61 protein-coding genes, 1 tRNA gene and 1 pseudogene (2 of these 63 running past the window's edge) are annotated in these 54561 nt (G+C 60.8%); 23 read left to right on the forward strand and 40 right to left on the reverse strand.

The annotated features are described in order from the left end of the window. A pseudogene (locus tag NATTI_RS27140) lies at positions 1-194 on the forward strand (type IV pilin); its annotated part reaches 241 nt to the left of the window's first position; the annotation flags it as partial. A 314-nt stretch (positions 195-508) separates the two neighbouring features. Here NATTI_RS27140 and NATTI_RS0120475 read toward each other — a convergent pair. Beyond that, positions 509-697 (reverse strand): hypothetical protein, encoded by a 189-nt coding sequence (locus tag NATTI_RS0120475; protein ID WP_006087948.1) that lies wholly within the window; start codon positions 695-697, stop codon positions 509-511. Positions 698-807: 110 nt separating this feature from the next. Here NATTI_RS0120475 and NATTI_RS0120480 point away from each other — a divergent pair, with 110 nt between their 5' ends. The 11 genes from NATTI_RS0120480 (at position 808) to NATTI_RS0120530 (ending at position 8796) form a co-directional block, all read left to right on the forward strand. Beyond that, the gene (locus NATTI_RS0120480) at positions 808-1239 is read left to right on the forward strand and encodes a hypothetical protein (RefSeq protein ID WP_006087947.1); all 432 of its coding nucleotides are present in this window, start codon (positions 808-810) and stop codon (positions 1237-1239) included. A gap of 16 nt (positions 1240-1255) precedes the next feature. Next, positions 1256-1381 carry a hypothetical protein gene (locus tag NATTI_RS27380; RefSeq protein WP_019992083.1) on the forward strand — a complete coding sequence of 42 codons (126 nt, stop codon included), beginning with the start codon at positions 1256-1258 and terminating at the stop codon, positions 1379-1381. Further along, complete coding sequence (locus NATTI_RS27385; protein WP_019992084.1) at positions 1381-1506, forward strand: hypothetical protein; 126 nt, start codon at positions 1381-1383, stop codon at positions 1504-1506. Before NATTI_RS27380 ends, NATTI_RS27385 begins: the two co-directional genes overlap by 1 nt. Further along, positions 1506-4370 (forward strand): PQQ-binding-like beta-propeller repeat protein, encoded by a 2865-nt coding sequence (locus NATTI_RS0120495; protein WP_006087946.1) that lies wholly within the window; start codon positions 1506-1508, stop codon positions 4368-4370. Before NATTI_RS27385 ends, NATTI_RS0120495 begins: the two co-directional genes overlap by 1 nt. A 51-nt stretch (positions 4371-4421) precedes the next feature. Then, the gene (locus tag NATTI_RS0120500; RefSeq protein WP_241434245.1) at positions 4422-5072 is read left to right on the forward strand and encodes a hypothetical protein; all 651 of its coding nucleotides are present in this window, start codon (positions 4422-4424) and stop codon (positions 5070-5072) included. Then, entirely contained in the window at positions 5069-5347 is a 279-nt protein-coding gene (locus NATTI_RS0120505; RefSeq protein WP_006087944.1) for a hypothetical protein, read from the forward strand. Before NATTI_RS0120500 ends, NATTI_RS0120505 begins: the two co-directional genes overlap by 4 nt. Beyond that, entirely contained in the window at positions 5340-6155 is an 816-nt protein-coding gene (locus NATTI_RS0120510) for a hypothetical protein (protein ID WP_006087943.1), read from the forward strand. The genes NATTI_RS0120505 and NATTI_RS0120510 overlap by 8 nt, the downstream gene beginning before the upstream one ends. Then, positions 6152-6349: a hypothetical protein gene (locus NATTI_RS0120515; protein WP_006087942.1), complete on the forward strand. Its 198-nt coding sequence runs from the start codon at positions 6152-6154 to the stop codon at positions 6347-6349. Before NATTI_RS0120510 ends, NATTI_RS0120515 begins: the two co-directional genes overlap by 4 nt. Then, positions 6342-7517, forward strand: a complete 1176-nt coding sequence (locus tag NATTI_RS0120520) for a hypothetical protein (protein WP_006087941.1) — start codon at positions 6342-6344, stop codon at positions 7515-7517. Before NATTI_RS0120515 ends, NATTI_RS0120520 begins: the two co-directional genes overlap by 8 nt. A 238-nt stretch (positions 7518-7755) precedes the next feature. After that, positions 7756-8139: a hypothetical protein gene (locus NATTI_RS0120525; protein WP_006087940.1), complete on the forward strand. Its 384-nt coding sequence runs from the start codon at positions 7756-7758 to the stop codon at positions 8137-8139. Positions 8140-8235: 96 nt separating this feature from the next. Next, positions 8236-8796, forward strand: coding sequence for a pyridoxamine 5'-phosphate oxidase family protein (locus NATTI_RS0120530; RefSeq protein ID WP_006087939.1), 561 nt, complete (start codon positions 8236-8238; stop codon positions 8794-8796). A gap of 17 nt (positions 8797-8813) precedes the next feature. Here the strand turns inward: NATTI_RS0120530 and NATTI_RS0120535 are convergent, their stop codons facing one another. The 3 genes from NATTI_RS0120535 to NATTI_RS0120545 all read right to left on the reverse strand — a co-directional run bounded on the left by NATTI_RS0120535 (position 8814) and on the right by NATTI_RS0120545 (position 11216). Further along, entirely contained in the window at positions 8814-9104 is a 291-nt protein-coding gene (locus NATTI_RS0120535; RefSeq protein ID WP_019992085.1) for a DUF7692 domain-containing protein, read from the reverse strand. Positions 9105-9437: 333 nt separating this feature from the next. Then, positions 9438-10436, reverse strand: a complete 999-nt coding sequence (locus NATTI_RS26230; protein WP_152423920.1) for a hypothetical protein — start codon at positions 10434-10436, stop codon at positions 9438-9440. A gap of 474 nt (positions 10437-10910) precedes the next feature. Then, positions 10911-11216 carry a hypothetical protein gene (locus NATTI_RS0120545; RefSeq protein WP_006087936.1) on the reverse strand — a complete coding sequence of 102 codons (306 nt, stop codon included), beginning with the start codon at positions 11214-11216 and terminating at the stop codon, positions 10911-10913. A 227-nt stretch (positions 11217-11443) separates the two neighbouring features. Here NATTI_RS0120545 and NATTI_RS26235 point away from each other — a divergent pair, with 227 nt between their 5' ends. Continuing rightward, entirely contained in the window at positions 11444-12883 is a 1440-nt protein-coding gene (locus tag NATTI_RS26235; RefSeq protein ID WP_152423919.1) for a hypothetical protein, read from the forward strand. 565 nt (positions 12884-13448) lie between these two features. Here NATTI_RS26235 and NATTI_RS26240 read toward each other — a convergent pair. The 8 genes from NATTI_RS26240 to NATTI_RS0120590 all read right to left on the reverse strand — a co-directional run bounded on the left by NATTI_RS26240 (position 13449) and on the right by NATTI_RS0120590 (position 18943). Then, positions 13449-13925 carry a hypothetical protein gene (locus NATTI_RS26240; RefSeq protein WP_152423918.1) on the reverse strand — a complete coding sequence of 159 codons (477 nt, stop codon included), beginning with the start codon at positions 13923-13925 and terminating at the stop codon, positions 13449-13451. A 314-nt stretch (positions 13926-14239) separates the two neighbouring features. Further along, positions 14240-15859 carry a DUF7845 domain-containing protein gene (locus NATTI_RS0120560; protein ID WP_006087934.1) on the reverse strand — a complete coding sequence of 540 codons (1620 nt, stop codon included), beginning with the start codon at positions 15857-15859 and terminating at the stop codon, positions 14240-14242. Further along, on the reverse strand, positions 15856-16374 hold the full coding sequence (locus NATTI_RS0120565) for a DUF488 family protein, N3 subclade (RefSeq protein WP_193787776.1): 519 nt from the start codon (positions 16372-16374) through the stop codon (positions 15856-15858). The genes NATTI_RS0120560 and NATTI_RS0120565 overlap by 4 nt, the downstream gene beginning before the upstream one ends. Next, entirely contained in the window at positions 16371-16892 is a 522-nt protein-coding gene (locus tag NATTI_RS0120570) for a hypothetical protein (protein ID WP_006087932.1), read from the reverse strand. The genes NATTI_RS0120565 and NATTI_RS0120570 overlap by 4 nt, the downstream gene beginning before the upstream one ends. Positions 16893-17169: 277 nt before the next feature. Further along, positions 17170-17517, reverse strand: coding sequence for a hypothetical protein (locus NATTI_RS0120580; protein WP_006087931.1), 348 nt, complete (start codon positions 17515-17517; stop codon positions 17170-17172). Next, positions 17510-17749, reverse strand: coding sequence for a DUF7563 family protein (locus tag NATTI_RS0120585; protein WP_006087930.1), 240 nt, complete (start codon positions 17747-17749; stop codon positions 17510-17512). The genes NATTI_RS0120580 and NATTI_RS0120585 overlap by 8 nt, the downstream gene beginning before the upstream one ends. Positions 17750-17808: 59 nt before the next feature. Next, positions 17809-17984 (reverse strand) — tRNA-Trp (locus NATTI_RS26245). A gap of 53 nt (positions 17985-18037) precedes the next feature. Continuing rightward, entirely contained in the window at positions 18038-18943 is a 906-nt protein-coding gene (locus NATTI_RS0120590; protein ID WP_006087929.1) for a DUF5794 domain-containing protein, read from the reverse strand. Between the two features lie 563 nt (positions 18944-19506). On the opposite strand from NATTI_RS0120590, the gene guaB reads away from it, so the two are divergent. Further along, on the forward strand, positions 19507-21009 hold the full coding sequence (gene guaB / locus NATTI_RS0120595; RefSeq protein ID WP_006087928.1) for an IMP dehydrogenase: 1503 nt from the start codon (positions 19507-19509) through the stop codon (positions 21007-21009). A 35-nt stretch (positions 21010-21044) separates the two neighbouring features. On the opposite strand, the gene NATTI_RS0120600 is transcribed toward guaB, so the two are convergent. From NATTI_RS0120600 to NATTI_RS0120625, 6 genes are all read right to left on the reverse strand, one after another. Beyond that, positions 21045-22712: an AMP-binding protein gene (locus tag NATTI_RS0120600; RefSeq protein ID WP_006087927.1), complete on the reverse strand. Its 1668-nt coding sequence runs from the start codon at positions 22710-22712 to the stop codon at positions 21045-21047. Between the two features lie 104 nt (positions 22713-22816). Next, positions 22817-23428 (reverse strand): (d)CMP kinase, encoded by a 612-nt coding sequence (cmk, locus tag NATTI_RS0120605; protein WP_019992088.1) that lies wholly within the window; start codon positions 23426-23428, stop codon positions 22817-22819. Positions 23429-23475: 47 nt separating this feature from the next. Continuing rightward, positions 23476-23949: a hypothetical protein gene (locus NATTI_RS0120610; RefSeq protein ID WP_006087925.1), complete on the reverse strand. Its 474-nt coding sequence runs from the start codon at positions 23947-23949 to the stop codon at positions 23476-23478. Further along, a complete protein-coding gene (locus NATTI_RS0120615) occupies positions 23946-25565 on the reverse strand; it encodes a sodium:solute symporter family transporter (RefSeq protein WP_006087924.1) in 1620 nt (539 codons plus the stop codon). The genes NATTI_RS0120610 and NATTI_RS0120615 overlap by 4 nt, the downstream gene beginning before the upstream one ends. Further along, a complete protein-coding gene (locus NATTI_RS0120620) occupies positions 25558-26073 on the reverse strand; it encodes a hypothetical protein (protein ID WP_006087923.1) in 516 nt (171 codons plus the stop codon). The genes NATTI_RS0120615 and NATTI_RS0120620 overlap by 8 nt, the downstream gene beginning before the upstream one ends. Positions 26074-26383: 310 nt before the next feature. Then, positions 26384-26863: a cupin domain-containing protein gene (locus tag NATTI_RS0120625; RefSeq protein WP_006087922.1), complete on the reverse strand. Its 480-nt coding sequence runs from the start codon at positions 26861-26863 to the stop codon at positions 26384-26386. Positions 26864-26982: 119 nt separating this feature from the next. Between NATTI_RS0120625 and NATTI_RS0120630 the strand changes: the two genes are divergently transcribed. Beyond that, entirely contained in the window at positions 26983-27483 is a 501-nt protein-coding gene (locus NATTI_RS0120630) for a hypothetical protein (protein ID WP_241434244.1), read from the forward strand. Between the two features lie 84 nt (positions 27484-27567). Here NATTI_RS0120630 and NATTI_RS0120635 read toward each other — a convergent pair whose 3' ends face one another. Further along, complete coding sequence (locus NATTI_RS0120635) at positions 27568-29331, reverse strand: YcaO-like family protein (protein ID WP_006087920.1); 1764 nt, start codon at positions 29329-29331, stop codon at positions 27568-27570. A 146-nt stretch (positions 29332-29477) separates the two neighbouring features. Here NATTI_RS0120635 and NATTI_RS0120645 point away from each other — a divergent pair, with 146 nt between their 5' ends. Then, positions 29478-29687, forward strand: coding sequence for a hypothetical protein (locus tag NATTI_RS0120645; RefSeq protein ID WP_006087919.1), 210 nt, complete (start codon positions 29478-29480; stop codon positions 29685-29687). 53 nt (positions 29688-29740) lie between these two features. Here NATTI_RS0120645 and NATTI_RS0120650 read toward each other — a convergent pair whose 3' ends face one another. The 7 genes from NATTI_RS0120650 to NATTI_RS0120680 all read right to left on the reverse strand — a co-directional run bounded on the left by NATTI_RS0120650 (position 29741) and on the right by NATTI_RS0120680 (position 34617). After that, the gene (locus NATTI_RS0120650) at positions 29741-30178 is read right to left on the reverse strand and encodes an RNA-binding protein (RefSeq protein ID WP_006087918.1); all 438 of its coding nucleotides are present in this window, start codon (positions 30176-30178) and stop codon (positions 29741-29743) included. Positions 30179-30235: 57 nt separating this feature from the next. Then, on the reverse strand, positions 30236-30445 hold the full coding sequence (locus tag NATTI_RS0120655) for a hypothetical protein (RefSeq protein ID WP_006087917.1): 210 nt from the start codon (positions 30443-30445) through the stop codon (positions 30236-30238). A 76-nt stretch (positions 30446-30521) separates the two neighbouring features. After that, entirely contained in the window at positions 30522-30872 is a 351-nt protein-coding gene (locus tag NATTI_RS0120660; RefSeq protein ID WP_006087916.1) for a hypothetical protein, read from the reverse strand. Further along, a complete protein-coding gene (locus NATTI_RS0120665; RefSeq protein WP_006087915.1) occupies positions 30869-31681 on the reverse strand; it encodes a succinylglutamate desuccinylase/aspartoacylase family protein in 813 nt (270 codons plus the stop codon). Before NATTI_RS0120665 ends, NATTI_RS0120660 begins: the two co-directional genes overlap by 4 nt. A gap of 293 nt (positions 31682-31974) precedes the next feature. Next, on the reverse strand, positions 31975-32922 hold the full coding sequence (locus NATTI_RS26825; RefSeq protein WP_193787775.1) for a hypothetical protein: 948 nt from the start codon (positions 32920-32922) through the stop codon (positions 31975-31977). 691 nt (positions 32923-33613) lie between these two features. After that, entirely contained in the window at positions 33614-33790 is a 177-nt protein-coding gene (locus tag NATTI_RS26660; RefSeq protein ID WP_006087913.1) for a hypothetical protein, read from the reverse strand. A gap of 143 nt (positions 33791-33933) precedes the next feature. Further along, positions 33934-34617, reverse strand: coding sequence for a type 1 glutamine amidotransferase domain-containing protein (locus tag NATTI_RS0120680; RefSeq protein ID WP_006087912.1), 684 nt, complete (start codon positions 34615-34617; stop codon positions 33934-33936). A gap of 148 nt (positions 34618-34765) precedes the next feature. On the opposite strand from NATTI_RS0120680, the gene NATTI_RS0120685 reads away from it, so the two are divergent. Further along, complete coding sequence (locus NATTI_RS0120685; RefSeq protein WP_006087911.1) at positions 34766-35299, forward strand: Hsp20/alpha crystallin family protein; 534 nt, start codon at positions 34766-34768, stop codon at positions 35297-35299. A gap of 78 nt (positions 35300-35377) precedes the next feature. On the opposite strand, the gene NATTI_RS0120690 is transcribed toward NATTI_RS0120685, so the two are convergent. Next, positions 35378-36382, reverse strand: a complete 1005-nt coding sequence (locus NATTI_RS0120690) for a DHH family phosphoesterase (RefSeq protein ID WP_006087910.1) — start codon at positions 36380-36382, stop codon at positions 35378-35380. 189 nt (positions 36383-36571) lie between these two features. Between NATTI_RS0120690 and NATTI_RS0120700 the strand changes: the two genes are divergently transcribed. Beyond that, positions 36572-37750, forward strand: a complete 1179-nt coding sequence (locus NATTI_RS0120700) for a thiolase domain-containing protein (protein WP_019992090.1) — start codon at positions 36572-36574, stop codon at positions 37748-37750. Beyond that, the gene (locus NATTI_RS0120705) at positions 37750-39174 is read left to right on the forward strand and encodes a zinc ribbon domain-containing protein (RefSeq protein ID WP_006087908.1); all 1425 of its coding nucleotides are present in this window, start codon (positions 37750-37752) and stop codon (positions 39172-39174) included. Before NATTI_RS0120700 ends, NATTI_RS0120705 begins: the two co-directional genes overlap by 1 nt. Positions 39175-39378: 204 nt before the next feature. Here the strand turns inward: NATTI_RS0120705 and NATTI_RS0120710 are convergent, their stop codons facing one another. From NATTI_RS0120710 to NATTI_RS0120720, 3 genes are all read right to left on the reverse strand, one after another. After that, positions 39379-39594, reverse strand: coding sequence for a hypothetical protein (locus NATTI_RS0120710; RefSeq protein ID WP_006087907.1), 216 nt, complete (start codon positions 39592-39594; stop codon positions 39379-39381). Positions 39595-40009: 415 nt separating this feature from the next. Continuing rightward, complete coding sequence (locus tag NATTI_RS0120715) at positions 40010-40432, reverse strand: DUF3054 domain-containing protein (RefSeq protein WP_006087906.1); 423 nt, start codon at positions 40430-40432, stop codon at positions 40010-40012. A 214-nt stretch (positions 40433-40646) separates the two neighbouring features. Then, on the reverse strand, positions 40647-41903 hold the full coding sequence (locus NATTI_RS0120720) for an RNA-guided endonuclease InsQ/TnpB family protein (RefSeq protein ID WP_006087905.1): 1257 nt from the start codon (positions 41901-41903) through the stop codon (positions 40647-40649). A 178-nt stretch (positions 41904-42081) separates the two neighbouring features. Between NATTI_RS0120720 and NATTI_RS0120725 the strand changes: the two genes are divergently transcribed. Then, the gene (locus NATTI_RS0120725; protein ID WP_006087904.1) at positions 42082-42795 is read left to right on the forward strand and encodes a J domain-containing protein; all 714 of its coding nucleotides are present in this window, start codon (positions 42082-42084) and stop codon (positions 42793-42795) included. A gap of 71 nt (positions 42796-42866) precedes the next feature. Here the strand turns inward: NATTI_RS0120725 and NATTI_RS0120730 are convergent, their stop codons facing one another. The 9 genes from NATTI_RS0120730 to ligA form a co-directional block, all read right to left on the reverse strand. Then, positions 42867-43478, reverse strand: coding sequence for a toll/interleukin-1 receptor domain-containing protein (locus NATTI_RS0120730; RefSeq protein ID WP_006087903.1), 612 nt, complete (start codon positions 43476-43478; stop codon positions 42867-42869). A gap of 159 nt (positions 43479-43637) precedes the next feature. Beyond that, the gene (locus NATTI_RS0120735) at positions 43638-44057 is read right to left on the reverse strand and encodes a hypothetical protein (protein WP_049806293.1); all 420 of its coding nucleotides are present in this window, start codon (positions 44055-44057) and stop codon (positions 43638-43640) included. Positions 44058-44139: 82 nt separating this feature from the next. After that, positions 44140-44784, reverse strand: coding sequence for a triose-phosphate isomerase (tpiA, locus tag NATTI_RS0120740; protein WP_006087901.1), 645 nt, complete (start codon positions 44782-44784; stop codon positions 44140-44142). Between the two features lie 190 nt (positions 44785-44974). Continuing rightward, positions 44975-45523, reverse strand: a complete 549-nt coding sequence (locus NATTI_RS25645) for a multiprotein bridging factor aMBF1 (RefSeq protein WP_081603634.1) — start codon at positions 45521-45523, stop codon at positions 44975-44977. Between the two features lie 65 nt (positions 45524-45588). Further along, a complete protein-coding gene (locus NATTI_RS0120755) occupies positions 45589-46200 on the reverse strand; it encodes a CDP-alcohol phosphatidyltransferase family protein (protein WP_006087898.1) in 612 nt (203 codons plus the stop codon). Then, positions 46197-46739 (reverse strand): adenylate kinase family protein, encoded by a 543-nt coding sequence (locus tag NATTI_RS0120760; RefSeq protein ID WP_006087897.1) that lies wholly within the window; start codon positions 46737-46739, stop codon positions 46197-46199. The genes NATTI_RS0120755 and NATTI_RS0120760 overlap by 4 nt, the downstream gene beginning before the upstream one ends. Further along, positions 46736-47899, reverse strand: coding sequence for a histidinol-phosphate transaminase (gene hisC / locus NATTI_RS0120765; protein ID WP_006087896.1), 1164 nt, complete (start codon positions 47897-47899; stop codon positions 46736-46738). Before hisC ends, NATTI_RS0120760 begins: the two co-directional genes overlap by 4 nt. A 139-nt stretch (positions 47900-48038) precedes the next feature. Beyond that, entirely contained in the window at positions 48039-48269 is a 231-nt protein-coding gene (locus tag NATTI_RS0120770) for a hypothetical protein (protein WP_006087895.1), read from the reverse strand. Between the two features lie 62 nt (positions 48270-48331). Continuing rightward, positions 48332-50110 (reverse strand): ATP-dependent DNA ligase LigA, encoded by a 1779-nt coding sequence (ligA, locus tag NATTI_RS0120775; protein ID WP_006087894.1) that lies wholly within the window; start codon positions 50108-50110, stop codon positions 48332-48334. Positions 50111-50301: 191 nt separating this feature from the next. Between ligA and NATTI_RS0120780 the strand changes: the two genes are divergently transcribed. Next, positions 50302-51852 (forward strand): hypothetical protein, encoded by a 1551-nt coding sequence (locus NATTI_RS0120780; RefSeq protein WP_006087893.1) that lies wholly within the window; start codon positions 50302-50304, stop codon positions 51850-51852. 226 nt (positions 51853-52078) lie between these two features. Here the strand turns inward: NATTI_RS0120780 and NATTI_RS0120790 are convergent, their stop codons facing one another. Further along, a complete protein-coding gene (locus NATTI_RS0120790) occupies positions 52079-52846 on the reverse strand; it encodes a methyltransferase domain-containing protein (RefSeq protein ID WP_027119247.1) in 768 nt (255 codons plus the stop codon). Positions 52847-53174: 328 nt separating this feature from the next. Here NATTI_RS0120790 and cofD point away from each other — a divergent pair, with 328 nt between their 5' ends. Both cofD and NATTI_RS0120800 read left to right on the forward strand, forming a co-directional pair. Then, positions 53175-54167 carry a 2-phospho-L-lactate transferase gene (gene cofD / locus NATTI_RS0120795; RefSeq protein ID WP_006087891.1) on the forward strand — a complete coding sequence of 331 codons (993 nt, stop codon included), beginning with the start codon at positions 53175-53177 and terminating at the stop codon, positions 54165-54167. 2 nt (positions 54168-54169) lie between these two features. Then, positions 54170-54561 carry the 5' portion of a tRNA-dihydrouridine synthase gene (locus NATTI_RS0120800; protein WP_006087890.1) on the forward strand. The gene runs 370 nt beyond the window's last position, so only the first 392 of its 762 coding nucleotides appear in the window; its start codon is at positions 54170-54172; its stop codon lies beyond the right edge, outside the window.

A 54561-nucleotide genomic window follows, 5' to 3' on the forward strand; every position in this document is an offset into this window, starting at 1 on the left:
AATACTTTGAACTTCGTGGTGACGCTCAGAGAGATGATCTTGATCTCGATCAGACAGGAGATTCAGTAACTGTCTCTACTACTGATACCAGCGGTGCTGAAGCGCTATTAACAAGCACAACTGGTGATGTAAACATTGTTGCCATTGATGGCGACTCTGAGTCAGTTGTCTCCAGCTTCGAGTGGGATTGGAGTGATGTTGTTGAACTTGAGGTACAAGACGATGAAGTTGTAGTGACTTTAGTTGAGGAGTTAGAGACAGATCACGAAGTCCAAGTTGAGGATGAAAGTGGGAACGGTGTCACACTCGTGGATGAAGGAGATACTGAAAGTCTAGATACTGATACTCCCGGTATAGATGAAGAGGGACTACTGACTGCTACTGAATATGATGACGGTGGCGATGAGGTCGGCGAAGTTGGTAGCATCAGTTACGACATTAGCGACTAATAGGAGTTCGTAACTACGTTCTATATTTATTTCAAAACTCTTGATAATCTGTGCTTCTATTAGTCAAAGTCTATTTCTCCGACTAAGTTGAGTGTCCACTCTCCATCATCAACATGACGAATATGGATATGATGTTCGCCGGCAATTTTCCCGTTCTCGTTGATTAGTCCCTCGAGTCGGAGATCGTCTTTCGGGATCGTGACACCGGCAGAATTCCCGTCGAGCTGTCGCAGTTTGTTCAAGGCCATACGTCGGCTCGCAACCCGCCTTGGTATAAAATTTGGTGAACCTATAGACCGCCAATAGATCAACACTGTATTCCGGAGCTTTTCGGCACGAGGTGGAGACGCGGGAGCGTATGGCACTAAGCCTACCGCAGAAGTACGTTCCTGACTCGATTCGTCAGGAGGACGGTATCGACCTAACAGACAGCATCCTCGCACCGTTGTTCGTGCTCGCGTCGTTCTCGATCGGCGCGGTCGGCACCCTCGAGTTCAACGAACCGCTGAACGTCTCGCTGACGGACGCGTTGTACGCGGCCCACGGGACGGAGATCACATATGCGTTCATCCTCTCGATCGGGATCCTGCTGATCGGGTGGCTGACCAACGAAAGCACGCCGGAGGACTGGACCGATGTCGAGACCGTCGTCGTGCTCCTGGCGGTGATCCTGAACATCCTTGGGGCGCTCGTTCCCGCGATGACGGTTACCCTCGAGAGCATGTGGTACGTCGGCTGGTTCACGGTGTTCCTGAACGGCGCGGCGTTCTACGTGATCGCCTACAAGTAATTCGGAGGTTCCAGACATGAGTTCAAACGTTTTCAGCGGCAAGTCGGCGGAGTGGTACAGTTCGGTGATGACGGGCTACATCATCACGGCGTCGGTCGTGTCGATCGGCCTCTCGGCAGTGATGGCTGCGGGGGTGGTCTGATGCGGGTTCTCCGACGGCTCCCGCTGCGGGAGACGACCCACGAGCTGCTCGAGGCGGTCGGCCTGCTGACGGTCTCGACGTGCGCGGCGCTGATGCTCCTGTTCTTTTACGGGGGTGTCTTCTGATGTCGACCGACTCGGCGGAGGACTTCAGCCCACGCCCACAGCCCACAGCCCACGAGGTCGAGCCAGGCTGCTCGCTCGATCGGCGAACGTTCCTCCAGGGGACGGCCGCGGCCGCGGCGATCGCGGCGGGCGGGGCGGCCTCGACGGGGACGGCCTCGGCATCGGCCGCTTCCACCATCGTCGACGGGCTGAAAGAAGCCATCACCGGGGCGGCGACCGCCGGGGCGATCGGCGGCCCGCAAAGCCTCGCGGTGTGGGTCGGAGCGGTCGCTCTCGGGGAGATTTACGGAGGGGTCAGCGAATCGCCGTCCGCAGACCGGCATTCGCTCCATCAACTCGTGCACAACGAAATCGAGTGGATGAACGCCCATCTCGTGAACTTCGGGAACTACATGGAGGACACCCGGCCGATTGCCTCGCTCGAGGCGCGGCACGGAATGGCGACCGCGTGGGAGGATGGCGACGGTTCTGCTGACGCCTACGACACCGCGTTGCAGATGATCCGCCAGTACTACGAACTTCCCGAGTTCAATCACGCACACACCGGAAACAAGGCGCTGCTGCAACTGAGCTACATCCAAGGCTCCGGCTACGACACCGACCCGCAGTACAACGTTCAGACTACCGGCGAAGACGACGGCGGCGACCCGTTCATCTTCCGAATCTCGGACGAACGCGAAGACGTCGACCTCGAGCTACACGCCGGTACTCAGGTCGACGAAAACGCCTTCGACGAGATCGACCACATCGAGCCGGACGACGGCACGATGACCACGCCGATCGTCGACATCATCGACGACACCGGAGACGATGAGGAGACGGTCGACTCGTTCCCGATCGTCACGAACGACGTGATCGACGCCTACGACCCCGACGGGGAAGAGTTCGAAATCGAACTGGACGGCACAACCTACACCACAGACCTCGAGTTCATGGTGCAGAACGTCGGGGACTACGAGGAGGACCCTGCGCTCGGCCAGCAAATCGCGTTCGAAGGACCCGCGTTCTTCGAACTGTTCCACGACATCGAGGAGATGAGCGACGACGTAGTTTCGAACTACGACCAGTCGTTCATCGAAGACATCTACGACGAATTGGACGCCGGGAACATCACACCTGAGCAGGTCCGTTCCCCCGAGGGAATGGCGCGCTATCTGAGCGGCACTGACGACGTAGAGAGCGAACGCTTCCAGATCGCGTGGATGCAACAATTCGGCTTCGAACGTGCCGATATGTCGCTCGTCCGCGGCATGGAGGTTTCGTGGACTGGCGCGACGGATATGCAGACCGACACGGACCCGGACCGGGACCGAAGGCGAACGTACCCGGCTGAGTACGTCGAGAACGAAACCTACGACGGCGTTCTATTCGGTAGCGACCTCCCCGACGACGGGTTCCAATCTGGAAACGAGTACGCTGTCGGCCCGCAGGTCTTCGTCCCTGACGCGGACGACGACCGAATCATTGCCCACACCTTGGGATCTGACGAAGAAAACTGGTCTTACGAATACACCGATCCGCTCAACGGCGGTGTAGCTGTCTCTCCCGACCGGAGCACGGTCTACGTAGGCCACCAAGACGATGGTGTGGTCGCACTCGATGCCACAGACGGCACTGAGATATGGGATTCTGAAAACCTCGGCAACCGACCAAGACAAACCTCGGTCGTTCCCGACGGCCCTGTAATCGCCTCAACCACGAGTGAAACCCACGGGATCGACACGGACGATGGATCTCAACTGTGGGAATACACGGAAGGTAGTTCATCTCATTCGATACCACCTGATGGCGACACTGTGTTCACCCACGACGGTCCAGAAGTCCATTCGGTAGATCCCTCGAACGGCTCGCAGAACTGGACGCACACGCTATCTGGCGACGCTCTTGTCTCCGAGGCTGGCGTCAACGGCGACCTGTTCGCTCTCACCGACACCGACCCGATCCGTCTGGTCGCAATCGACTCGGAAGGCTCCGAAAAATGGTCGGTCGATACCGACATCCCTACCGATTCTCACCCTCGGGGGATCATCGAAAAAACGGACGGAACCCTGCTTGTCACCGAAGGGGGCAACGGCGACATCTACGCTTACGATTCGTCGGATGGTTCCGAAAAATGGAGTGAGGATGTCTTACCGGACTTCGGCGGATTCATGAAGGGGCCGAGAGCACCCACTTCGGACAAAATAATCGTCTACGAACACCAAGAAACCGAGTTCGTCGTCTTCGACTACACCGATCGATCGACAAAAACCTACCAACACCCACCCACACTGAACGGAGCCAGATACGTCCAGATGTGGCACCCGTCGGAACAAGTCGACGGAATGGCTGCTGCGGCGATAATCAACGACGAGAACGCCGAAGGCCAGGTAAACCTCACCGATGGTGTGCTCGAGATCCACGACATGTACGACGCTGGCGGAGCCACGATCGAGCACGTCAACGACGAGACGATCAACGATCTCGAGACCGCCACTGGCGAGGACATCGACACGATCATCGACGACATGGACGAGTTCGACGACGAGTCGGACATCCGGTACACCCGCGACGTGATCGACATCCTCGAGCACTACGACGCCGGGGACGAACTCGAGAACGTCCACACCGAAGAAACGGACTACTCCAGTCCCGACTACGACACCTTCGACTCGACCGATTTTGCCGAGGCGATGACCTCGCTCGAGGAGAAGATCGAACAGATCGAGGAGGAAGACGACGACACGAATGTCAGCGTCGGGATCGACAATCCGCTCGATGACTTCGGAGACGGCGCGGTCTGGGTCGGACTCGCCGTGATCGTGATGGTCGTCCTCACTGTCGTCAGCATCGTGACCGACGCCATTCCGATCCTGAACAACTGAGCCATGAAACGATTTTACGTTTTTCTGACGGTAGCAGCAGTGCTCGCAGCGATGGGCATGGGCGTTGGGCTGGCCGCAGCCGACGAGCCGGACGACGACACGCACTCGATTCTTGACCGAACCGATGCCGAGAACGCGAGTGAATTGCAGGTCGAGACCGTCCAGAACTGGGCGACCGACGAGCAACTCGAGGCGCTGAACGACTCCGAACGCGAGCGCGTCGAAACGTGGCTCGAGGACGCCCCCGAACTCGAGAGTGCCGAACTGGACGAGTACGAAGTTGCGTTCGGCGACGGTGGCACGTGGATCACCGATTACGAGCTCAACGACGGCGAGGCACGAATCACGTTTATCGTCGAGAATCAGCGAACGGTCGACGTAGAAGACGCGATGGACGGAATCGGTGAGGACGGCATCGTTGAACCGTACAGTCGGGAGTACGAACTGAGCGAGGGCGAGACGACGATCTCGATGGACGTGCGCGAGTTCCGCGGCGCGTCGACGGTCGGCGTGACGGTCGACGGGACGACCGCCAGGCTCTCGACAGAAATGCAGGACCCGGAAACCGAGGAGGAGAACCCGTTCCACACGTTCGGCGGTGAGAGCGGGCTGTTCTTCGGAACGGGAATGGCGACCACCGCAGCGGCACTCGGCGCGTTCATCGTCATCCGCCAGGAGGAAAGCGGGGTGATCGAGGCGTGACCCGAGACGTACTGATTTACGTTCCCGACTTCGAAGACGTCCGGCACAAGCTCGCCTGTAACCTCGAGGACGACGAGGTAGCGTACTGGGTTGTCCACGGAACACCCCGACAGACCGGAGGGGGTGCATCTGTGCTCTTCTCGGACGGCGAGAGAGTTGTTGCTACTGGCGACGTTATCGGCACCTCAGAGAACCGGCTGTGGCTCGACGGGATTGAGAGGGACGAGAGACCGAATCCAGCGGAACCGACCACGCGAGGGTTCAAGTATGTCTGATACCAGCGCGACGTTCAACGGCTGGGGCGATCGACTCACCTATCTGCTCGCCGAGGGCCAGCTGATCGTCGCCGGTCTCGCGGTCTCGCTCGGTGCCCTGCTGATCTGGTTCCGCCCGTCGATCCCAGGCATGCCGCCGGTCGCTCGAGGAATGTTCGCCGCGACGCTACTCCTGGGGCCACCGCTGCTCGCGCTGTTCGTGACGGGCGCGCGGAAGCTCCGGCAGCGCCGCATGGAGGAGGTCTACCACATCAACGGCGTGACCGACGTGAGAAAGAAGTACTACGTCTCGCCGGAAGTCTGGGCCGAAAAGACCGTCGAGGGGCCGTCTCCGTACCGCTGCAACGACGACGAGTCGTTCGAAGTCCGCGAGTTCACGTACCACGAGGACACCGGCGATCTCGTCGTTCGGGGCTGTTACTTCAGCCAAATGGCCGACTCGAAACTCGTCACGACCAAGGCCATGCTCGAGGACATCCACGGCGATCTCGTCGAGGCGTTCCTCGAGTTCAACCGACTCCGCGGCCGGATCTCGAAGATGGGGCTCCAGATCCAGGGCGACGTGATCAACGAGGAGGCGGAAGCCGACGAGCGCGGATTGATGAACCCGCGTACGTCAGTGAAGGACCGCTTCGAATCGGCGAAGAGCGACGCCGAAGACGCCGACATAGACGAGATCAAGGACGTGACCGAGTACGTCGAGGACTACTCTGACGAACACGGCATCAACACAGTCGGCGGACCACCGCAGACTCGCGCACAGGCCGCAGAGCAAGCCACAGCAACCGATGGAGGGACTGATCGATGAGATACATCCATGACGGGAAGCTACGGAACCGGACGGTAGAGCCACCGAAAACGTTCGTCGCCAGTGAGCCAGTTACGTCTGCTCGAGGACGGCCCGACTTCGGAAAGTTGCTGAACAAGATTCGGAAGGCCGACACACCGCTGCTAATCGGCCACGAGCAGGACGCACGCCGGTGGAGGTGGACCGATGAGTGACGAGCAAGACAACTACACCGTCGGCGGATTCACCGAATACCAGCGCGGGAACCTCGCGAAAGAGCCCGACAAGGTCCTCGAGCACACCGGATTCGTTCGTGACGAGCAGATCGACCGTCAGATGACCGTGCGCGCGTTGCACCACGACCCGGACCGCTGGCAGGGGAAGGCCGCAGCGACGTACATGGATGTCGGGAAGAACCGACGGATCGTCCAGGGCGAAGGGAGTCACACGGCCCGTGACGCGCTCGACAACGGCGACACGCTGACGCTGAAACACTACATCGGCGATCCGTCGCAGGAGGCGAGCCTATCTGGTATCAAAGCGATCACCCGGCTACAGGAGATCGTCGCCGGACCCGCGCCGGTGATCGTGATCCTGGGTGAGATGGGAGCTGGCAAAACGAACCTCGCCTGCCTGATTGCGCAGCTGCGTGATCGGTGGGTCGACGGAAATCTCAAGGTCGGTTCGAACATTCGTACGCTCCCTCGTAACGACGACTGGGTACGCAACAACGGCGATGTCGAGGACGGCTGGATTCCGCACTACCCGCTCCTCGAGGAGTGGGTGGAGAAGGACGGCGACCCGGTCGAGAATCCCCAACAGCCGAAGCTGTTCATCGGTGACGAGTTCTCGACGAACGCCTCGGGAACCGGCGAAGACGGCCAGAAGGTGCGGAAGCTGATGGGGCCGCTGGTGTTCAAGATTCGGAAGTACAACGGCGCGCTGATCTACATCGGCCACGACGAGAGTTCGATCCATCCGCTGCTGTGGCGCGTCGGAACGATCCTGAAAAAGCCCGATCGCAACGACAAGGGGAAAGCGATCAAAGCGGAGCGGATCTCCGGCGGGAAGCTACAGGATGTCGATCCGCGGCCGTTTACCGGGATTCCACCGGCGGACTGGGAACCGCACACGAACGACGAGGCCAACTGGTCGTGGAACGCTCCCGCGGGAGACGACGACGGCCCGGCGATCGCCGAAAACGAGGTGAAACAGGTCGCCGCCTGGACGATGGAAGCCTGCCGAGAGCAGGGAATGTCGGCCCGCGAAACCGCCGAGTTCGTGCCCTACAGCCACGCTACCGTCTCTAATTGGTGGAACGACATCGACGAAGGCGGCGAGAAGCGAGAGTGGGTTAACACAGTCGAACAGGTGATCGCATGACGGCGTCGGGGTGTAAACCTGTAAACCGCAACCGAGCCCCCTTTAGAATAGCTCCGGCCCAAAGCCCACCGCGCTCCCTCCGGGGAGGGAGCGGAGCGAGCGATGGGCGAAGCGTCTCGCAACCAGCGGAGGAATATATATTACCACGCGTGGAGCGCGCGCATACCATAATAAATGCGACATTTTTTAGATGTCGATTTCGAAAAAATCGCGTCGCGCGTGATGGGGGTCGATCGGCGTGAACCGATCGAAGCGAGCGAACCACTTCGGCACGGCCTGCGAGAAACGGATGGCGAAGAAACGACGGTTCACGCTCGAGCGCAGCTCGTGGCACGACGCCAGGTTCGGCAACGGAACGCCGGTCGAGATCAAATCGACGATGATCGAGCACAGCAACGGTCAGCCGGGGAATTTCAAGGTCTATCGCGAGTACCACGAAAAGCTCCGGCGAGCGGACGGCTGGTACTGTTTCGTCGTTTACCGGCCGCACGGTCGGAGCGGTTGCACGATCGTCAACGACAAGATGGTTCACTCAAGCGATCTCCCGCTACTCCGCTGGCATGGTGGCGGCGATCACCGCGGAACCGAACAAGCGAAGATCGCGATTAGTAGCATCTTTTGATTTTTGCCCTCTGGAAGTCTGTAAGTCCATACAAGATGTTCTCAGATGTCTGGAAGTGAGCAGAGCATTATTTCGGTAGATAACTGAAACCGGGTGATGAACGCCGAAAAGATGGCCCACGAAGAGGTCGTGGAATTTCTTCGAAGCGAGAATACGGGTGTGTTGTCGCTAACTAGCGGCAGAGAGACCTACGCTATCCCTGAGTCGTTCGGGTACAATGATGACACCATCTACTTTCAATTCGCTAACCGGGAGGACAGCCACAAGATGTCGTTCGTCGAAACGACCGGTGTTGCAACTTTCACTGTCTTTTCCGAGAACCCCACGAGAAGCGTCATCATCAGAGGTACTCTTGAGAGTGTGCCGGAAGACGAAATGCCCGAGGCTATGGATGCGCTCGCGGAGAACGCAACTGTTCCGACACTAAACGTTTTTCCGGATACTACGATGGACGAACTTTCGTTCGAACTCTATCGGATCAACCCCAAATCCGTTTCTGGACGGAGGTTTTCCAACCCTCATTCGACGCCAGCAATGGGGCTCTCGGATATCTGTATCGGCCACCTCGAAGACGCATTAGAGAGGGACGACCCGATAAAAAAGGACTTCCACATTCGACAAGCGGTGCAGGCCTGCTTACCGTTCTCCTCCGAGTAGCTTTCTCAGACAGTCGCTCACAGCTCTCCTTTTGTTGTTACTGAAACGTTGGTTTCGAACTCGAAGCTGACGGCTCGAGTACTCAGCGTCTCGGCGATCTCCCGGCGCTGCTCGCGAGTGAGGTCGTCGCGCTCGAGGACGCGCGCAGCTGCGGCGACAAGTTGATCGATGTCTTCGCAGGCGAACGCGACCGCGTTGCTCCGGTTGCAATCGTAGAACCGGGAAGCTTTCTGGATAGCGTCGAATCGCCATTCGTTACCGTCGTCTGTCCGGATGCGAACCGATCCGGGCGTCTCTGAGTGAGACATGGCCGTGAACACAACCCGCCTATCCTAGTTTTTTCGGTTCACTCAAACGGTCTTAGTTTATAAACAGGGGGTGGCACCCGTCGTGATCGGCGTGACGCCCGGGGCGATCTCGTGGGCTATGGGCCGAATATGAACACGGCTGGTACTCGGTTCGTGTTCATATTGGGGAAACCGATCTTCGCGACGTACAACCGCCAGGAGCAGCGTAGGTAAACAGAAATTGGATAGTGTTACGCTTCACCATCACCCCATCAGGAATGACACTTGTCGAATTATAAGACTATTCGACTACCACGTGGTGAAATACAATTACTGAGTGCGAATACAGAGTAGCTACCGTTCCTTGTGTATTGGAGTATATCCAATGTCTGCCAAATACTCTAGTATAATTGCTCGTGTGTATTTGTCACTTATATCTAGCATACCATCAGACACCATAGATATATATAGCACTACTGGAAATACGAAAATAACAACCAAAATAGCGAATACGTAAGATAGCTGCACCCAAATAATGATAGCTAAACCTAATCCTCCGAAGACAACCGCTATTTGAGTGTTTCTAAAAAATATATGTAATGTTTGTAGTTTTTGCGTTCTCAGAGTTAGGTTGGACTCCAAATGACGATGCACAAGTAAAAACAGTTCTTTAGGGTCACTGAATTCATCATCCAGATTATATTGCTTACGGATCTCTTGAATGAACCCATCTGGAGTCCCATTTGTGAAGTATCCATTTGGTTGGGGGCGTCCAGTTGAACGTATCCTCGAACCTGTAGTCGGGTTTATTGACTTGCCTATGAATATGACGGCAAATGATAATCCAACACAACTAGAAAAGAAAAGAATTGCATGTTCTATACCAGCGTTGGATATTACAATGAGCGAAATTAGCGTCCAGATCGTAGTGGCTTGCGCATAACGATTCCTTGTAAACCATTGTCCATATTTTAGATCACTAGAATTTCCAGACTTCTTGTAGGAATCATATGCCTCATTTCGAGTGATCATCCAATACTGTGTGGTTGTCAAGAATGCTTTGTTTGGTTCGTCGTTGTATAGGTACATTCGAAAATCATTTGGAAAAGGTTCGAATATTCTTCGAGAAATGTCGATTGATTCCCCGATTACTAAGGATATAACGAGTACAAATAGCCAAGAGTATGGTTCAGTAATTACGTTCACAACAGTATCTTCTGGCATATCAGACACTATTTCAGGACGTACTACATATGCTGAAACAAATATGAAAGAAAATAAAATTGAACCGGGAATAACCCTAGTGATCAACTGAGATATAGTGAAACCGATTGCCGTACGTTCGCTTGACATGTGCCTGTGATAGACTCTCCAATAATAAAGATTTCCGAAAACAGCTGCACCAATAAATATCCTATATTGTCTCAAGAAATCTTCCTGAGCCACAGCTATTCAAGCTGGCAAATTGCGTCACTCACTGTAAGTCCGTGCTGGTCCGCGATCTCGGCTGCAAGGTTCAAAGCCCAGTCTTCTTTCACCATCCCTCTGTACTCATATGCAAGCAGTGCTAGCGCATGGACGATCAGTAAGTCATCTTGTGGATGTCGCATGACGCTCACGTCTGGCCGCGGCTTTATTGATAAACCCTTGTAGGCATATCCGACAATCACGGTTATCGAGGACCACTACGTTTTTTCAGTAGTTCAGGCCGCTGTAGCGTCCAATATCAGCCAGTCCAATTTTTTGCTAGCGCGGCGCGTGTTCTGCGTGTCGCGCAATTACCTTGCAGGGGCATTCGATGGACCATTCGAGCAGTGTGGATCATATCTACTGGCCATCAGTGGGCTCTCTGGAGAGGTCTTCGCTGGAATTACTGAGACGCTCATTCACGGTTTCGAGTTGCTCCTCGAGGTCGGCAATCCGGCACTCCTGAGCGAGCAGCATCGAAATGAGGTGTGTGGTCGTCGGATCAGTGTGGTTCTGAATCCCACCAGCGTCTGCGAAGTTCCGCGCCTGGACAAATAGGCGTTCGAAGTGATCTTGATACTCGAGTCGAAGTGCTCTGTGGTACGGTGACCACTCGTTTTCGAATTCACGGAGCCTATCGCGGTAGGTCGGGTTTGTCTTGCCCATGTAGCCCAAAGCGAGCGCACAACAGATAAGCAACGGAGAGCAGTTTCCGGAATTCCGATACGGTCTCACGTCTGATGTTGCGTCATCCTACACACGAGTATTTGCATCTCGTGTGCATATTCGGGAAACCGGGTCTGTTGAGCTACAATCCCCGGGGGTGGTAGGATGAACTCGCACTGGCAGTCTATCCATAGATCTAATGGTGTACTAACGAATTTGTGATTTATATGGATTCAAGAGAAATACTGCCCAACGCACAAACGGTCCGATTTTTACTAGATACGAAATCACTTAATGAGAGACTTTCAAGAAACCCGTTCCCTCTTGAGAGGTTTCTAACATATGGGGAACATAGTGAATTTACCTATATAAGAACACCAGAGAAAACAGCCCATAATTCTCTTCAAAATATTTCATCATTCGAATTAGAAATAGATATGGATAGAAATCAAAAAATAGTTAGATGGGGTAAAAGTAATCAAAATATATCTACTATAAGATATCTGCCATCTATATACGATCGTAAGTTGGAAGATATAGATTGGAGTGAGCCGGAACCCAATATTGACGAATTGAATCTTGTTGGTCTATTTAGTGAATTTTCACGATATGACGATAATAGGGCCGATATTTTAGTAACAGCAAACCCGTCTCTACTTCAAAATCGTCGTCGTATTGAATATTCGTTCCACCGTCATGAAGCTGGTCAAATGAATATGATGTCACCATCTGAAGCGGCTGAATTTGCAGGTATATTTATGAGAGAGAATGATGAGTTCATATTCTACAATCCTAAGGATAAGTGTCATTCCTATAGTATTGACTTCTCGTACTGGTATTGGTTGCTTCCCCGCGTATTTATCCACCATTTCACAATTGACGACAACGACTATATTAGTTCAATGTTTGACCGGTTCCAATCCTTATTCATCTGTGTTGATAAAATGGGGAAGGAATACTATTGTGGAACTGGTAATCACACAGATTTAAGAACAAGATACCATTTTAACAACGGAATATCATTACTCACTGGTATCTTTGACGTTGTTGCCCTCTATACCCGTGAAAAGTACGATATCGGGATTTTAGATGAGAGAACTAATCTGCGGACCGGTGGTCATCCTCTTCTCAAGGAACTCCGAGTTTACAATGAGAGTGCTTGGGAGCATGTCCAGAGAAACCATATGATTATTGAGTTAATTCATACTATCCGAAACGACATTATCCATCAAAAAGGCGTAATTAAACGAGGTCCGGGCTTTTCTTTAAGAGGGTCTGAGGTTTCTGAGTGGAATTCACATACAATCAGTTTAGAAAGTCTTGACAAAGAAGATAGAGAAGAGTTCAGGAAGTATTATGAACAGTTTGATGATTCAATTCGTAAATATGATCCAGTGACACAATGGGGAGTAATTGTCCCTGAAAACGAGACCCCAAAAATAACCCCCATAACCCAAATAGAACCGTACCAGTTTATGAAACAATCTGTGAAAACAGTTGCAAAATTCATTGATGAATATCTTCGGCTATTAGATCACCCAAACCGTCTCAAAAACCTTCCTGACACTGGGATTTTATCTAAAAATGATATACACTATATGGCTGATTGTGGTCTATTCCCACTATTTGAACAACCAGATGTGAAGTCAGTTAAAAATACTATATGAGGGCTATTCTCGATCTAAATGTAGCCCTTTTGAATATCCTTCTCGTTTCGTGAGTTCAACTGGAGGTTTTCGTGCGGAGTGGGGTAGGACGCTGCAATTTTTTGACGCAGTCGCATCGGTGTCAGTGTGGAGGCGGGGCGGTTGATTTGTGACCTTGGCCTTAGCCACAATCTTCCCCCAGCAGTGAGCCTCGTTCCGTTCCTTGAGCTGTCGGAACACCTCGGTAGTCGTGAGTCCGTGCTGGTCAGCGATCTTGGCAACCAGGTCGAGCGCATGATTCTCGGTGGGCGTACCCTTATGATCGTGAGCGAGTTCGACAAGTTCGAATACGACCAGCAAGTCATCTTGAGGATTGCGCATCACGGACTGTCGTGGCCTCGCTATCACACTTAAACCTCCGTCCCCCTCTAAGTGGACTCGATAACGCTGGTCATCGAGATCCCGTCTTAGGCTATCAGTGAGTCTATCCTGGTGTAACGCTCTGTATCTGCCAGCCCAATTTTTCGCTGGCGCGGCGCGTGCTCTACGCGCCGCGCAATTACCCTGTCCCCTAGGGGGAAACATGTTAAATCGAAGAAAATGTCTGTATGAACACTGAGATAACAACTAATCCAAATCCAATACCACGAATCCTTTGAACTGGTGTCGATTGCAGCCTGTCAATTTCGTCACGAATCCATGTTTCAACGATGAGCACCGAACCAATTCTCTTTGAGTCATCACGCTGAGGATTTCCTTCGGAATCAGTTAAACAAACAAATCCACCACCTCCCCACACGCCGAATGCAACCGAGTAAATTGAGTTACTGTCTTCGGGTATTTCGTTTTCCCATTTTTGTTCTATAACAGAGGTGATTGGTTGAAAATTGCAATCCTCTCGGTGTATCTCCCCAGCTCTCAGTAGTTCTCTTCTTGCTTTATCAAGCATCTTAACCTCCCTACTATCAATAATCAGGTTTCTAACCACCTCAAATGTGGGTAATATAACAAAGGCAGTTCCAATTAGACCTAACACCAATCCAACGAGATTCACCGAGAGCATAATCGACAATTCAGATTTGATACCGTATGAAGTCTGCGACCGTAGAACCACCGTTTCATGTGCTTCAACTGGAGATCTGCGTGCGGAGGTGGGGCGGGGCGCTGTAATTTTTTGGCTCAGTCCCCTTGGGGACACCCGCCAAGGGGGTTTTCGCGCGAAGCGCGAAACGACCCCGCAGGCGTTGCGGTGCGATCGCGGCGCCGGCCCCGCCCTCGAGGGTCCGAATCCAACTGAAGTTGTGAAAATCAGCCGCTAATGAATTTCTGGTTGTCTAAACGAAGCAAAGGGGTAGCGTTGCCACTACTCGGGCCGGTTCACCGATCGGCGACAGCGCCGACGAATCCGGTTTCGCTCCCGCCGCCGGGAGTCTTCCAGGTCAACTCCGCACCGCGGAGAACCGTCGGATCGTTCCCTGACTTCGACCACTTCTCGAGGGCTTCCGCGGCGATCGTCCCGAGGTTCTCGAACCGATCGGCCTTCAGCTGCGAGAGAATCGTATCGATCCGCATCCGTCGGGGGTCGCCGTTCTCGTCGAACTCGAGGTCCGCACCGTTCTCTGCAAGCCACTTCTGGAACGGCGAGGACTCTGCAACGTGGTCCGCTAACCCCATCAGGTGTTGCATCCGATCGGCGTAACTCTCGATCGCGTACTCGGCGGATTCGACGAGCGCACGCAACTCCTCGCGATACTTCCGGGCGCGAAACGACACGTCGCCCTGGTCGAGTTCGAGGACATCGCCGAGATCTTGTATTGCACGGTAGATCGTCGCGGGGTGTTTCCCCAGCTGGTCGGCGAGGTCGTCGACCGCTACTCCGCCATCGGTCGCGACCGTCTCGGTAACGTCGCGAGCAGTCTCGCCCATGTCGCGCAGCGTCGTCATCAACAGGTGGTCCGTCTTCGCCTCGAGGCGCGGCGTGGGGTCTTCGTAGAGTTCCACGGGCTGATCACGAGCCACGGCGTCGAAGTGATCATCAGCGACGTAGACGCCGTTTCCATCGGGACCGAGCGGGATGTCTTCCCAGTGGAGCGCGTTCAACAGTGTCTCCTCGATCTGCTCGGTCACCTCGTGGCGATCGGCCCATGCCCATGCCTCGCCGTCGTTCCTCGACTTGTTCACCAGCACCTCGACCTTCGGGTGGTAGGACGGGTGGTCTTTCGAGACCGCGTCCGGATCTTTCAGCTGGTAGATCTCGAATTTCCGTCCGTAGGTGTGGCCGGGTAGCAACTTGCTGGCCGACGCCGGATTGAGAAAGAGCCGGTTCTGGTGATTGATTACCTCCTCGTTGTCGATATGAAGCTCCGCTTTGACGCCCTTGATCTCGGACAGATAGAGCGCAACCTTCTGGAGTACGCCGGCTGACGAGAGCTTTTCAGCCCATTCGCGTCGAATCCGAACGTACCGCTCGTACGCCCACATTCGACTCGCCTGGTGCGGTTCGGCTCGGAAGTAGTCAGGGTGAATCCGCTCGTTCGCGTGTTCGAAGATCTCCGCGAAGAACTCCGGCAGCAACTCGAGGCCACGCTCGGACTCGATATTGCTGAGGTGGTACTCGACGTCGACGCCGTCGACCTCGCCGACCTGGTTCTCCCACGGGAGCTGTATCGGGTCGCCGGTCTCCCAGTGGCGCATGTTCGGAAACCGTGGCGAGATATTGAACGACGCCTTTCGCTCACCGCGACCGCGGCCCTTGATATCCCATTCGTACAGGCGTTCGGCGTTGATCCCGTCGGACAGCCGCGGTGCAAACCCCGACTTGCTGTAGCTCACCTCGAGGAGCCAGGGGTCGCCGTCGATCTCGACGTTCAACTCGAGGTAACCCTCGAACGGCGGACCGAGCATCACCGACGACAGCGCATCGTACGGACCGCGGCCCCAGTCGGGCCACTTCCAACGGCCTTCGATCTCGTGGGGCGTCGTCTCGACTTGCGTCATCGTCCTCCGCTCCCGGCGAAGTCCGCGAGCGTGGCAGCAGGCTCATCGTTGGCATCGGCTTCCGCCTCGATTGGGATGGTCGACGGGTCCGGGTGATGAACGACCTCGATGTCTTCGAGCTGGGCAACGACAGCGTTCGCGAGCAGTCGCCGGTGACACCAGCGGGCGTCCTTTTCCCAACAGACGAGCCAGATATCGCGCTCGCGAGCGCGGTCGGCCAGCTCGTCGATCACGTTCTGCGGGCCGGGCTCGGCGAGGTGTTTCCGATATCGACGTTCGTACTTGACGGAGTTCCACGCGACCGCTGCCGGGTTAGGCTCGCCGTCGTCTTCGGCGGCCGTCTCGACGGCCTTGTACGCGTTCAACAACTCCTCGGGCGGCCCGACAGCTGGGATGTTCCGGTCGGTCAGTCGCTCAACGAAATCCTGTGAGTAGCGAACCACACCGAAGACGGCATCCTCGTCGGCAGGCTCGTGACTCGAGAGCCCACCGAAGTACGATGTACGGACTGTCATCGACGACACCCCACGGTCACCGACGGATCGACGCCCGCCGGATCGATCACGTGCGACCACGCGAGTTTCGCAACCTCCTGCTCGGAGCGTGACCCGCTGACATCATACCATCGCCCGGACAGCAGCTCGTCGACGAGCGTCGCCGGCACGATCGCGCGAGCCACCTGGGGCAGTCCCGGTCGCGGCAGATAGACCACGAGCAGGTACATCCCGCCCGCCTCGAGCAGCTGCTCGTGAGCGCCGCGTTTGACGTAGAACCGCCCTCGAGTCGATCGGCTGCCGTTGCTCGTCTCGATTTGACAGCCTTTGATCTCGATCGGCGTCTTGGGCTCGACGAGAACGATGCCGTAGAACGGGAGCGATCGGCTCGCCTCGAGGACCGCTGTCGTTCTCGCGTCGTGCCAGGTGGCCGTGCGATCGCCGACGTACTCCAGGGCGTCGATCACCTGCACGATCTCCGCCTCGAGGAAATCACCGCTGGCCTTCGAACTCTCGAGAGGCGACGTTCGCGAACTCATCGCGAATCACCGGCCTCGTGATTGGTTTCCGTGAGTGTGGAACGAATAGACCTATACAGTCTGTTCAGAAGTCTATCACATGGTGTTGGATCTGATACTCGAATTCGTCCTGCTCGTAACTGCCACCTATATCGGTGCAATGATCGCTCTCCGTGGATTTTTTGGGAGAGAATACTACGATCCGCGAACGGGCGAATCCGTGGGTAGAGACGAAGATTCGAACGGTGAAACGGATCGTCGGTAACTACCAGCGACTGCTCAGTACCGTCCAAGGACATCACGGCTCACCTCCCCGGTTACTGATATCGTAGTATGACCGCGTCGGCCCGTTTATCGGTCGATACTGGTTTTCGTAGGGATACGCTGTCTGGCACGATTGGCAAAGCGTCTTAGCGGCTTGTCGGTCCGACTGGACGTAGATGCGGGCCGTATGCCGCGAAACGCGCGCTCCGCAGTCGTAACAATCTGGCGCGCTCGAGGAGTGTGTGCGACCACCGTCGGCCCGAATCTCTCGCTCCTCGAGCGCGTTTTGAACGTCGGCGTCGGTCGCCTGATGGGCCGGATGGGCTATGGGCGTCCGACTCTCGACGATGTACAGCTGACTCGCCGGGACGAACTCAGACATCGGCCTCACCTCCGTGGTGACCCTCGGCGATCTCCGGGTCCGGGATCGTGACCGCGACACCAGCTGCGGACCCGCGGGTCAGTCGACGGTAGGAATCACAGTCTCCGCAGCGATGGGCTCGGTCGTTGTTGTCGCCGTAGACGCGGCAGAACTGATCCGAAACGTACGCTCCGCAGTGTTTGCACGTCGAGTTGTCGACCGACGGCCACGGGGCGGTCGTCACGCAGACCACCCCCTACTCAGAATGTATCGAGAACGCGAGAGAAGCCGCTCCTCGCTTTTTATTTCAAATGGGGCCGGAGGGATTTGAACCCCCGATCGACTGATATCTCCGGTGCGCCTCGGAACTCCAGAGGGTCATCACACGGACACTGATCAGGTGTCCGATCAGTATATCAGTCTGGAGTGTCGTCCCGGGCGCCGTAGCCTCTGGAGTCAGTCGCCATCCCTGGCTTGGCCACAGCCCCTCGCTTCTCAGTTGGGCGATCCTGCCTAAAGTGGTTTCGATTCGGAATCCGCCCTACAGCCACGGGGCCCGACCCTGGGTATCGGTCGAGTCGTCGCCCGGATACGGTCCCGAGTCGGAGTCGTCATCGCTCGAGTCCGCGTCGTCGCCGTCCGACCCGCCGCCGTCGGTCAGCGCGCCCAGGCTATCCGTGGGCGACTCGTCGCCGTCGGCCGCGTTGTCACCCGAGTCGCGCTCTAACGGCAGGTCGATGGCGAACACGCCGGCGACGAGCAGCGCGGCGAGGGGGGCCTGTCCGAAGGCCATCCCGAGCATCGACAGTGGAAGCAGCCCGAGAGCCACTGCGCTGCCGAAGCGGAAGCGGTCGATGTCCATGCAGCCGCGGAGGTACGGGCCGCCGAGGGCGATGGCGAGGGCGAATGCGACACCGACGCCCGCGGCAAGTACGGCGTTTGCGACCAGCGCGGGGTTGTCCATGAGGACGAACTCGGCACCCGCGGGATCGATGCTTGCAACGAGGCCGAGGCCGATGATGACAGCAGGGTTCGGGAGGTACTCGCCGATGGTGGCGCTTGCGGTCTTGGCCGCGATGGCGAGAATAACGAGCGCCGCGAAGCGGGTGATAATGCCGTCGTCGACGACGCTCCCGATCGCCGGCGCGAGTGCGGCCTGGACTCCCGCGAGCAGTATCAGCGGAATCCCGACGAGCATGACGATCGTAGCCTGTTCCCGGGGCGTCCCGGACATCTCCGCGAGGATCACCGCGACCGTGGCGCTGCCACCGAAGATCAGCAGGCCGACCTGGACGGCACCGAGCGGATCGTCCAACGCGCCCGCGAGGATCAGCGCCGGGAAGACGCCGTCGATCAGCGGCAGCATCATCACCAGCGCTAACAGGCGGGTATCACCACCGACTATTCGCTCGAGGCGGAGTGCGACCGGGTGTCGTGACGTACTCATGAGTCAGGCTCGATGGCCATGACCCGAGGCCGGTGGGCAATAGGGTGGACGGTCCCGTCGCGACTGGTGAATCGGACACCAGTTCGTCCAGTTGCGGCCTCGCGCTGTGAATTGTTTTGTGAATTTCCCGAACTGAAGATTGGCGGCGTCACTGTCGACGCTCGTCCGGCCAACGGTTCGGGCACCACTGAAATTCACAGCGTACATACCCGTATCGACAACCGGATTCTCAATAAGCGTTGTGTGGGACGCGGTCGCATAACTTGCCGCATTCGCACCACTGGCTGCCAGATGCGGACGGGAATGTACACACCTGCGCTTGACAACTGTAGCTGAGAGCGGGATTTGGTCGACGAACGTCCACTCGGGGAGAGGGCACGATCAGATCACGAGTCCCTCGCACGGCACGCGGTCGTCCGCCCGCTTCGAGCGGAGGGATTCTCGCTTCCCGACGGCCACCCATCCCGTCACCGGATGCCGTTCTCTTACCGAGTGCCCCGACAACTGTTCACACCCAGTTCGTATCTCGCAACGCTTTTTGCTCGCGGGTTCGGACGGTTTACATGGCGAACGATATCCCTGAGCAGGGGCCTTATTCTTCGAAATTACAGGTACCGGAAGCGCTAACGTTCGACGACGTCCTCTTGCGGCCGAAAGAGAGTCGTGTCGAACCCGACGACGCCGACCTCACCACACACGTCTCGAAATCCGTCGAGGTATCGGTTCCAATTCTCTCGGCCGCGATGGACACCGTCACCGAGAGCGGCATGGCCATCGCGATGGCCCGCCACGGCGGCCTGGGGGTCCTCCATCGGAACATGAACATCGACGGAATGGTCGAGGAGATCGAACGGGTCAAAAGCGCCGACGAACTCATCATCCCGCTGGACTCGGTCGTCACCGCCGATCCCGAGATGTCCGTCCGCGAAGTCGACGAGCGAATGGCCCGCCAGGGCGTCGGCGGCGCACCGGTGGTCAACACCCGCGGCGAGGTGCTGGGGATCATCTCGAGTACCGACATCCGGCCCCACCTCGAGGTCAACGAGGACGACCCCGTCACCGAAGCGATGACCGACGAGGTCGTGACGGCCTCCGAGGATATCGATCCGCGCGACGCGTTCGAACTGATGTACGAGCACAAGATCGAGCGCGTGCCGGTCGTCGACGACGAGAACCTGCTGGTCGGACTCGTGACGATGCAAGGTATCCTCCAGCGTCGCGAGTACCAGCAGGCCGTCCGCGACGAGGACGGACGCCTCCGCTGTGGCGTCGCAGTCAGCCCCTTCGAACAGGAGCGCGCCGAGGCCGCCGACGAGGCCGGCGCAGACGTGCTATTCATCGACACCGCACACGCGCACAACTTGAACGTCATCGACGGCGCTCGAGAGATCAAAGAGTCCGTCGAGGCCGATGTCGTCGTCGGTAACGTCGGCACGCGAGAGGCGGCCGCGGATCTGGTCGAATTCGCGGACGGGATCAAAGTCGGCATCGGTCCGGGTTCGATCTGTACAACGCGAATCGTCTCGGGCTCCGGCATGCCCCAGATCACAGCCGTCGCACAGGTCGCGGACGTCGCAAACGAATACGACGTGCCAGTGATCGCCGACGGCGGGATTCGGTACTCCGGCGACGCGATCAAGGCGATCGCCGCCGGTGCGGACGCCGTCATGCTCGGCTCCTACTTCGCCGGCACCGACGAGGCACCGGGTCGCGTCGTCACGATGAACGGCAAGAAGTACAAGCAGTATCGCGGTATGGGATCGGTCGGCGCGATGAAATCCGGCGACAGTGACCGGTATCTCAAGGAAGAGCCGGACGAGGACGACGAGTACGTGCCGGAAGGCGTCGAGGCTGCGACGCCGTACAAGGGTACGCTCAAGTCCGAACTCCACCAGCTCGCCGGTGGGATGCAGTCCGGAATGGGCTACGTCGGCGCCGAGACGATCCCCGAGTTCAAAGAGCGCAGCGAGTTCGTCCGCGTCTCCGCGGCCGGACAGGCCGAGAGTCACGCCCACGACGTCGTCATCACCGACGAAGCGCCGAACTACTCGCCCGACAGCGAATAAGGAATCGATCAGAAACCCCCGGTCGGAGAACTGACTCAGACGAGTTCGGTCCGCCGAATCTTCCCGGTCGTCGTGGTCGGGAGGTCGTCGCGGAACGCTATCTCGCGAGGATATTCGTACGCCGCTAGTTTCTCACGGACCAGGTCCCGAATCTCCTCGCGCAACTCGTCCGTTCCCGTCACGCCGTCTACGGGCTGGACGACGGCCTTGATGATCTCGCCACGGGTCTCGTCCGGAACGCCGACGACGCCGACCTGTTCGACGACCTCGTGCTCGAGGATCGTCTCCTCGACCTCCCGCGGCGCGACGCGGTAGCCGCTCGTGATGATGAGTTCGTCATCCCGCGACGTGAACCAGCAGTAGCCGTCGTCGTCGCGTTCGGCCAGGTCGCCCGTGAGATGCCAGACGTCTCCATCCGGACCGTCCTCGAGCGTCACCGCCGCCGTCTTCTCCGGAGCATTCCAGTACGCTTCGAAGATCACGGGATCGTCGCCGCGTCGAACCGCTATCTCGCCGATTTCACCCGGATCGACGCGCTCACCCGTCTCCGAATCCAGTACGGCAACGTCGTGGCCCGGAGCCGGCTTTCCCATGCTCCCCGGCTTCGCCGGGAACCACTCACGGCAGTTGGTCACGAGCAGGTTCGCCTCCGTCTGGCCGTAGAGTTCGTTGACGACCACGCCCGAAAGCGCCTCGTCGGCCCACTCGAGAATCTCCCCGGTCAGCGGTTCGCCGCCGGAACAGATCGCCTCGAGCGAGAGGTCGTAGCGGTCACTGGGATTCTCGATACCCATCAGCATCCGGATCGCAGTCGGTGGGATGAAGGCGTCGGTAACGTCGAATGCGGCCATAATCTCGTAGGCGCGCTCGGGGTCGAACGACCCCATCGGATACCCCACCACTGGCTGACCGTAGTGCCAGGCGGGAAAGACGAGGTCGCCGAGCGCGCCGATCCAGGCCCAGTCGGCGGGCGTCCAGTAGACGCCGTCGCGAACGTCGCGCTCGAAGTACATCGTAAACGCCGGACAGTGTCCGAGCCAGACGCCGTGCGTATGGAGGACGCCTTTCGGCTCGCCGGTGCTGCCGCTCGTGTACATGATGATCGCGGGCGTATCGACATCCGTGTCGGCCAGTTCGAACGCCGTCTCGTCCCAATCGACGGCGGCCTCGAATCGCTCCGCGGCCGCGCCGCCGCCAGCGTTTTCGTCGACGGTATCCCCCTCGTCACCGACGACGAGGACGGACTCGAGGCGGGGACAGTCCGGAGCGATATCTCGCACCGTCTTCCACTGGCTCGCGTCGACGACGGCCACGCGGGCCTCGCTGTCGGTCAGCCGGTAGCGCAGCGCATCGTCGCCGAACAGCACCGACAGCGGGAGCGAAATCGCGCCCAGCTTCCAGCAGGCCAGGTGCGTGAGGACGTTCGCCGGCTTCTGCGGGACGACGACGGCGACGCGGTCGCCGCGCTCTACCCCGCGGGCCGAGAGGGCGTTCGCGACGGCGTTGGACCGCGCGTCGAGGTCGGCGAACGTGTACTCCTCGTGACCGTCCGCCGACGACAGCTGATAGAGCGCGACCTGCTCGCCGTCGTCGTGTTTACCGACCAGATCCGCGGCCGCGTTGAACCCCGGTGGAACGTCCCACGAAAACGACTCGCGAGCCTCCTCGTACGAGTCTCCGTCGACGGTGACGTAGTACGTCATACTGCTAGTTGGTCACATACATCACAAAATAGCCATCGACCGCGAGCGGCGACGACTCGACGATCGTCACTGCGCCGCGGGCAAAAATCGCTCGAACGGCGGCGCTACGGATCGATGTCCGGCGTCGAGAACGCTCCCTCGTCGATCTCGGGATCGTACTCCTCGAGTGCGGCCCGCACGAGTTCGAACACACCCCGTTTGCTCCAGCGGGCGGTGTTGATCGAGAGATCGTAGAACTCCCGTTCGTCGATGTCGATCTGGTAGTACGACTGGTAGCGGCCGGCCTCGCTGACCTCGCGGACGCGCATCTCGGCTTCGGTCTCGACGCGATCCTCGATCCGGTCCGCGCGAACGTCCTCGGGTGCATCGAGCCAGATTCGAAGGTCGGCCCGTTCGCCGGCGAGCCAGCCGGCGAGACGAGACTCGAGGATGAACGGCTTGTTCGCCGTTCCCCACTTCTCGGCGATCTGCTGGAGGCGCTGGTCGATCGCGCGATCGATCTCCTCGGAGGAGTCAGCCTGCGCCGTCAGCTGGCTGAGCGTCATGTCCTGATCCTCGGCGATCTCGCGGAAGATGTCGCCGCCGGAGACGTACGGACAGCCCATCGCGTCGGCGAGCTGTTCACAGAGCGTCGTCGCACCGCAGCCCGGTGGCCCGGAGACCGTAATAAACAGTGTCGTGTCGATCTCCACCGCTGCTGTCGAGTCCGTAGACATACGTGCTTGCTCACGGCTCTGCGTGAAAAACGGTCCGACTGGTCGCGCTACAAGAGCGACCAGCGCGGCGTATCGAGTTCGATGTCGACGTGCTCGAGTCGCGAATCCTCCGTGAGGGCGGCGACGACGTCTTCCTGTGGATCGGCCTCGCTGGTACTGACGAGCGTCATCTGGCCGCCGTACCGGGTGTCTTCGAGGTCCGCCTCGGACCACTCGAGTTCGAGTCTTGCGCGGCGAAACCGCGTCCCCTCGACGTGTCGGATCGACTCGAGGGCCTCGAGTGGGATCGCGAAGTTCTGCTCGGCTAGCGCCTCGAGGTCCTCGAGTCGGCTGTCCTCGAGGATGGCGCGGTCACGTTCACCCATATCGGCTCGGAGCAGCATGGAGCGGTACGATTGGCCGACGTAACACCAGACGAGTCGCTCGTCGGTGAGGACCAGTTCCCAGAACTCGATCGAGTTCGGTCGCTGGCGGAGCCACCGCGTGAGTCGCGCGATTGGTTCTTCGGTGGATGTCGTCATCGTTCGAACAGGGCGTGGAGGTCACTCGGGAGTTCACGTTCGGGGTTCGTGAACACCTGCGCGAGCAGCGAGACGAAGATGAACACGATCATCGCGACCAGCAACGAGATTGCCTCCGCCGGCACCTCGGGCGGGAACGGATACGTTGCCATGACGACGTTCTCGTTGAGCCAGACGACGAATCCGCCGCCGATGATGTCCGCAGCCTCTGGGATCACGTTGTAGACGATGTTGAACAGCATTCCCACGACGAGCGCAGCAATCGCCCCCCACTTCGACGCTCCTTTCCAGTTGAGTCCTAACACCACCACCGGGACGAACGCGGCGGCGAAGAAGCCCCAGCTAATCGCCCCCAGGATGCCGACCAGTGCCTGCGAGTAGAAGACGACGATCGTCGAGAGCACCGTTAGCATGGCGAGCGCGGCTTGCGTCACGCGGAGTTCGGTTTTATCGTCCGTGATCGGGCGCCCCAGTGCACGCGGAATGTCGCGCGAGATGGCCGCCGCCCCGATGTTGAGGAACGAGTCGCTCGTCGACATGATCGCCGCGAGCAGCGCGGCGAGGATCAGCCCCGCGATGACGCTCCCCGTGTGGTCGAGGACGAAGACCGGACCGACTTCGGACGCGGAGAACGTCTCCGATATCTCGCCGGCTTCGACCATCGCGCGCATCGAGAGCCCCGCCGAGAAGGCGATCAGACTCGAGATGGCGTAGGAAATGGCCGCGATGGGCGCACCCCATTTCAGGATCTTCATGTCGCGGCTCATGTAGAACTTCGTGATGAGGTGTGGCTGGCCCGCCGCGCCGACGGAAAACAGGATCCACCACGAAATGCCGACGAGAACCGCGACGGCCGGGGCTCCCAGGGCACCGAACGGCGAGATGAGGTTTGGATCCGCGCTGGCCAGATTCTGCGAGATGGTTCCCATACCGCCGCCGAAGGACATCGCGTAGGCGAAGACGAATCCCGCGCCGATGATCATCGTAATCGCCTGCAGGAAGTCGGTCCAGACGCCGGCGATCATCCCGCCGAGCATGCTGTACAGGAGGAGAATCAGGGCCCCACCGAGCAGGCCCCAGATGAGCGGAATGCCGAAGATGGCCCGCATGACGAACTGCAACGCGGCCAGGTTGACCGCGAGGTAGGCGATGACGCCCAGTGCGACGGCGACGCCGCCGAGTCCGCGAACCCACTCGCTCTCGTAGCGGACGTACATCGCGTCCGGTAGGGTCAACACGTTGCGGATGTCCGCGAGAATTCGCATTCGCTTTGCGAGGACGATCCACGTGAGCAGGAAGCCGAGCGGTGCCGTAAAGAAGATCCAGAGCGCGGTCGTCCCGAACGAGTAGACCAGTTCAGGACCGCCGACGAATCCGAATCCGGACTGGATCACCGAGAACGCCGTCAGCGCGAGGACCCACGTCCCGATGCTCTTGCCAGTGATCAGAAAGTCACTCGTCGACTCGGTTTGCATCCAGCCCCAGGCGCCGATTGCGATGACGATGAGGAGGTAGGCTGCTCCGAAGCCGATGATAATGGGATCGTCGGCGATCGGAATACCCTCCTCCTGTAGCGGAATTGGAGCCAACGAGAGCAGCGAGAACGCGTTACTCATTGCTCTCACCTCCTGTCGTCACTTCCCCGCCGTCGGCTGCGTCGGCGGTTTGTGTCGGCTGCTCCGGCGCCAGCGGGAACGACTCCTGGCGCTGTTGTTCACGGGCCGATTCGATGATGTCGTCGACGATCTCGTCGCTCGCAATCCGATCGAAAATCAGCGAGTAGTAGATCGCGGCGGTCAGCGGTAACAGCCAGATGAACCCGAAGTAGATGAGCGTCGAGACCGGGACCCCGAGCACGTAGCTGTACTCTGCGGTCCCCGGTTCCCACGTCAACCAGATCCCGCCGAGACCGATCAGAAAGAACGTCGCCAATGCTCCGATCAGCCCGGTATACGGGGCGAAATCCGGATCCCCGTCGCTCCGTTCGATCGTCGCGGACGCGATCACCGTGAGGATGACCGCCGCCCCGACGAAGGAAAATACCCTGTACAACCCGAGACTCGCCGTAAGCAGTGCGATCAGTGAGAGGACACCGAGCGCACCCATCGTTCGATTTCGTGCCATTGTGTTAGTGACTCATGTCGAAGTCGCTTCGCGTTCGATTCGGTTCTACCCGCCGTACAACCCATTCCCGGGAGACCGTTCCCGATTCCAGTGATCGTCGCTACAGCGGTGCATCACAGCTCGCTCGAGCGAACTCTCCATTGGTGACCACCACAATACTACATGCCACGCACCAGATCCCAGAGAATGTGCTTGTTAACATGTCAACAGCCATCTCGAGACGGGACCCGAAACGGCCCTCGAGTCGTCACTCCAGAATGAGGTGTATTGACGACAGAGTCACAGAAAAGTCGAAAACGGCCGTCCCGGATTATCCGATCGTGAACGCGTTGTCGCAGGCTGTACAAGTCATTCGGAACGCCCCCTCGTCGGTGAGCTCGAGTCCGTGTCCGACCTCCTCCTCACAGTCCTGACAGAAGATCATCGACTCGATCTGGTCCCAGTCGTGTTGGGCCCCGGGTGCGCCGAAGGCGAATCCGACGACCGGGTCGTCGCCGTCGTTGTATCCCTGCTGGAACTCTCCCGGCGCGAACCGAATCACCTCGTCTTCCTCGACGGTAACCTCGCCTTCCTCGGTGTCGAACGTCGCGGTCCCTGATTGGACGTAAAACACCTCCTCCTGGTCGTGGTGGGTGTGATAGCCGCCGGAAAAGGACTCGCCGGACTCGAGTTCGAAGTAGTTCATCGCGAAGTCCGAGAAGCCGAGCGCCTGCGATATCGGCCGTCTGATCGAGTGGACCTCCATCGGGTTGGTCTCGATGTCGACGTCGTCGATTGCGGTTTTCTCCATACGTGCGTGTGTTTCCCTCGCGTGTCATAAACCGCACGGTACCGTGTAACAAGCACCGGGACCGACCCTCGGAGTCGCGAAGAGTAACGCCTACGTTCGCTCGCTCCCGAGCATCAGGTGTGAATCGCCGTACGCTACTTCAGTCCGCCGGAGTGGCGGCCGCCGTCGGGCTCGCGGGCTGTGTCGACGGCGTCCGAGAGCACTTCGGACTGCAGGGCATCATTCCGATGGAAATCCACAACGAGGGCGACCGCTCTCGGAACCTCCACCTTCAGGCTCGAGAGCGCAACGGAGGCCGCGAGAGCTACGAGCAGAGCTACTCCGTTGGTCCGGGCGAGACCGTCGGCCCACCCCACCTCGACGAGACGGAACAGAGCTTTCGCGCCGCCATCATCGAGAACGAGGAAGAGGCGACGGTCAGAGCGGTCTCGATCACGCCCGACACCTCACTCGTCGTGATCCGAATCTCCGAGGACGACCTCGTCGTCGAAGTCCAGCGCAATGAGGGCGAGGACGAAATTGCAGACGGAACAGAGGACGCAGATGACGCGGACGACGAGCCAAGCGAGGAAGACGGGGACGGTAGCGACGAGAACGAAACTGACTCCGACGACGAGTAATCGCGCTTTTGGTGCTGTTGTACGGATATCTACCCCGCCGTGTGTAGTACTGGATACCGACTTACACGCTCTCCACGTCGAGTTTCAGGGATACGGGTGGTACGCCCGCTCGAGTCGCGGCTCGAACCCGAGATCGTCCGGCACCGTTCGCGCCCGCTCGCCGAAGAAGGGGTCGCCGGTGAACAGCGGCTGTGCGCCCGGGACCACGACACGAACGGCCTCGAATCCGACGCGTTCGACGTCTCGAGTCGTCAGTCGCGCCGCGTAGGGCGTCAGATCGGCGTCGGCCGTCCGTGAAACGAGCGCCTCGAGTGCCTCCAGACCCGACGGAACGGGGTCCGGACCGACGCTCGCGGCCGGAATCGTCCGCTCGACATCGACGAACGATCGAACGGACTCCGGGAAGGCGGCGTACTCGCCGATCGACCCTGAGGCGTCGGCGGCCTCCTCGGGACCGAGGCCGCGCAGTTCCGTCCAGTTCTGCAGCGCCTCCTCGAGCGCCGAGCGCGCGGCCGCCGTTGCGTCGAGTCCCGCTGCGGAGCCGACGGCGAAGGCCGGCCACCCGTCGTCCGTCGGCTCGAGATCGTCCACGAGTGTCTCCGGATCCCGGTGGACAGCAACGGCGACCACGGGAACGTCGATATCCTGCGTGACGAGCAGCGGCGTCACCGACAGCCCCTCGCTTCGGGCGCGGCGCTCGAGAACGTCGAAGGTATCGTCCGCGACCGACAGACCGAGCGGCTCGAACGAGGAGTACCACGCGAGCATGGTCGCGTCGCGCTCGAGTACCTCCGTCAGCCCCGAGAGCAGCGCATCGACGGTCGAGGAGCCGAGTCCCAGTCCGGTCGTGATTGCCGGGACGAGGCGCTCGCCGGGCTGAGGGAACTGGACCGCGGCGGCGGGAAGGTGGACCGACTCGCCGGTCGCGAGGTTTTCCCCGGGAACCCATCGGTGTTCGTCGCTCGCGTCGTACGTCGGCGCGTCCTCGGGCCGCACGAGGTCAGTCGGTGAAACCACGTTCTCGAGGTCGCCCTCGCTCGCGTGAACGAACTCAGTATCGCGATAGACGCCGGCGCAGTAGCGCTCGAGACCCTCGCCGACGGCTTTCATCAGCGCCGCGTTCCAGTCGTCGGCGACGCCGGCGGCCTGCGTCGGCGCGCTGGCGTCGCTGAAGGTCGACGTGTCCGCCATCGTCGCGAGGTAGTACGGGACGGGGAACGACGCGACCTCGCCGATGCTCGAGACGACGCCGACCCGGTCGTCGATCGCCGCCTCGGCGTGCTCGACGGCCGCGTCGAGTCCGAGCGAGTCATCGTCGCGCTCGAGCGTTCGATCCCGCTCGCCGTCCTGACAGTCACAGCCCGGCACCGGCAGCACGCGCCGTCGCTGGTGTGGAAGTTCGACGACGTGTCCGATCACCGATTCCTCGTCGCCCGAGAGGACACGAACGCACTCCCGGCCGGCGACCGCGCCGGCTAATCGTGCCGCGCTTCGGTCTCCCGTCGGTTGGGCTGTCGTCGTTCCCTCCGCTACGTTCGAGGCGACGCGGTGGCGGAGACAGTCGAAACAGCCGGTGGCGGCGGCGAATCCCGAAACCGCTGCGTCGACCGCCGCGAGCGACTGACCGCCGACGCCGCCGATCTCGACGGCGATCCACGGGGTTCCGCCCGCTCGAGCGGCCTCGTTCGCCCGGTCGAAAGTGGCCGAGCCGGCGACGTCGCTCACGATCGCGAACCGGGCGTCCGCGATCTCGTCGGCACTGGCGTTGACGACCGAAACGTCGACGTCTCCGAGCGCGGCGACGACGGCCGCACGGACCGGATCGTCGCCGACGACGTGAATATCCATACGCGAACAGTCACAGGCCGGCGTCAAAAACGCCGCGCTCGGCGGCCGTTTCGTGGGCGACCTCAAGCCGTCGAATCGGGAGCCGTCGACCCGACATCTGCAGGCCGCCACGGTTTATCGCTGGTCAACGTTGCTAGCGTAGATTCATGGCTTCAACACGAGCGCAGGCCGACCGAACGGAACTGCTGAAGAACGCGGGCGTCGTCACGACGGCGATCGACGGCATCATGGAACTCGCGAAGGGCCGCCGGAAGAGCGGACTGCTGTTGCTCGGCGCCGCCGCCCTCTCGTCGCGAATTCCGGGGCTCGGAACGGCCGCGTCCGTACTCTTGCGAGCGTACCGACGGCTCCGATAACGAGTCTCGTCGTCGGCCGCCGGAATTGACGGCCGCCGGAGAATCGAACCGAACTACTCGTCGTCCCGAAGCCGTTCGAGGACTTCTTCCGCATTTTCGACGGCCTGTTCTTTCTTCGCCGGGTAGGCTTCGACCTTTCCGCGGAAGGTGATGCCCTCGCCCAGTCGAACGTCGCCTGCGAAGGCCCCCTGCTTGTCGAGTCGCAAGAAGAGTTCGGTGTTCTCGGTGACTCGCTCGTCGAGTTCGTCGATCAGGTCGTCGAACGACTCGAGGTCGGCCAGCCGCGAGAGCACGTGGCGGACTTCGTCCGCCCGCTCGACGCGCGCTGAGAGGACGAGAATGCGGTCGCCGAAGTGGCCCTCGCTCTCGGCGCGCTCGATCTCGAACTCCTCGGGGAGGAAGGTTCTGAGCGCCTCTTCGACGCGTTTCTCGTCCTCCGTGGCGTAACAGAACGTGCGTAGGTCGACGTAGTGAAGCGGGATCTGTGGCATCTGGGTCCGTCCGTGATATGGGTCGTTCGAGCGGGTGGGTCGTCGCTAGTCGCTCGCTTACTCTTCGTCTTCGTCCGCGTCGTCGTCCTCGTCGGCTTCCTCGAGGGCGTCTTCGGGGACACCGGTCTCCTGGCCGTCTTCGAAGCTGATCGTGTAGGTGACGTCGCCGAACATCGACTCCATCGTCTGTGTGATGGTGCCGGTCTCTCCGTCGAACTCGCTGTGCTCGTCGTGCAGGACGACGTTGTCGTCTTCGTCGAAGCTCATGACCCTGAGTTCCCCGGCGTCGCGTAAAAAGGGACTGATTCGCGGCAACCTCGTCCGTTGATCGTTCGGTCCCGCGCTACAGTTGCTCCGTCGAGTCCGTAGCCCGCCGCTCGCGCCACCACTCGAATCCGAACCCGACGAAGACGGCGATAGCTCCTGATCCGCCGAGGAATGGCACCCAGTAGACCCAGAGATCGAATCGCGGCGCGACGGCGTTACCGATCGCGGTTCCGACGCCGTAGAGCAGATACCCGGGCAGCGCGAGCGGCGAGAAGAGCCGCGTCTCGAGCCAGCCCAGTCCGAACGGCACGACGAGCAACGTGAACGTCGCGAGCGTCGCCGGACTCGTCGCGACCCGGCGAGGCGAGACCGGCAGTCGACGACGGACGGCGCGGAGGGCGGTCGTCCGCCTGTCGCTGGTGGTCACGCGTCACCCCCGACCGCGAGCAGGCCGTGGAGTTCGAGGACATGGGCGGTCGCCAGTCGCGTCAGCTGGACTTTTGTCTCCCGGTCGAACATGAACTCCGTCGTCTCGAAGAGGTAGGCGCTGGCCTCGAGGTCTCGAGCCGCCTTTTGGAAGAGCAACGGTCCCGAACTCCCGCTTTCTCGGGCCGTAAACCGGTGGAACGGCAGGTACCACGGCACGGCGTCGTCGTCGAGCCGGTCGGCGAGGTCGTCGCCGCGGGCGTCCGGCGAGTGAAAGATCGCCTGCCCGACGTACTCCCGGTGGAGGCCGTAGATCCCGAGCGATCGGTGGAGGTCGAGGACGACATCGGGCTCGTAGCGCTCGACGGCATCCCAGATCCCGCGTGCGAGGTCGGTCGTCGGCTCGCCATCGGCCGGGAACTGTCGGTTCAGATCGCCATCAATACCCTCCCGTTCGTCGTTCTCGACGGCCACGCGGTCGGTCTCGGGGACCACGACGAGCGTTCCCGCGTTGGGGTGCCAGTCGGTGATCTCGCGAGCGACCTCGATCCCGCTTCGCTCGTCGCCGTGGACGCCGCCGAAGACCATTGCCGTCGGTCCCTCCTCCGGCGCGTCGATCTCGAACAGCGACGTCTCGTGGACGGTGTCAGGGAGTATCGTCTCGGTAGTGATACTGGCTTCACCCGCGTCGCCGGGCTGGCGGGCCGCCTCGAGCAGCGACTCGTTGCCCGACGGTCGGCTCACGGCTCCCGTCGCGGCGATAACGGTGAGCATGGTTCCGGCGCCGGCCACGAACGTCCGACGTCTCATCGGATGCGGGTAGACCGTACACCCTCAAGCACTTTCTCATCGACATGGGCTGGAACCTCGGGGAACATTCGCCCGCGAGTAGTTCGGCGTCGATCACGAAGGGGTAGCTATCGAGTGGCTGCGGCGACGACCATACGGGGCGAATTTACGGAAGTTACTGGTTGAAATTCACACTCTTCGCGTGAGATACGTTTTCCAGTCATATCCGTAGAGAGCGCAGTCTCCTCGGACGTTGGTTCTGATCAAAAATGTCGAGTCAAGTATATCTGTGCGTGTAGTCCCGTACTCAGGTTTCAGGATCCAGACGAGTCACCACCGCTTGAGATCGTCGTCTGGTCCACGTTAGCAACGTTCTGTTGACCAACGTTCTGGCTCTGGGAAACAGAGCTACTGGACTTCTTCCGAGAACTCGATGTTGCTTTGCCCTGCTGGACGTTGCTGTTCTGTTGGTTTACCTCAGTACTACTTACTGCGTTGCTATCACCGCCATCGGCTTTCTTCTCGTCGTCGTCATCCTCGTCTTCTTCTTCTTCTTCCTCTTCCTCTTCCTCGTCTTCTTCTTCCTCGTCTTCCTCTTCCTCTTCCTCGTCTTCTTCTTCCTCGTCTTCCTCGTCCTCTTCCTCGTCCTCTTCCTCGTCTTCCTTGTCCTCTTCCTCGTCCTCTTCCTCGTCTTCTTCCTCCTCGTCTTCTTCCTCCTCTTCCTCCTCGTCTTCTTCCTCCTCGTCTTCTTCCTCCTCTTCCTCCTCGTCTTCTTCCTCCTCTTCCTCCTCGTCTTCTTCCTCTTCCACCTCCTCCTCGTCTTTCTCTACACAGAACGTGATATTGCTGATCGCTGCTCGAGTCCCGCCACCAGTTGTGAGGTCGGATTCGTACTCGCCATCTGTCTCACTGTCGCTGTGATTGTCGCGCCCGCCGAACGAGCAGACGTTCGTAACGATGTATCCATCTGGCACAGAATACGTAACGGCAACAGGCTCGTTTTCTTCCCCCTCCTTGTTGGTGTAGTCCTCGATCGTAACGAGATCTTCTCCCTCTGTGTGAACGAACTCGCCGGAGCTGAAATCGTATTTGCCCGTAAACCCATCAAGGCACTCACAGTCCTCCTGTGGATTTCCTTGAGTTACCCCTGCAGCCACACTGGTCGCTAGAACGCTCACAACACTCATCGCCCCAACCCCCTTCAGCACTACCCTGCGATTGATTTCTGAACTGTCGGTCTCTATCGAACTTTGGTTTTTCATTGATTGTCAACCCCCCAAGTTAGTGAGGTGCAACAACCTGTTTCCTGTACAGAGATATAATATATTTTTCACGGTATCGTGAATTCGATGGTATCTTATATTGGATATTTCCATTGGTATGGCGACATCATTGTACAACAATATCGGCAAATCTACTGCTAGCACCCTTCTATCTCAAGATTAGAAAGTAACTTACGGATATTACTCGATCCAAAGTATAAAAATACTGTTCAGTTCTAGACTGATCTGGGCCATCTTTTTATAGTCACTATCCTTATCTGAACACAGTACTGTTAATTCATATATCTATAATTCTCCGCAACAGTCATTTTTATCAATATTCTGTCGGCCCGATAACCATCTTAGACACACGACGTATGTCTCTGGATATCCACTCTTTTTCGAGTGGTATACGAGATCGCTACCGGCATCTGTGCTGCGTCTGATGTACGATATGCCGCGTCAGCCATATTCAGCGGAAAGCCGTTTCCCGTACGTCTTCGGCACGCAAGTATCAAACAGCGGATCAACCACGAGGTTGGTCGCGTCGCTGTTGGCCAACCCACCGAGATTCGGAAAGGCGAGAGCGGTGACTCTTGAACCGAAGACAGAGCGGACACGAGAAACGACATCGCTCGAACGACAACGAGGCACCTCGCGTTCCGTCATCACCTTCAGAGCGAGAAGATTCTCAACGGACGTTGTCCAGCGCGACGACGGTATCGGACATGAGCCACGCCTCCTCGCTGGTGGCGTCCTCGATGCTGAGTGCGTAGAACGACTCGCGGCCGTCGTCAACGGTGATGCGGTAGCTGTGACTCTCTAACGAATCGGTTCGGGCGGACGTGTACGGTTCGGCGGGGACCACACACGTCCTCAGGAATCCGTGTGTATAACGGACTCGGTCCGCGTCTAACGGGGTTGAACGCCGTGATTTGCGCACAAACCGCCGTACTCGAGCGGGCTACGCTGGCACCAAAACGACCCGATCTACCAGTTATATCAGATCTTTTATCTGTCGAGTTTCTCGAGCAGCGTCTCACCCGCCGCGTGCGAGGAGCCGGGACCACGGGCGGTGACGAGATCGCCGTCGACGGTGACGCTCGTGTCTTCCTCGAGTTCCGCGTCCCAGTTGCCGCCGGCGGCTTTCACCTCGTCTTCGACCCAGTAGGGCAGTTTTCGACCGTTCGGCATGCAGTCGTTCTCGTCGACGATGCCCTCCTCCCACTCGTTGGGGAAGCCGGTCACGTCGCGGCCGTTGACGAGAAACGCCCCGTGGCTGTCGCGGGCGAAGGCGAGGATTCCGACGGCGTGACAGACCACGAGCGCCTTTCCGCCCGATTCGTCCTCGACGATGTCGCGCAGGAGTCGGCGAGCGTCGCTGTCCTGATTGACGTCCCACTCCGTCCCGTGGCCGCCGGGGAAGACGACGGCGTCGTAGGCTTCCGCGTCGGCCCGGGCGGTCGGGATCGGATCGTTGAGTCGCTCGTCGGACTCGTGGACCTCCCGGACACGTTCGGCGGTCTCCTCGCCGACCTCCTCGGGATCGATCGACCGCTCGTCGATCTCCGGCGGGTTCCCCGAGGGCGTCGCGACCGTGATCTCGAGACCCGCATCCGAGAGCGTCTCGAGCGGTTCGACACACTCCTCTCCCCAGTAGCCTTCCTCGCTGACGACGAACAGTGCAGCGCTCATGTACGAACGTACGTGGAGGAGCCTAAAAACGGCCAGCCCACCCCTCGGTTCTGCCGCAACCCGTTGTCCAGACACATTCGAAACGGAGACTGTCTGTCACGCTTACGATGGACTTTTTCGCCGTCGACGACGAATGAAATGCTAACCCATGTCAAATCGGCCCAGTCTCCTCGACGGTCTCGGAAACCTGTTCGAACGACTGAGCAGACACGTCGGGACGACCGCGCAGTCGTGGGAGTCGGAGTTCGACAACCGAAGCCAGCTCGATCTCTCGCTTGGCGAGTCTGCGACCCGGCTGGACCTCACCGATCACGGCGACACGTTCGTGGTCACCGTCGATGTCCCAGGGTTCGGCGGTGACGACCTCGAGAGCAGGCTCCGGGGCAACACGCTGGAGATCAGCGGCGAACGCGAAAGCGCGTTCGAAGCGGACACTGTAGCCGACACGACCGATGCCGTAACCGAAGCGACCGACGACGTGGCCGATGCAAACGACGGTTCCGAATCGGCTGGAACCTACATCCGCCACGAGCGCAATACGCAGTCGTTCAGCCGACAGATACAGCTTCCCGATCCGGTCGATGCGGACGCGGTAACGGCGTCGCTCAACAACGGCGTCCTGACGATCTGGCTGCCCAAACACGAGTCTTCGGGCGAGACGCACACGATCGATCTCGAGTGATCATGTCGCAGAGCGCACCCGTCATCCGGTCTCGCCGGCCTCGCCATCAGGTGAGTGAACGAATCGACTGGCTGGGACTCACCGGTCGTCGTCGAGATTCAGTGCGTCGAAGAAGCGGCGCGTGAGACGGCCGCCGGCGAACTCGAGCAACGCCTCGGCGTCCGCCGCGTCGTCGGCGAAGAGACCGAGTTCGATCCGGCCGCCGGCCATGTCGTGGTGACCCCCGACAGCCCCTAGTTCGGCGTATCCGCTCTGAAGCGTCTCACCGATGTGGATCCGCGGATCAATCGAGCGGGCGCTCATCCGAATTGCGCCGTTGACGATGCCATAGACGAGGACGGTATCGACGCCCTCGAGATTGAGGAGATAGTCCGCGGCCTGGGGCAGCGCGTCGGTCTCGGGTGTCTTGCCAACGCTGGCGACCAGCGAGGAGCCACGGCGCTCTCGGGTCGCAATCGCTCGGCCGATCGCGTCGATCGTCCCCGGCGAGAACGCGCTGCCGTAGAGTTGTTCGAGCGTCTCGAGGTCCGCGTCAGGGTAGACCGTGAGCGCGGCCTCGTACTCCCGTTTGGTCGGTTCGCGAACGAAGTCCAGCCGCTCGCGATGGAGGGCAAAGAGGAGTGCGGATGCTAGCCGCGCCGTCAGTTCGATCTCGAGGTCACAGAGGTACTCGACGAAGATGGTCGCCGTCGCGCCGATCCGGGTGCGGATATCCTCGAACTGCGCGTCGACCGGCTCTCCAGGGTGGTGGTCGACGACGATTTCGGGCGTTACGCTCGCCGGCAGTTCGGTGTTCACGCCGGGCTGAGAGTGGTCGACAAAGCCGATACAGTCGTATTCGTCGACGGTGGTCTCTTCGATCGGCTGGAGCGTGATCTCGAGCATGTTGACGAACGCCCGGTTCTGCTGGTGGGAGATGTCGCCGCCGTAGGCGATCGTCACCTCACCGACATCGTGATCGTTCGCGATCGCCTCGAGAGCCAGCGCGCTGGCGAGACAGTCCGGATCCGGGTTGTCGTGACAGACGATCGCCAGGGATGCCGTCGTCTCGAGGACGGAGACAAGTTCCGCCGCACGGGTCATAACTGCTGTAGGAGTGCGAGACGCTTGAATCCCGTGTCGAACCGCACGTTGGGAGGGCGGATCGGTCGGTCGAGACCGGGTTCGGGCGAGCGGATCGCCATTACCATCGTACACGTGATCGGTTCTGCCGAGTTACATTTTTCGCCACGAGTGTACAGCTATTTCACTGTGCAAATCACACCCACGGATATGCGAGACGCGTATCTCGTCGGCGCGGGACAGTCTGACTATGGGGCTTTTCCGGAGGAGAGCTACCGGTCGCTGTTCCGAACGGCGTTCGAAGCGGCCACTGACAGTGTACCGAACGGACTCGAGCCGAGCGATATTGACGAAGCGTTCGTCGGCAATCTCGGCGTTGGCGGGCGACAGCTCGGTCTCTCGGGACCGGCCGTCACCGAACACGTCGGACTCGGCGGCGTCCCCTGTACGCGCGTCGAAAACGCCTGTGCGGCCAGCGGCTTCGCGACCAGACAGGCCGTCCAGGCCGTCAAATCGGGGATGGCCGACGTCGTCCTCGCGGGCGGCTTCGAGATCATGTCGGACATGAGTTCGGACGCGACGAAGTACTGGCTCGGCGTCTCCGGTGAGACGGAGTGGGAACGGCTCTCCGGAACGACCTTCTCGGGCGTCTACGCCCAGATGGCCTCGGTTCACATGGAGACGTATGGCACCACGCGCGAACAGCTCTCGAGAGTGGCCGTCAAGAACCACTCGAACGGCGCGAAGAACCCCCACGCCCAGTTAGGATTCGAGTGTTCGCTCGAGGACGCCCAGTCCGCTCCGGTCGTCGCGGATCCCCTCAACCTCTATCACTGCTGTCCGACCTCCGACGGCGCGGCCTGCGCCCTCATCGTCAGCGAGGACGTTGTGGACGAGTACACCGACGATCCCATCAGAGTTGCCGGCGTCGGTGCGGGCAGCGACAACGTCGGCCTCTTCCAGCGCGACAGTTACACCGGCGTGCCGGCGAGCCAGCGCGCCGCCGAGACGGCCTACGAAATGGCTGGCGTCGAACCCGACGACCTCGACTTCGCGGAGGTCCACGACTGCTTTGCCATCGCCGAGCTGCTGGCGTACGAGGACCTCGGATTCTGTGAGAAAGGCGAGGCCGGCCAACTGATCGAATCCGGCGAGACCGAGATCGGGGGTTCCCTCCCGGTCAACACCTCCGGCGGACTAAAGTCCAAGGGCCACCCCATCGGCGCGACGGGTGCCGGACAGGTCGTCGAGGCGTTCAAACAGCTTTCCGGCAAAGCCGGCGAGCGACAGGTCGAGAACCCGACCCGCGGACTGACGCACAACGTCGGCGGCAGCGGCGGTGCGTCCGTGATCCACATCTTTGAAAACGAAACGGAGGTGAGCACCTGATGACCGCGATCACCGGCGTCGGCGCGTACGCGCCGCGGTTCCGAATCAGCGCGGAGGCGTTCCAGGAAGCCTGGGGACAGTTCCAGGCGGCCGGCGTCAGCGAGAAGGCCGTCGCCGCGGCGGACGAGGACGCCCTGACGATGGCCTACGAGGCCGCAGGCCGTGCGCTCGAGGCCGCCGATATCGACGCCGCGAGCGTCGACTGGCTCGCGTTCGCCTCTTCGCGACCGCCGCTGGCCGAGGAAGATCTCACGGCCCGACTCGGCGCGATGCTCGAGATCGACGAAACTGCGACGCGACACGTCTTTGCGGGCAGCACGCGCGCCGGAACGCGCGCGCTATGGGCCGGGATGGACGCCCTCGAGTCGGATTCCACGACCGGTCTCGTCGTCGCGGCCGACGCGCCGCAGGGTGATCCGGACGACGGTATCGATCACGCTGCCGGTGCCGGGGCGGCCGCGTTCGTCCTCGAGAGCGAGGGTCCTGCCGAAATCGTCGACCGCACGGAGTACGCGGTTCCGTACCCCGGAGCCCGGTTCCGAACCACCGGCGAGGACGAGACACAGGGGCTGGGCGTTACCCAGTACGACCGCGCGGCCTTTACCGAAACGATCGGTGGAGCGGTCTCCGGCCTCGAGGCCGATCCCGACGTCGACGCCGCCGCGATTCAGGCTCCCGACGGCAAACTCCCCTACCGCGCCGCGGGCGCGGCGGGCGTCGGCACCGACGAGATTCAGGCCGCCGCGACGGTCCACGATCTCGGTGATTTGGGCGCGGCGAGCGTCCCCGTTTCGCTGGCCAGTACGCTTGCGGATGGCTACGATTCCGTGCTTGCGGTCTCCTACGGCAGCGGCGCAGGTGCGGACGCGCTCGTCATCGAATCTGACGACGAGGTGCCTGCTGAGACGGCACTCGAGGGCGGCGACTCGCTCTCCTACGCCGAGTACCTGCGCCAGCGCGGCGTGGTCACGAGCGGGCCTCCATCGGGCGGCGGCGCGTACGTGAGCGTCCCCTCCTGGCGGCGCTCGATTCCGCAGCGATACAACTTAGAAGCCGGCCGGTGTCCCGAGTGCGGTGCGCTCTCGTTCCCGCCAGAGGGTGCGTGTTCGAGCTGTGGGGCACTCGAGGAGTACGAACCGGTTCAGCTCCCAGGCGAAGGAACCATCGAGGCCGTCACGACCATCTCGCAGGGTGGTGCCCCACCCGAGTTCGCCGAACAGCAGGCCCGCTCCGGCGACTACGCGGCGGCGATCGTGGCGCTCGAGACCGAGGATGGTTCCGAATCTGCGAGTATCGCAGCGATGGGAACCGACGCGGCACCCGACGACTTCGCCGTCGGCGATCGGATCGACACGACGATCCGACGGATCTACACGCAGGAGGGCGTGACCCGGTACGGGTTCAAGGTGCGGCCGGCGGAGTAGTCGACTCGAGACGGCCGAAAAGCGTCGCCGGCAACGGTACTTTCTCCGTCGTTGTGCCAGTTCGGGCACCGTCCGATTTCGTGCGGACGGTAATTCGTCGTCACTCGAGCAAAACAGCGCTACGGCCGGAGGGAGAACGGAAGGCGAACGGGACGCAAACGAAGATGACAACGGAGAGACGCCGGTAGAGAGGGAGAGAACCGATCAGTCCGCGTTCATCGGCGGCCGCGCGGACTGGGGCTCGTCGGGAACGTCGGCGGGGGTGTTGATGAACATCGCGTGACCGATGATCACCATCGCGACGACCGAACCGATCGGGACTGCTGCTGTCAACGAAATACCCACGACGGTCAGGGCTGCGGTGATTCCGAGCAGTGCGACTGGGATAAGGCCGAGAACAATGTCGTAATATCCAGTCATAGCTATACGATAGTATGAGAAATATCCATATAAGCGTTTCCCATAATTGCTTCATAGTAGACCAGTTTCTAACTTGTATTAGTGGTGCTGGATTCTCATAACTTATGGAGACGTTATTGCTCCTTCGTTGTGATGAAAAATAACGCCGTCGAGCGAGATTTCCGGTAATATTTTGTATGGGAACTTCCACCTCTGAGTTGTTAATCGCAAGACAGCGGTCCGGTACTCTCCGTCCGGAGAAGCACTGATTCGGCCAGATCCATAACGATTGTATACACTTTTTTATTCGGTCGTAGCTGCCGTGTATACGGATCGTGACAGGTCGATACACGAGGCAATCTCGTGATGGAACAACCATGCTAGCAAGAACCGGACACGGATCGTGAGATGCAACGAGTCGAGGCGACGCGGATCGTCACAACCGGTCGACGATCAGCGCGACCACGATACGCCAGCCAACGAGCAAGAGGAGTCCGAAGCCCGTGATCACGAGGGGAAACGGCCACGCAGCGGTGTCACCGAACACGGTCTGGCGGAGCAGCAAGCCGACGTTGGCCGCCGCGATCCACGTAACGGTCGTCAGTCGAACCGTCTGTGTCACCGACGACACGACCGACCGCGTGTAGAGCCCCGCGAGGGCAGCGACGGCCAGCCAGCCGATCACAAACGGTGCGATTGCCTCGAGCGAGGCGACGGGCTGTTCGATCGGATTCACGTTGTGACTCAACTGGCCGACGAGCACCAACCCGACGAGCAGACCGATATCGCCCGCGGCGAGCAGGAGCGTTTCCCGGTCGATCGACGCCGAGCGGGACGCCGTTCCGACTGCGGTGTCCATGCGAACAACTCGAGGCCGAACCCCTATTGCTGTCCCGGTTGAGCGCGCCAACCGACCACCGAACCACACAATCGGCTCCGGGACATCCGTTCCCGAGTCTGTCAGAAGAAGAACTCTTGACATCCTCCTCCGCCTGAAGGCGGAGGAATCCCGAGTCACGCGAATCGGAGATTCGCGTACATCGCAAATCTCCGATTTGCTCAGCGTTGGGATATTAGGGTTTGCAGTCTCCCTGCTCTCTCGGTGTGAACCGTCCGCTCTCGCGGTCGAACAGGAAGACTCCGGGCTGTGCCAACCAGCCGTTACTCATATCCCCTGTTGGGGGACTCTGAGTTATCTTTCGTCGGATATTCACTGCACCGTTCACGTCCGCATTCATCGTCGTCTCACACGACTCACAGACGTACAGACCGCGCTCCACACGATTCGAGCCACGAATCTGTCCGCAACAGGAACACGTCTTTGAGGTGTTCTCTTCGTCCACGCGGTCAACGAGGATGCCGTGTTCCTCGGCCTTGTATTCGAGCAGGTTCGTGAAGCGGTTGAACTCCCATCCGTGGAGTTTCTTGTTCCCCGACGCGCCCCAGTCCCGCGAGTCACCATTCTCCTCTTCACGGATGTCCCTGAGGTTGCCAACCGCGATCTTCTCCACACCTTCTTCGACACATCGGTCAACGATGTGTTTCGAGAGTGTGTGGAGGAAATGATCCTTGCGTCGGGAAAGTTTCTGCCGAACCTTCCGCGCACGCTTCGACGGCCCGTTCTCTCCTTCGGTCTGGTACTCCTCGCGGGTGAAGTAGTGCTTGTCTTCTTTCAGCGTGTTCCCCGGATACAGTTCACTCTCGCCGTCCTCGTAGTCGATGGCGAGATAGTTGCTGATCCCGAGGTCGATACCTGCCGTGTTGTCACCCGGTGCGTCTTCAACAGGAATCTCTTTTTTGCAGACGAGGTGGAGTTCCCACTCGTCGCCGTTCCAGGCAGCACGCACTTGCTGGATGTTCTCCACCTGTACGTCGGGGCGGGTTTCGTATTCTGCGAGGATGAAGTCAGACCGCGACTCTTTCAGGTTGAAGCCTTTCGAGAGGCGGAGCTGGCCGTGTTTGTCGTCGTGTTTGATGGCTCGTTTCTTCCACGTCACGGTGGAGCGCGGGTGGTCGTCGCCACGTTTCCGGTAGCCCGGTGGGTTGTTGCCGTCGTCGGAATTGTACCAGCCGTTGAACGCCTCAGCAAGCTCTTCGAGAACTCGCTGACTTGACTGAGAATGCAGGTCACTGTAGCGTTCATGGTCTTTCAACTCCGATTTCAGTTCGGCTTCGTCGGGTATCTCACCGTCTTCATCCCACCGTTCTTGGATGTAGTAGCGTCCAACGTTCCACAGTTTGGATGCAGAGAACCCGCACTCATCGAGACCGCCACGAACCTGACTGTGGTTCGTGATGCGTGCGACGTAGGTGCGGGTTGTCTCCAGCATTAAGCTGACCTCATAACGTGTTATGGAGGAATGTGTATTAAAACCAACGACCGGACGTTGAATATCCGGTTGGAGTGGCGTCGGTGGGGTGTCGGTCAGTGTGTCGGATTCATCCCGCGCCTAAAGGCGCGGGTATTCTCCTTGTTCTTTATAAGGGATGGTGACAAACACGAAGCCAATGGCTGTGGCCGGTGACCGTCACGGTGGCTGCGATGGATGTGGCCAAACGGTTCCGCTCGAGGAGCTGACGGCAGTCACGATGCCGGACGGCGAACGAGTCGCCTGCTGCCCTCGCTGTGAGCCCCACGCCCGCGAGGCCGCCCGGAAGTGTTCCTCGCTCGATCAGCGGCGCGACACCTGCGACGGCTGTACCGACACCTATCTCGAGTCACAACTCGAGGACGTGGTGCTCGACGACGGCACCGTTGTCGCCTGCTGTTCTTCCTGCGTGGCCGAAGTTCCGGGGCGTAGCTCCGGCACCAACCGGCGTGTCTCCAATTCGAACGATACCTCGAGCGAGGCGGCTATCGAACGGACGACGGGAACCGACGACGCGACGGGCGAGGAATCCCTCTGTACCCAGTGTAACGAGTGGACCGCGACGGAACGGTTTCCGGTAACGACCATCGACGGCCGAAGCGAACTGCTCTGTCCCGCCTGCAAGGACTCCGCGGAGCAAGACGGTATCATCAAGGATGTCGGCATGCGGCGCGCGGAGGCGAGGGAGGTCCTCCGTGTCGAATCCGGGGCGACCGCCGACGAGATTCGATCGGCGTTCCACCGGGAGGTCAAACGCGCCCACCCCGACCGAAAGAGCGGGAGCGCGTCGGCGTTCCAACTCGTTACGGACGCCTACGAACGGCTCGCCGAAGACGACTATAGTAACAACTGAAACGATTCACACACTGATCGCACAGCCGTCGTGCGATCAGGTGTGCATTGACTTTCAGTGGCTACTATAACTCACTCGAGTCCGCCCTCGCGGCGAACGTACCCGATCGTGGCCGCGTCGAAGTAGTACGTCGAGTCACAGACGCCACACGACGTCGATAATAGTTTGCCGTGCTCGTATCGCTTCCAGAGCTTCGTCTGATCGCGCTCGATCTCGAGCGTGACCGGGTGGCCGCAGTCGGGAACGGTACAAGGGAATCGGATGTACCAGTTCGGGACCGACAGCGCACCGAGCGGGGCGAGTTCGCTCCGAAGCCGGCTGAGGAGATTGAAGATCGTATAGGAGGGGTTCCGCCGGTCGATCGTTACCCCGTCAACGTCGGCGACAAATCCGCCACGTCGACGTTCGTGGTCGTAGAGCGGAATCACGGGGATCCCCTTCGCCAGCGCGTAGCCGATCTCCTGATTGATCCACCGGCTGTCGGCCGATCCCTCCGTCAACACGGCGACTACGACATCGCTGTTCGCGAGTCGCCCCTCGAGTCGCTTGCGGGATCGACCGGATTCGACCTCCTCTAAGGCGATGTGGACGCCAAATGGAAAGTTTTTGACCGTCGAGAACAGCTCCTGGACGAGTTCGAGGTCCGCCGGCGCGTGTGAGACGTAGATCTGCTCTCCGGTCATCTGCGGGTCTACAACGAGTAGGTGTGTGAGACATTATTAATCTACCTATCGTCAAAATTGAAACGAGAGAGACAGCGACCTCCGGCCGTCGCAGGGTTGGGTGTCGGCTCGAGCGATCGAGGTGAGTCGACGGCCAGTGGCTTTGGAACTGTTCGACAGTCAGTGACTCCGTGAGTCTGTGGCGACATCCGTGCGTCTCGTTTCGAGTACCCGCTGAGAGAACTCGAGATCGTCGTACTCGAGCCCCAGCGCGTCGAACCACTCGCGTTTGACGTGCCAGTGGCCGCGGACGTCTCCCTCAGTCGTCAGCGACGTCACCTCGAGTCGCCCCGGCGTCCACTCGCGTTCGTTCGCGATATCGAGCAGCGTCCGCACGACAGCACCGACCTCGTCCGTATCGATCCCCGGCGAGTCGGAGACGGTCTCGTACTCGAGGGTGAAGCCGGTTCCGTCGGGCAGGTCGTCTGGATCCGTCTCCGAACCGCCCGCATTCGAGAGTCGTTGCACGTCGAGAACGTAGATTCCGTGGCTCATGAGCCGGTTCTCGAGCGCGACACCGATGGGTCGATGATCGGTCATGCCGATGGATAGCACGGGCAGCGAGAAAAGTCGTCGGGCGACCGGCCCCGTCGCCGCAGTCAGCATCGGGTCGAAACTCGGTTCAGAGAGGTTCGACGAGGTCTTCGAGGGCGGCCGTCGGGTCGTCGGCCTTCGCGACGCCGCTGGCGAGGAGGACCCCCTCGGCCCCGAGGTCACCCGCCGCGACCACGTCGTCGCCCGTGCTGATACCGGCACCACAGAGCACGGAAACGTCTGAATCGACGTTCCGTGCCGCGTTGACGGCGTCCTCGACGACATCGGGATCGGCCTGACTGACCGGCGTACCGGTGCCGATCAGTTCCGGCGGTTCGACGGCGACTGCGTCGGGTCCGAGCGCCGCGGCGGCGCCGATCTGGGCCGGGTTGTTCGCACAAACGACGGTCTCGAGGTCTGCTCGCTCTGCAGCCTGGACGGTGCCGTCGATATCGGCCAGCTTCAGCCGCTGCTCGGAGTGGTTGATCAGCGTGCCGACCGCGCCGGCGTCGGCGACGGTCTCGGCCAGCGTGTGGCCGGTGTTGCTACCGTAGTCGATCGGATCTACGTGCTGGGCCCACGTCTCCGCGCCCGTCTCGGCGACCTGCGCGATGTTGGTCGCTTGCGGGGCGACGGCGACGCGAGCGTCAGTGGACTCGTTGACGTCGCGGACGGCTTCCGCGACTTCGATCGGATCGCACGGATACGTCTTCAGGTTGACGAGGACGAACATACCAGCACAGCCTTTCGCCCGGAAGAAATAGCTTGCGAGTCGGCGACGACCGGGAAAAGACGAGTAGTCGGTCCCTGGTCGGCCACTCGCGGCGGTCGTGACTGTCGATGCAACTCACCCACGTCTCGAGAACTGTCGTCTCCGCTGCGGACGCTGGTGGCGCGACGCCGAATCGTGACCCGAGCGGCACTCAGTCCTTGCGCTTGACGACGTCGCCGAGCGTGTAGCTCCCGGAGGAGGAGCCGCCCGACCACTCCGTATCGTCGCTGGAGCCTCCTTGCGCGTTCAGATTGATTTCGAGGAAGTCCTCGAGTTTCGTCTGCACCTGGTCGCTCGGCAGCGTATCGCCGCGTTCGATCTTTCGAATCAGACTCGCCTTCTCGTTGAGTTCGTTGGCGAGATCCGACTGACTGAGCCCCTTCCCCTCGCGTGCGTTACGGACGAGATCGTCGTAATCCGTGGCGAGTTCGTCCATATCGTCGAACATGTCGTTGCGACGCTGGGAACTCGAACTCCCGCCGCTTGCGGTCGAACCGGAGCCCGACCCGCTCGAGCCGCCGCTCGAACTCGAGGACGAACTCGAACTCGTCGAGTACTTGCTCGAGGAGCTCGAACTCGTGGGCTGCTTGACTTCGGTGCCGAAGTCGGTACAGTTCGAACACACGTCGAGTTTCGCACCCTCGACCTTGATTGTCTTCGGAGACGACGTCTCGGCGCCACACATCTCGCACTGAACCATGAGGGAACGTATATCGCCGCGAGTCATAAACCATGCGGCGCGGTCCCGAACCGGAGGACCGAGGCTCACTCCAGCGCCGACCAGGAGTAGTAGAACCGCTGGAGTGCGGTCAGGTGGCCGACGACGGCGAGAAAGACGAGGAGCCAGCCGATCAGCGTGAGCCCGCCGTACTCGCCCGACAGCGGGAAGGCCAGGAAGCCGACGATACCGATGATCGCCAGCCGGTCCGCCCGGCCGACCAAACCGCCGTAGACGCGGTCCAGCCCGACGGCCTGGGCCTGCGTGCCGAGATAGGAGGTCATCACGACGCCCGTCACGGCCAAAAAGCCGAGGAAGTAGTCCCCGACGCCGGCGGCCAGCCCGGCGATGACGACGATGTCTGCGTAGCGGTCGAGGACGTGGTCGAGGAGGTCCCCGCCCGCGGAGGCGACGTTCTGCTCGCGAGCGAGCGCACCGTCGATGATGTCGAGCCAGCCGTTGAGAAAGACCAGCGCCGCGGCCGCGACGTACCAGATCGGATCCGCACGACCGCCCAGTAGGAAGGCGACCGCCGCGAGAATCGCCATGCCGAAAGCGACGAGACTCACGCCGTCGGGCGTCATTCCGACGCGGTCGAATCCCTTGACGAACGGGTCGAGGAACCGAGAGATGTACGGACGGAACTTGTCGAGCGTCATGCGAGATACCCCACGAAGTTCACGTCGCCGGCGCTCGGTTCGCGAGTCCCGGCCACGACCGCCTCGAGCGCGTCCGCGACGTCCTCGGGATCCCGATCGGTCGTATCGATCTCGTAGATCGACTCGAGCCCGTGTTCGTCGACCGCCTCCGAGAGGATGACATCCAGCGCCTCGCTCTCCGCATTTTCCGTGGCCTTGGCGTCGCTTTCGCCGCGGTCGCGCAAGCGAGTCTCGAGTCGGTCGGGCCGACACCGCAGGACGGCGACCCGATCCGCCTCGAAATGATGAGCGAGGTGGGAGTCGATCACGACATCGTCCCGTCCTTCGAGCCACTGGCGTATGGCGTCGAGATCCGCAATCTTGCTCTCGCGGTCGGCGTCGATGTCGGTATAGAGCTCCTCGTCTTCGAGCACGCGATTGAGGTGGATCGTCTCGAGTTCGGGAAGCGAGTCGTCGTCCGTACTCGATAAGCGCTCCTCGAGTAGCTCCGTCGCAGTCGTTTTCCCGGTACCCGGCGTCCCGGTGACGGCGACTCTCACGTGTCGGTCACCTCCGCATCGACGTCGGTGTCGGTCGCTCCGTCGCCGTCCTCGTTGGCGTCGAGATTGAGATCCGCGAGCACCTCGTTGAGCGTCTCGACTGCGCGTTCGGTCTCGTCGTCGGTGCCGCAGGTAATGCGGATACAGCCCGGCAGGCCGAAACTCGTGCAGTCCCGGACGATGACGCCGCGTGCTTGCATTGCCTCGGCGACGCTCGAAGCGTCCTCGACATCGACGAGGACAAAGTTGCCCTCGCTTTCCCAGACGTGGGCATCGACGTGTTCGCGCATGTACGCGCGTGAATTTTCGGTCGTCTCGACCGTTCGGCTCACGTGCCCGTCATCGTCGATGGCAGCCAACCCGGCTCGGCAGGCCAGTTCGCTGGCGGCGAACGGCGTGTTCACCCGGGTGTAGGCGTCGGCCCACTCGTCGGGGACGACGGCGTAACCCAGTCGCACGCCGGCCAGTCCGTAGGCCTTCGAGAACGTCCGTACGACGGCGACGTCCTCTCGAGCATCGAAGCCGTCTCGACCCTCGAGGAGGGCGACGGCGCTGTCGCGATCGGCGAACTCACCGTAGGCCTCGTCGACGACGACGAGGGTCTCTTCGTCCGTCTCCTCGGCGATTTGCTCGACATCTGCGAGCGGGATCGTCGACCCCGACGGGTTGTGCGGGCTCGTGAGGAAGACGATCCGATCGCCGTCGTAACACTCGAGGACGGCGTCGGCGGTCTGTTCGAAATCGTCCTCGCGCTCGAGGGCGTACTCCCGGACGTCGCCGTGGTGGAATCGGGCGCTCATTCCGTAGTAGGCGAAGCCGGGGTCGGGGACGAGAATGGTGTCGTCGGGTTCGATCGTCGCCCGGTGGAGGTAGTCGAGCGCGCCGTCGCCGCCGTTGGCCAGCCAGACCTGGTCGTCCGTGACCGACCAGCGGTCGGCGATGGCGGCGGTGAGGTCGGCGTGAGCGGCTTTCGGGTAGGAACTCACGCTCGAGGCGGCCTCGCGAAGCGCCACGACGGCCGCCGGAGAGGGGCCGTGGGGGTTCTCGTTCGAGGCGAGTTTGACGAACTCCGAGGGGTCGCGCCCGAGTTCTCGGGCGACTTCCTCGATGCCTCGACCCGCCTCGTAAGCGATGTGATCGGACAGGTCGCGCGGTTGCATACGGCAATGCTGTCGGCCGCGGGTCTTAAGAGTGCTCAACTGTCTCCGCTCGCGGGGACTGTCAGTTCACCCGACAGCCACGACGGAGAGAGTAGCCCCAGGCCACGGGAAAGTCGATGGCTGACGCGCTCGATTGCGGTCACCAGAGGCTCACGAACGCAACGAGCAGAAGTGCCCACTTGAGGAACGTCACCTCGCGTTCGTAGCCGTCGATCAGGGAGCGAAATTTCTCCGAATCGTGCTCTAAGACGATCAGCATCGCGAACTGCAGGAGACAGGCGGCCGCCAGCAGATTGGTGGTCACGACTGATATCGCAATCGCGACTGCAACCATCGCGACGAGGAGTTCGAGAAGGCGTCCGAAATTCATCGATAGTAGACGGGAATGCGGCCCTCATAATTCTTCGTGGTCGCGATCCGTCTCAGTCGGTGTCAGGTCTCCCGGAGTCGCTCGAGTCGCTCGAGCGAGTCGGAATCTCCCGGATCTTTGTCGTGACGTACGGCCTGAAACCGCGGAAAACGCAGCGCGTAGCCCGACGAGTACGTCGGCGAGGTCTGGATCTCCTCGTAGCCGACCTCGAAGACGACTTCCGGCTCGAGATCGACGGCCTGGCCGTCCTCGCTCGCGATGTGCGGCTCGAGCAACTCGGTCAGTTCCTCGAGTTTCTCGTCGGTGATTCCGGTCGCGACTTTCCCGACGGTCTCGAGGGTCTGCGATTCCACCGCAGAGCCAGCGGAACGTCGTTCCGCGCCGTCGTCGCCCGCGCGCACGGAGAGTTCGAACGTCCCGAGGAACGTCGCTCGACGGCCCTCGCCCCACTCCGCGCCCGTGACCACGCAGTCGAGCGTCTCGACATCGGGTTTGCGTTTTCGCCAGTGTTTCCCGCGTCGTCCCGGCGAGTACGTCGACGCGGGGTTCTTGAGCATGATCCCCTCGTGACCGCCCTCGAGGGCCTCGGCGTCGATCGACTCGATCTCGTCGGGATCGTCGGTGTGCCACAGCAGCGAGAGTCCCTCGATATCCGCAGCGTTTTGCTCGGGATCGGCCGAGTCTGCCAGCATCGCTCGCAGTCGGTCGTGCCGGGTCGTCAACGGCTCCTCGAGCAGATCGTCCCCCTCGGCGTGCAGACAGTCGAAGAAGACCGGCCGAACGGTCACGTCCTCGCGGGCCTTCTCCACATCGTGTTTCCGACGGAACCGTTTGAGCACCTCCTGGAACGGCAGCGGCGCACCGTCGTCGTCGACCGCGACGACCTCGCCGTCCAGAATAACCGGCCCCTCGAGCGTCTCCGCGGCGTACTCGACGACCTCCGGGAGGGCGTCGGTGACGTCTTCCATGTTCCGCGAGAAGACGCCAGTTTCTGGGGCCGTCTCGTTGGACTCCGCTGGACGGTGGTGCAACTGGATTCGAGCGCCATCGTATTTCCACTCCACGGCCGCCTCCTCCCATTCTTCGAGCGCGTCGATCACCGTCCCGGCTTGGGCGAGCATCGCCTGAATGGGGCGACCAACCTCGAGTTCCATCGCGTCGAGGCCCTCGAGACCGTCCTCGCGCGCGACGCGGGCGACCTGTCCGTAGTCGTTCGACACCTGCAGGGCGCGCTCGACGCCCTCGACAGGAACGTCGAACGCCTCACTGATGGCGTCCCGGACCGCCCCCTCGCCGACGCCGATGCGCATCTCCGAGAGGACGAGCCGGGCGAGGTATCGAGCTTGCTCGCTCGAGCAGCGATTGAACAGCCCGAAGAGGAGGTCGGTCTTGCGATCCTGACTGCCCGATCCCTCGGCGGCAGCCAGCTCTTCGAGCGTCTCGAATACCTCGCGGACGGTCAGTTCGTCGCCGGTTCCGCCGGCGTCTCCTGTCCCATCGGTACCGCCAGTAAACGCACCCAGCCCCCGTTGCCCGCCGAACTCGTAGCTCGCGGCCACCTCGCCAATCTCGCCGACCTCGGCGAGTCGGTCCTCGACGTCGTCGCTCCCCACGTTCGTCCCGGCCGCACGAGCGATCGCCTCGTAACAGCTGTTCGGCCCGATATCGAGCGTTCGCGACCGCCAGGCCGGGAAGACCCGCCCCTGGACGAATCGGGCGACGATCTCCAGGTCATCGGTACCCGAATCCTCGAGCAGCTCTCGGACGAGATCGACGATCTCGAGATCTGCGGGCTCGGCTTCGATCGCAGCGGCGCGGTCGGCGAACGTGGCGAACTCCATCGGCTGCGTGTATCGGCGGCGAGAGTAAAACGGTTCTGAGACGCCGTCGCCCGCACCGATCGTTCGGGGAGGGTTGCTCGAGGCACCGACTCGGAGTCGTCACGACGGCCTGTGATTGCAACCCACGTTCCGGCTTGCCGACGGCGTCCCGAGGGGCAGGCTTTAAAAACAGCCGGGCCGCACTCGGAGGTATGCCAGAGGAGGAACTCGCCGAGCGGGTCGCGGACGTGTTGGCGGTCGACGCCGAGGAGTTTCGCACTCGGGCCGACGCCGATGCCGAGGTGATTACAGACGCCATCCACGACGGCGTCTTCGACAACCCACAGGCGATCATCGGCTTCGAGTACGAGTTCTACGCGATCAAGAACGACGACTGTGCGCTGCGGCGGGTGCCGCGTCGCCTCCTCGAACTCATCGGCTTCGAGAAGGAACTCGGGCTCCACAACGCGGAGATGACGACCAGTCCACAGCCGCTCAACAGCCACGGACTCCTCGCCCAGGAGTCTGAGATTAAAGCGCGCCTCCAGACCGCACTCGACGTCACGCAATCGGAACGGATGCGACTGGTCAGCGACGCACTCTGGACGATTCCGCCGGAAGGCGAGGACGCCGCGACCTACCTCACCGACAGCGTCGAACGGACGATAACCGACGCGAACGGCGACGAACGATCGATCCGCGTTGCGACCAACATGAGCGATTCGGCGCGCTACCACGCGATGGCCAACACCGACCAGGCCGAGTCCGCAGGCATGCGTATCGAGGCTCCGAACGTCTCGCTGCAGGCTGACACGGTCATGCCCGAGAGTCTCATCACCTCGATCCAGCCCCACTACCAGGTGGCCCACGCTCCCGACCTCCCGCTGTACTTCAACTACGCGCTGCGCGCCGCGGGTCCCCTCCTCGCCCTCGGCGTCAACTCCCCGTTTTTCCCCGCGGATCTGTACGACGACGCGACCCCCGAGGAGATCCTCGCGGACGCCTGGATGGAACACCGGATCAGCGTCTTCGAGACCTCGCTCAACGATCCCGCCGCGGCCGAAGGAAAAGTTCGATTCCCGCGCGACCTCGGAAGCGTCGATGAGGCCGTCGACCGGATCGTCGACGACGACACCATCGTCCCGATGCCCGTCGAGCCGGGCGAACGGTTCGACGATCAGTTTCCCCACTTCCGTCGCAAACACGGCACCTACTGGCGGTGGGTCCGCCCGGTGTTCGGCGGCCCGACCCGCTCGGCCGCCAACGCCCGCATCGAGTTTCGCCCCATCCCGTCCCAGCCGACCGTCCGCGACTCGGTCGCCTTCCTGGCCGCCTTCGCCGGTGTCCTCGAGAGTCTGACCCGACTCGAGCACCCCGTCGTCGAACTGGATTGGCAGATCGCCCGCGAGAACTTCTACGGCGCGATGCGCGACGGACTCGAGGCCGACCTAACCTGGATCACCAACGACGGCAAGGAGACGACCGATAGCCTCGAACTCTACGAGGATCTGCTTGCCCACGCCGAAGACGGCCTCACGAACCGCGGACTGACCGAGGAACAGGCCGCGAAGTACCTCTACCCGCTCCGGCGGCGCGTCCGCCAGCGGGTGACGCCCGCCCGCTGGAAACACGAGATGGTCAGCGACGCGCTCGAGGACGGCGCGTCACTCGAGGAAGCGATTGCGACGATGCAACGCGGCTACGTGCGCCGACAGGAGGAGACGCTACTCGAGGGCAGTTTCGCGGACTGGATCGGCGATTAGCCGATCCGGGTTTGCTCGTCGGCGCCGTCGCGCATCGCTGAGGCTCGGTCCGCCTTCAGATCGCGGCACCGTCGAATTTTAGTACCGTTCGGCGCAGGACGCCGTCGATCCGTTCTGTGTCGCTATAGTAGCCACTGAACGTCACTGCACACCTGATCGGACGGCTGCTGTGCGATCAGTGTGTAACTCGTATCAGTCGTTACTATCGTCGTGTGTTCTCGTCTTCCTACTTGCGTGCGGCCAGCGAGACGCTCTTCACGCCGTACTTTTGGCACGCTCCCTGTGCCTGCTCCGAGGTGAACTCGTACTCCGTGTTTTCGCGGACCTCGGTCACGTCGAATCCCGGCATCTCGATCAGCGACGTGTAGTCGTCGACCTGCTCGGCGCCGCCGATACACGCCGCCCAGAGATCCGCGTCGGTTTTGATGCTCTCGGCCAGTCGCTGCTCGCTGATGATGTCCGAGATCGCCAGCCGTCCGTCCGGTTCGAGCACGCGACGCACCTCCTCGAAGACACGGTCCTTTTCGGCGGAGAGGTTGATGACGCCGTTTGAGATCACGACGTCGAACGACTCGTCCTCGAACGGGAGGTCCTCGATATAGCCTTTCTCGAAGGAGACCCGTTCCATCCCCGTCGCATCTCGTAGCTCGCGCGCTTTTGCCAGCTGTTCGTCCGTCATATCCAGTCCCGTGACACTCCCCGCCTCGCCGACGTGTAGCGCCGCAACGAACGCATCCGTCCCGGAACCGCTGCCGAGATCGAGCACGCGTTCGCCCGGTTGCAGATCAGCGAGATCGAAGTGGTAGCCGACCCCCGCGAAGGACTCGAGAGCGTCCTCGGGAATCCGGTCGAGATCCGCCGGCGGGTAGCCGAGTCGTACTGCCAGCGGCCGTCCCATTTCGAAATGGAACTCGTCGTCCGGTTCCGTCGCAACGTTTCGATAGACCGCTTTTACCTCCTGCTCGAGTTTGTCTACATCTAGTGATTGTGACATGGTTTCGTTTCTCCGGAGTATGGGCTTGAGTCGATCACGAGTCGTCTGTCTCTCGTCGATCGTCCGTACGAATCGGATGCCGGCGACACACACTATCGTGGTATTGACTGTTGTCGTTCCGGACCGTACCGCGATACTCCTACAGATGACCACGAGAGGGCGAGGCATGTAGGCACCTAGTGATGTTCGGGCAGGTGGTGGAATCAGTGCAGAACGTGACCGAACCGCAGGTGTTGGAACGGCCGATCCCGTCGGTCGACGAGGAGCGCTGTCGATCCCACAGAGGTGGCCGCAAGTGATTAAGTACCCACGCTCGAGAGTGTCGACTATGGTAACCTTCCTCTCCGGGGGCACCGGGACGCCGAAGCTGTTGGACGGTGCTGCCGCCGCGTTCTCGCCGGAGGAAACCACCGTCGTCGCGAATACGGGCGACGACGTCGAACTCGGCGGACTGTTCGTCTCGCCGGACGTCGATACGCTGTTGTTTCAGGGTGGTGGGGTACTCGACCGCGAAACGTGGTGGGGAATCGACGGCGACACGCATCGGACCAACACGGCGCTGTCGGACATCGCCTCGGCCGCGGGGCTGCCCGACGGCCCGCAGTATCTGCCCGACGAGAAACAGACCGCTGGACGCGACATCGCCAACTGGCGACGGTTTTCTGGGACCGGCGAGTTCATGACGATCGGCGACCGAGACCGGGCCGTCCACATCACGCGAACGAGTCTGTTGGACGAGGGACTGACGCTGAGCGAAGCGACCCAGCGGCTGGCCGGCGCCTTTGGCCTGACGATCGATCTGTTACCGATGAGCGACGATCCCATCGCGAGCCTCATCCACACCGACGAGGGGCTGATGCACTTTCAGGAGTACTGGGTCGCCCATCGCGGCGAGCCAACCGTCGAGACCGTCGAGTTTCGAGGGTCTTCGAACGCCGAGCCCGCGCCGGGCGTGATCGACGCCCTCGAGGATACCGTCGTGATCGGTCCCTCGAACCCCGTCACGAGCATCGGCCCGATGCTGACACTGCCAGGTGTGGCCGACGCACTCGCCCAGTCGACCGTCGTCGCGGTCTCGCCGTTCCTCGGCGACGACGCGTTCTCGGGGCCGGCGGGCGACCTCATGGCGGCGGTCAACGCCGATCCGAACACCGAAGGGCTGGCGACGGCCTACCCCTTCGCCGACGCCTTCGTCGTCGACGAGAGCGACGACGCGGAGTTCGACCGACCGACGATCCAGACCGACATCCGAATCGACTCGCCCGAGGACGCCGCACGGGTCACCCGTGCAGTCAAGAGCGCGATCGATATCCTTGAGTAGCTATGTTCGCCCCACCGCTTGCACTCGCGAGTCTCAGCGGCGAAGCAGACGCCGAGTGGGCCCGTGCGGGTGCCGACTACGCGGGCGCGGCGTTTCTCGGCGGCATCGCCCTCGACACCGGCTCGAGAGCCGCAGCCCGAAAACTCGTCGCGCGGGATCGCAACGAGTTCCTGCCGGAGGATCCCCTCGTGTTTATCGACGAGCAACTCGCCGCGCTCGAGGACGTCCCGATTCAGCCCGCGTTCAACGTCCGGAGCGCAACTCCGGATCCGATTACCGACGCAGCACGAGTCTGTCGGGATCGGGACGCCTTCCTCGAGATCAACGCCCACTGCAGACAGGACGAACTGTGTGCGGTCGGCTGCGGCGAGACGCTGCTGCGAGACCCCGAACG

Source organism: Natronorubrum tibetense GA33 (genome assembly GCF_000383975.1).
GTDB lineage: Archaea > Halobacteriota > Halobacteria > Halobacteriales > Natrialbaceae > Natronorubrum > Natronorubrum tibetense.

Bases quoted from the DNA above. Each gene is read 5' to 3' on its own strand.
- NATTI_RS0120475 (WP_006087948.1), bottom strand. From the start codon at position 697: ATGGCCTTGAACAAACTGCGACAGCTCGACGGGAATTCTGCCGGTGTC.
- NATTI_RS0120480 (WP_006087947.1), top strand. From the start codon at position 808: ATGGCACTAAGCCTACCGCAGAAGTACGTTCCTGACTCGATTCGTCAG.
- NATTI_RS27380 (WP_019992083.1), top strand. From the start codon at position 1,256: ATGAGTTCAAACGTTTTCAGCGGCAAGTCGGCGGAGTGGTACAGTTCG.
- NATTI_RS27385 (WP_019992084.1), top strand. From the start codon at position 1,381: ATGCGGGTTCTCCGACGGCTCCCGCTGCGGGAGACGACCCACGAGCTG.
- NATTI_RS0120495 (WP_006087946.1), top strand. From the start codon at position 1,506: ATGTCGACCGACTCGGCGGAGGACTTCAGCCCACGCCCACAGCCCACA.
- NATTI_RS0120500 (WP_241434245.1), top strand. From the start codon at position 4,422: ATGGGCATGGGCGTTGGGCTGGCCGCAGCCGACGAGCCGGACGACGAC.
- NATTI_RS0120510 (WP_006087943.1), top strand. From the start codon at position 5,340: ATGTCTGATACCAGCGCGACGTTCAACGGCTGGGGCGATCGACTCACC.
- NATTI_RS0120515 (WP_006087942.1), top strand. From the start codon at position 6,152: ATGAGATACATCCATGACGGGAAGCTACGGAACCGGACGGTAGAGCCA.
- NATTI_RS0120520 (WP_006087941.1), top strand. From the start codon at position 6,342: ATGAGTGACGAGCAAGACAACTACACCGTCGGCGGATTCACCGAATAC.
- NATTI_RS0120530 (WP_006087939.1), top strand. From the start codon at position 8,236: ATGAACGCCGAAAAGATGGCCCACGAAGAGGTCGTGGAATTTCTTCGA.
- NATTI_RS0120535 (WP_019992085.1), bottom strand. From the start codon at position 9,104: ATGTCTCACTCAGAGACGCCCGGATCGGTTCGCATCCGGACAGACGAC.
- NATTI_RS26230 (WP_152423920.1), bottom strand. From the start codon at position 10,436: ATGTCAAGCGAACGTACGGCAATCGGTTTCACTATATCTCAGTTGATC.
- NATTI_RS0120545 (WP_006087936.1), bottom strand. From the start codon at position 11,216: ATGGGCAAGACAAACCCGACCTACCGCGATAGGCTCCGTGAATTCGAA.
- NATTI_RS26235 (WP_152423919.1), top strand. From the start codon at position 11,444: ATGGATTCAAGAGAAATACTGCCCAACGCACAAACGGTCCGATTTTTA.
- NATTI_RS26240 (WP_152423918.1), bottom strand. From the start codon at position 13,925: ATGCTCTCGGTGAATCTCGTTGGATTGGTGTTAGGTCTAATTGGAACT.
- NATTI_RS0120560 (WP_006087934.1), bottom strand. From the start codon at position 15,859: ATGACGCAAGTCGAGACGACGCCCCACGAGATCGAAGGCCGTTGGAAG.
- NATTI_RS0120565 (WP_193787776.1), bottom strand. From the start codon at position 16,374: ATGACAGTCCGTACATCGTACTTCGGTGGGCTCTCGAGTCACGAGCCT.
- NATTI_RS0120570 (WP_006087932.1), bottom strand. From the start codon at position 16,892: ATGAGTTCGCGAACGTCGCCTCTCGAGAGTTCGAAGGCCAGCGGTGAT.
- NATTI_RS0120580 (WP_006087931.1), bottom strand. From the start codon at position 17,517: ATGTCTGAGTTCGTCCCGGCGAGTCAGCTGTACATCGTCGAGAGTCGG.
- NATTI_RS0120590 (WP_006087929.1), bottom strand. From the start codon at position 18,943: ATGAGTACGTCACGACACCCGGTCGCACTCCGCCTCGAGCGAATAGTC.
- guaB (WP_006087928.1), top strand. From the start codon at position 19,507: ATGGCGAACGATATCCCTGAGCAGGGGCCTTATTCTTCGAAATTACAG.
- NATTI_RS0120600 (WP_006087927.1), bottom strand. From the start codon at position 22,712: ATGACGTACTACGTCACCGTCGACGGAGACTCGTACGAGGAGGCTCGC.
- cmk (WP_019992088.1), bottom strand. From the start codon at position 23,428: ATGTCTACGGACTCGACAGCAGCGGTGGAGATCGACACGACACTGTTT.
- NATTI_RS0120610 (WP_006087925.1), bottom strand. From the start codon at position 23,949: ATGACGACATCCACCGAAGAACCAATCGCGCGACTCACGCGGTGGCTC.
- NATTI_RS0120615 (WP_006087924.1), bottom strand. From the start codon at position 25,565: ATGAGTAACGCGTTCTCGCTGCTCTCGTTGGCTCCAATTCCGCTACAG.
- NATTI_RS0120620 (WP_006087923.1), bottom strand. From the start codon at position 26,073: ATGGCACGAAATCGAACGATGGGTGCGCTCGGTGTCCTCTCACTGATC.
- NATTI_RS0120625 (WP_006087922.1), bottom strand. From the start codon at position 26,863: ATGGAGAAAACCGCAATCGACGACGTCGACATCGAGACCAACCCGATG.
- NATTI_RS0120635 (WP_006087920.1), bottom strand. From the start codon at position 29,331: ATGGATATTCACGTCGTCGGCGACGATCCGGTCCGTGCGGCCGTCGTC.
- NATTI_RS0120645 (WP_006087919.1), top strand. From the start codon at position 29,478: ATGGCTTCAACACGAGCGCAGGCCGACCGAACGGAACTGCTGAAGAAC.
- NATTI_RS0120650 (WP_006087918.1), bottom strand. From the start codon at position 30,178: ATGCCACAGATCCCGCTTCACTACGTCGACCTACGCACGTTCTGTTAC.
- NATTI_RS0120655 (WP_006087917.1), bottom strand. From the start codon at position 30,445: ATGAGCTTCGACGAAGACGACAACGTCGTCCTGCACGACGAGCACAGC.
- NATTI_RS0120665 (WP_006087915.1), bottom strand. From the start codon at position 31,681: ATGAGACGTCGGACGTTCGTGGCCGGCGCCGGAACCATGCTCACCGTT.
- NATTI_RS26825 (WP_193787775.1), bottom strand. From the start codon at position 32,922: ATGAAAAACCAAAGTTCGATAGAGACCGACAGTTCAGAAATCAATCGC.
- NATTI_RS0120680 (WP_006087912.1), bottom strand. From the start codon at position 34,617: ATGAGCGCTGCACTGTTCGTCGTCAGCGAGGAAGGCTACTGGGGAGAG.
- NATTI_RS0120685 (WP_006087911.1), top strand. From the start codon at position 34,766: ATGTCAAATCGGCCCAGTCTCCTCGACGGTCTCGGAAACCTGTTCGAA.
- NATTI_RS0120690 (WP_006087910.1), bottom strand. From the start codon at position 36,382: ATGACCCGTGCGGCGGAACTTGTCTCCGTCCTCGAGACGACGGCATCC.
- NATTI_RS0120700 (WP_019992090.1), top strand. From the start codon at position 36,572: ATGCGAGACGCGTATCTCGTCGGCGCGGGACAGTCTGACTATGGGGCT.
- NATTI_RS0120705 (WP_006087908.1), top strand. From the start codon at position 37,750: ATGACCGCGATCACCGGCGTCGGCGCGTACGCGCCGCGGTTCCGAATC.
- NATTI_RS0120710 (WP_006087907.1), bottom strand. From the start codon at position 39,594: ATGACTGGATATTACGACATTGTTCTCGGCCTTATCCCAGTCGCACTG.
- NATTI_RS0120715 (WP_006087906.1), bottom strand. From the start codon at position 40,432: ATGGACACCGCAGTCGGAACGGCGTCCCGCTCGGCGTCGATCGACCGG.
- NATTI_RS0120720 (WP_006087905.1), bottom strand. From the start codon at position 41,903: ATGCTGGAGACAACCCGCACCTACGTCGCACGCATCACGAACCACAGT.
- NATTI_RS0120725 (WP_006087904.1), top strand. From the start codon at position 42,082: ATGGCTGTGGCCGGTGACCGTCACGGTGGCTGCGATGGATGTGGCCAA.
- NATTI_RS0120730 (WP_006087903.1), bottom strand. From the start codon at position 43,478: ATGACCGGAGAGCAGATCTACGTCTCACACGCGCCGGCGGACCTCGAA.
- NATTI_RS0120735 (WP_049806293.1), bottom strand. From the start codon at position 44,057: ATGACCGATCATCGACCCATCGGTGTCGCGCTCGAGAACCGGCTCATG.
- tpiA (WP_006087901.1), bottom strand. From the start codon at position 44,784: ATGTTCGTCCTCGTCAACCTGAAGACGTATCCGTGCGATCCGATCGAA.
- NATTI_RS25645 (WP_081603634.1), bottom strand. From the start codon at position 45,523: ATGGTTCAGTGCGAGATGTGTGGCGCCGAGACGTCGTCTCCGAAGACA.
- NATTI_RS0120755 (WP_006087898.1), bottom strand. From the start codon at position 46,200: ATGACGCTCGACAAGTTCCGTCCGTACATCTCTCGGTTCCTCGACCCG.
- hisC (WP_006087896.1), bottom strand. From the start codon at position 47,899: ATGCAACCGCGCGACCTGTCCGATCACATCGCTTACGAGGCGGGTCGA.
- NATTI_RS0120770 (WP_006087895.1), bottom strand. From the start codon at position 48,269: ATGAATTTCGGACGCCTTCTCGAACTCCTCGTCGCGATGGTTGCAGTC.
- ligA (WP_006087894.1), bottom strand. From the start codon at position 50,110: ATGGAGTTCGCCACGTTCGCCGACCGCGCCGCTGCGATCGAAGCCGAG.
- NATTI_RS0120780 (WP_006087893.1), top strand. From the start codon at position 50,302: ATGCCAGAGGAGGAACTCGCCGAGCGGGTCGCGGACGTGTTGGCGGTC.
- NATTI_RS0120790 (WP_027119247.1), bottom strand. From the start codon at position 52,846: ATGTCACAATCACTAGATGTAGACAAACTCGAGCAGGAGGTAAAAGCG.
- cofD (WP_006087891.1), top strand. From the start codon at position 53,175: ATGGTAACCTTCCTCTCCGGGGGCACCGGGACGCCGAAGCTGTTGGAC.